The sequence below is a fragment of the Urinicoccus massiliensis genome (assembly GCF_900120405.1).
Taxonomy (GTDB): domain Bacteria; phylum Bacillota; class Clostridia; order Tissierellales; family Peptoniphilaceae; genus Urinicoccus; species Urinicoccus massiliensis.
The window spans coordinates 1,069,654-1,126,894 of record NZ_LT635493.1 but is presented as its reverse complement, the minus strand read 5'-3'; the positions used below and the strand labels follow the sequence as shown (position 1 = coordinate 1,126,894).

The window sequence follows — 57,241 nt, the reverse complement described above, 5'->3', positions numbered from 1 at the left end:
CTGACAGGCCCCCTGCCCCTCTACCTGGCCGGACAAATCTTCATCTCCTGCAAGGTCCGTAAACCAAAAATCTCCCGCGACCCCTGCTACGGTTTTATCGCCTACCAGGCCATCCAAGACCTAGTCCCACCCGCCAGCTTTATCCTGCCCCACTACCAAATCCCCCTGGCCTGTAGCCTAGCCACCGCCCAAAAAGCCTACAACAATGGAATCCTGGCCGAGAAAATCCTCGCCGACTACCAAAAAAATTTTTTCCAAAAAGACTAGGGGAAAATTCAATCCAAAAACATATGTAAAGTGTAAGCCGTTGAAAGAAAAAGAAAGGAGCCAACCATGGCAAAAAAAGAAAAAATCGCCCTACGCTTAGAACTGGACACAGGAGTCCAAAAAAATGGAAAACCCATCCTAAAGACCAAGTCCTTCTCCAACATCAATGAAGCCATTGATGACCAGGCCCTCTTAAGAGGCGGTCAAGCCCTGACCAAACTCTTTGACGAGACCTGCACAGGAATCTTGAAGATCGAAACCGTCCGCCTAAACCCAGAAGCCTAAGGAGGTAAACCATGAACAGATACCAACTCGAATGCACCTTTAAAACCCAAGCTGACAAAAACCTGACCCTGCGGATCAAAGACGTCAAAAAAGACCTAGACACCACAGCCGTAACCGGCGTCATGGACGCCATGATTACAGAAAAAATCTTTGGTAAAAACGACTTAGTCGTAGACAAGCTCTCCGCCAAGCTCATCGAAACCAAAGTATCCTCCTTGATTTAAGGAGGACCCACCTATGGAAGACATCCTATCCTCCATCGCCAATATGGGCTTCCCCATCGTTGTGGCTTCCTTTATGCTCCTGAGAATGGAGTCCAAAATGGAAGAACTCAACGAAACCCTAGCCCGGTTGATGGCCGCTATCGAACAATTGAAGTAAGAAAGAAAGAAAAGCCCTTGACCAATGGTCAAGGGTTTTTTCGTGGGATGGGTTTGTAGGAAAACCAATCGTAGGGGCGATTTCATATCGCCCGTATTGATAAACAGAATATGTAAATATAGGTCCAAGATAAATACCCAGAAAAACCAATCGTAGGGGCGATTTTATATCGCCCGCATGAATAAGCAGAATATATAAACACAAGGGAACAATATAAATAAACAGAAAAACCAGTCGTAGGGGCGATTTTGAAGCCCTAGCCCGAAATCTTTGATTTCGTGGCAGGTCTCATGCCAAGATTTCCTGCGAAAGCTTTGCTTGAGCAGCTAGAAATCGACGGCTATATCGCCCGACCCGCAAACCCGAACATATAAACACAAGGGAACAAGATAAATATTCAGAAATTCCAATTGTAGGGGCGATTTCCAAAGCCAAGTGTATCCCTAGGGGGCGGGGGCCTTCCTGCCGGGGCCCTCTCTCTTTTTCTTTAAAAATAAGTACAAAAAAAGAAGCCCGAGGGCTTCTTTTTTTATTTGTAAGACGATGTCTTATTTAGCAACTACAACTGTAACACCAGTTGCAGGTTTGCTTGCGTCACCTTTAGTGAATTTTAAATCAGCTGTTTTAGCACCAGAATCTACCTTAGTAGCTTCTACCTTAACGCCTTTTTCATTCTTTGGAAGATTTGCTTTTACAGTAGCTTCATCAATAGTAGATCCTTTTGGAAGTACTACTTTTGTAGTTGCTTTTAGCACTGTATTTACATCGTTTAAGTCTTTAGCGTCTTGAACTGCTTTGTCTACATCTGCTTTTGTTGCTGCAGCATCCACTTTACCTTCAGCAGCAGTTTTTTCAGCTGCTTCTAAGTCAGTTAATTTAGCAATTTCAGCTTTAGCATCTGCTTTAACGTCAGCACCCTTAAGGTCACCAATTAATGGTAAGTTGCTAGCTCCCTTAACTCCTAGGTCATTGAAAGTAATTTCTTGACCAGGTACAAGTTTAGTTAAGTCAACTCCTTCGTTACGTAACTCAAAAGTAGTAGCTGTTCTTGCTTTTGTACCATTTTCAATTAGGTAAACTTTTACAGTGTATCTTCCAGTTTTTCCTAATTCTGTAGCAGAAATGAATTCAGCTTTTACTTCACGAGCATCTTCAACGTTCTTAACTTTTTCTGGTAAGAAACCTTTAAGTGGAGTGTTTTCTGCAAGTACAGAAACAACATCTACTAGATTATTGTAACCTTTTTCAAAGTGAAGTTGGATTTTAGCATTTTCTTTTAATTGGTTGCCGAAGAATACTTTAGTATCTTCACGTAAGTCTACATATCCAATGCCATTGCCTTTATCAGCAATTTTAAGAGTAGTAACACGGCTTGTCTTTCCTGTTAAATAGTTGTCTTTAACAGCTGGTTGTGTCTTAACTTCTAAGATCTTGTAAACAGGATCTTCACTACGGTTGATTAGAATGTCACCAGATTTAGAACCTAAATCAACAACATCTTCACCATCAAATCCATAGTTAGCTGGGAATGCAGCTTTGTAGTTGCGTAAATCGAATTTTTCAACTTTAGTAGGTGTATAACCTGGTTTTTGTGCTTTAAGAACATAGTTGAACGTTCCTGGAGTTGAAATACGAACGATATCACTGCTAATATTGCTTGTGTCTACATCGTGAACTACAACAACTTTTGCTTCATTTACTTTAGCATTTGGTAATACGTTGTATCCTACATAAACACCGTTTTTAACATCAAGTTTAGCACGGTCAAAAAGAGCTAATAAAGCAGCTTTATCTTTAACTTCTGTTAATACTTCGTTTTTGTTGTCAGCTACAAAGTAGCGAGTAGAATCAGTTGTTTTAACAGTTACTTCTTTATCTGCTAGTTTATTTTTTAAATCATAAACATTAGCATTAGATAATTTGAACTCAGATACAGTTCCTAATGCAACTACATCTTTAGTTTCTGCTACATGACTAGCTACAGCTTCCCATCCATTACCTTCTTTAGCAAGTTCAGCTGGGTTACCTAATTGGATAATGTGAGTTACATTGCCTTTATCGTCAGCTAAAACGCGAACTAAAGAACCAATGTAATATTCTTTTTCATTACCATATACATTTGACCAAGAAATGTATTCAGGTTTTCCATCTACCTTTGTATACTTGGAAGGAACAAAGTTAGTGTTTGCATTTACTGTGAATTCTTTCTTAAGGTCACCTTGGTTTACAGTGAACTTGTTGAAAGTAGCATCAGAGATGATACCCATTGTTTCATGAGATGGATAAGCAACTAAGTCGCCTAATTTGTAAAGTGCATTGTAAAGCATTACAAAAGCGTCTTGACGAACGGCAGGTTTGGATCCATCAACAGGAGTGTTGATTCCGTCGAAGATTCCTAATTGAGCAGCCCAGTTCATCCAGTCTGTTGGCCATTTAGCAGCAGCAAGTCCGTCTTTAGTTAAGTCTTTTTTAACTAAAACGACTAACATTTTTGCTAATTCGTCGTAACGTACTTGTCTTTCAGGTTGGAACATGTTGTGTCCAATACCATGTAAGAAAGGAAGTGCGTTAGCAGGGCTAGCAACTGTAGAACCTGCAGCGATTAGACCATTTGCCCAGTGGTTAGCTGGAACGTCAGTATAGGGAGCGTAAACTCCGTTTAGACGTGCAGCTAAGTCTTGTTGGCCAATAGCATAGATTAGAAGTTTGGTAACTTCTGCTCTTTGGATGTCTTTATCCAATGCTAGGTCAGCGTTTTTGTCGTCTTTGTTGACTTTACGTCCTACAACGATTTCGTTGTCAACAAGCCATTGAACTTTCTCATTGGTTTCTTTCTTTTCTGGAACTTTAACTTCAGATTTTTTAGCATCTTTAGCTTCTGGAGCTTTAGTTTCAGCAAAGACAGAACCGAAAGTTCCTAGTACCATGACTAGTGCTAGTACTAGTGAAAGAAATTTCTTGTTCATATTGTCTTTCGACCTCCTTAAAATTTGTAGATCTACAAAAACCGTGAGGTTTTTGTCGTACTTTCAGAAAGTTCCGGACAACGAACAGTCATTTCCTGTCTCGCTTGCGCGAGGGGAATGTATTCAGTTGTCATAGAACATTTCTTATATATTCATTATACACAAGTTTGGCTTTTTGTAAAATTACAAAAGTGTTACAAAACAGGGTCAAGTGGTTTCGGGGCTGTATTTTATGCCCTTTGGGGTTTGGTAAAGGGTTCACAATTTTTTGTATTGGGGGTGGGGTGTATGGTGCCCTGTATGTATATTTTGGGGTTTGTGGGGTTTGTGGGGTTGGGGTGGTTGGGGTATTTGTATTGTTCCCTATATTTACATATTCGGGGTTGCGGTATCGGGCGATATAAAATCGCCCCTACGATTGGTTTTTCTGGGTATTTATGTTGTGCCCTGTATGTATATGTTCGGGTTTGTGAGTGGGATTTTTGGTGGGGTTATTTACCTTATTTCCTATGTTTACATTTTTAGGGTTGCGGGGCGGGAATGGATTGTCCGGGAAATATACCCCCATATTTATACATGCCCCGCGAAAAGGTCTTGTAGGGGCGATTTTATATCGCCCTTTTTGCAATTGTTAAAATGTGAAAATAAGGGGAATAGTTAAATATAATTTGTTCCCCATATTTACACATTCGAGATTGCGGGGTGTTGTTGGGGTTATTTATATTGTGCCCAATATTTATATTTTCGGGATTGGGGGGGGTTGGGAATGGATCGTCCGGGAAATATGTCCCCCATATTTACATATGCCCCACATAAAGGTCTTGTAGGGGCGATTTAATATCGCCCTTTTTGCAATTGTTAAAATGTGAAAATGAGGGGAATAGTTAAATATAATTTGTTCCCCATATTTACACATTCGAGATTGCGGGGTGTTGTTGGGGTTATTTATATTGTGCCCAATATTTATATTTTCAGGGTTGGGGGGGTTGGGAATGGATTGTTTGGGTATTTATATTGTTTCCTGTGTTTACCTGTCCTGGTTATCAATACGGGCGATATGAAATCGCCCCTACATTTTTGTTCCGGGCATGGAAATATTTTGCCAATATTTATATTTTCGGGGTTGTGGGTCGGGCGATATGGCCGGGAATATACCTCCATATTTATATATGCCCCTACTGTTTCTTTTTTCATTCTTCTTTTAACAGGGCTAATTTTAACGGGTTTTCTTGGATGTATTTTCGGACTTGGTATACTTCTTCTTCGCTACGGAGGACGCGTTCATAATATCCTTTTTGCCATATTTTTTCATGAAAGGGCGGGAGCTTTCCCTGTTTTACTTTTTTTATGTATTGGTTGGATAGGTAGCCTTTAAAGTTTTTGATGATGGTGGGTAGGGGTTGGCGGTGTTCGATTTTTTCGGGGCCGTCGATCATGAGGAGGAAATGCAGGTGGTCGGGCATGGTGGTTTGTTCAATGACTTGGCAATAGGGGTAGGTGGTTTCTATGTGTTGGTAGGTTTCTTGGATGATTTGGTCTAGGCAGGGGTTGGGGCCTTGGAAAAGTTTTTGGCGATGATGGCTTGCTATGGTGATGAAGTAGGCTCCATTCCAGCGGTAGTCATAGTTTTTTAGGCGAAGTTGTTTTCTGTGTGGATTCATGGTTTGCTCCTGTGGTTTTGGGTGGTTTTTCGTTTTCATCATTATATCTTTTTTTGTTTTTTCTGTCTATTTTTTGGTTTTTATTGGGGTGGTTGGGTGGTTGGTGGATGGAATTTGTGTGTATTTAAATTATTCCCTATATGTATATTTGCGGGGTTGCGGGCTTTTGATGGTTTGGGAAATATTTTACCAATATTTATATATTCGGGGTTGCGGGTCGGGCGATATGCCCGGGAATATATCCCCCATATTTATACATGCCCCGCGAAAAGGTCTTGTAGGGGCGATTTTATATCGCCCTTGTTGCAATTGGAAATATGTTTATATTGGGAATAAATGTATGTTGTCATTGTTCCCTTGTGTTTATATGTTTTGGGTTGCGGGTCGGGCTTTCACTGTCGATTTCTGCCAATCGGCCTTCGCTTGGCTCGGCCTCATCGGACTAGGTCATGAATAAAATCGCCCCTACATGGGTTTTCTGGATATTTATATGATTCCCTGTATTTACATATTCGGGTTTGCGGGGCGGGCGATATAAAATCGCCCCTACATGGGTTTTTCTGTTTATTTATATGTTCCCTTGTGTTTATATGTTTTTGGGTTGCGGGGCGGGCGATTACAACTTTTCATCAGCTCAAGTTCGCTTACGCTCCTTTCGCTGTGAAAGATTGCATCTTCCAGACCTAACTTGGCGACAAAGGAGCCATAGTAGGTCTTATGCAACCAATTGCCCAAATTTTTAATTTGGTTGCAATTGTCTGCGAACCTGCCTACGATTCGAGCTTCGCTCTCATCGGGCTAGGTCATGAATAAAATCGCCCCTACATTTTTAAATCGGAGATTTCGGGCTAGGGCTTCAAGGGTCGCCCCTACATTTTTAAATTTATTTTAAAAAAAGAGGTGAATTTTCATTCACCTCTTTTTTGGTCATTTCACTATCGATTTCTGCCAATCGGCCTTCGCTTAGCTCGGCCTCTTGGGAAATCTTAGTATCTGACCTTCCTCAATTCAGCCTTCGCTTCGCTTGGCTTCATTGGGATAGGTCATTAGTCTTCCATTAATTTTTGTCCGTTGATTTTGATTCCAGGTCCCATGGTTGTGGACACGGTTACGGATTTTAAATATTTTCCTTTTGCTGCGGCAGGTTTTGCTTTGATAACTTCGGATGCTAGGGCTTTGAAGTTATCGCGTAGTTTTTCGGGACCGAAGGATACTTTTCCAATGGGTACGTTGATAATGGCTGCTTTATCAACGCGGTATTCTACTTTCCCTGCTTTGATGTCTTCTACGGCTTTGGCTAGTTCGAAGGTTACGGTGCCGGATTTGGGGTTTGGCATTAGGCCCTTGGGTCCTAATACGCGTCCGATACGTCCGACAAGACCCATCATATCAGGAGTTGCAACGATTGTATCGAATTCGAACCAGTTTTCGTTTTGGATTTTGTCGATGTATTCTTGTCCACCGACGTAGTCTGCGCCTGCTGCTTCTGCTTCTTTAATTTTGTCGCCTTTTGCCAGGACTAATACGCGGTTGGTTTTTCCTGTTCCGTGGGGCAAAACGACGGTTCCGCGGACTTGTTGGTCGGCGTGTCTTGGGTCTACGCCCAGTCGCATTGCGAGTTCTACTGTTTCGTCAAAGTTTGCCTTGGCAATTTTACCGATGAGTTCTAGGGCGTCTTTTACGTCGTAGAATTTGCTACGGTCTACTTGCTTTAGGCTTTCTTGGTATTTTTTTCCTCTTTTTGCCATTTACTTTACCTCCTTGTGGTGCAAACGAGTTTTCTCTCCCACTTATTCAACTTCAATGCCCATGCTGCGTGCGGTTCCTGCGATCATGCTCATGGCTGATTCTAGGTTGGCTGCGTTTAGGTCGGGCATTTTAAGTTCTGCGATTTCCTTTACTTGGGCTTTGGTGAGTTTTCCAACCTTGGTCTTGTTGGGTTCACCGGATGCCTTGTTGAGTTTTAATGCTTTTTTGATTAAAACGGCTGCTGGTGGTGTCTTGGTGATGAATGTAAAGGAACGGTCTTGGTAGACGGTGAGTACAACGGGGATGATTAGACCGGCTTGGTCTTGGGTCTTGGCGTTGAACTCTTTGGTAAATTGCATGATGTTAACACCGTGTGGTCCTAGGGCGGTACCGACTGGTGGTGCAGGAGTTGCCTTTCCTGCTGGAATTTGTAATTTTACGATTGCTATGACTTTCTTTGCCATAGTGCACCTCCTCAAATGTGGTATAGCGGGGTTTCCCTCCCACTAGTTTGTGATATGCGTACGATTAGTTTTTCTTGACTTGTCTAAAGTCAAGTTCCATGTTGGTGTCTCGACCAAACATGGAGATGACGACGGTAAGTTTTCCTCTGTCTTCGTCGACTTGGCTGATGGTGGCCATAAAGTCTTTAAAGGGCCCATCAATAACTTCGACGATGTCTCCGACTTCATACAGTCCTGAATAGTCTCTCTTGTCGGCTACGCCTAGGGAGAGGACTTCTTCGTCTGTTAGGGGGACGGGTTTGGATCCCGGCCCTACGAAACCTGTTACTCCTCGGGTATTGCGTACTAGGTACCAGGATTCGTCATTCATAATCATCTTGACGAGAACGTAGGATGGAAAGACTTTGCGTTCTTTGACGACTTCTTTTCCATTACGCACGGAGATGTATTCTTCCATGGGGACTTGGATGTCAAAGATGAGGTTGTCCATGTTCCTGTTTTTTACCAGGGATTCCATGTTGGCCTTTACTTTGTTTTCGTGTCCGGAGTAGGTATGAATGACGTACCACTTGGCTTCTTGTTCTTTAGACTCGATTTGTTGGTCTGTCAATTGAATCACCTTATGCTTTGATGAAGAGGCTTAAGATGCCACGAATGACGTAGTCAAGTCCGTAGATTGCAAGTGCTACAATGATACTAACGACAATGACGACGAGTGAATAGGTGAAGATTTGCTTCTTGGTCGGCCAGATTACTTTTTTGAATTCTGAACGAACTCCGCGGAAGTATTTTCCCAGGCTTTTTTGGTCTTGTTCGGCCTTGGCCAGGTTGTTGGTTGTTTTCGCGGGTTTACTTGGGCTTGCCATCTATTCCCTCCTTTATTTTGTTTCTTTGTGGTTGGTATGGGTCTTGCAGAATTTGCAATATTTTTTTAGTTGCAGACGTTCTGTTGTGTTTTTTTTGTTTTTAAATGTGACATAGTTGCGGTTCTTGCACTCTTCACATTCCATGATTGCGCGATCAGCCATTTTGCACCTCCTGTTTTTATGCAACTTAAAGAGAACCCCGACTATGATCGGGGTCTTCAATCTGTAGTATTGTATCACGGTTTTGGGGGGCTGTCAAGGTTTATTCATGACCTATCCCAATGAAGCCAAGCGAAGCGTCGGCTGAATTGAGGAAGGTTCGCAGACAATTGCAGCCAAATTAAAAATTTGGGCAATTGGTTGCATAAGACCTACTAAGGCTCCTTCGTCGCCAAGTTAGGTCTGGAAGAGGTCGCGGCGTTTCAAATCTTTGATTTGTCAGCAAGCGACCATCCCTGCTATAGATAAGATAATGACCTAACCCGATGAGGGCGAGAGAAACGAAGCCCGAATCGTAGGTAGGTCAGATACTAAGATTTCCCAAGAGGCCGAGAGAAACGAAGGCCGATTGGTAGAAATCGACAGTGACATGACCTAACCCGAAATCTTTGATTTCTTAATGTAGGAGCGATTTTGTAGGGGCTGGCTTGTCCAGCCCATTTGCAAAACAGGATTTATATACACAAGGTCAACAAATTTCATGAACATGTTTCTCATATATCTATATATCCTGCCCACTAACACGGGCGACACCAGGTCGCCCCTACAAAGTTATTCGAAAATAGACCATAGGCCCTTGTGGTTACATGTTCGGGTATGTATAAAGGGCCGGCTACAACTTTTCATCAGCTCAAGTTCACTTACGCTCCTTTCGCTGTGAAAGACTGCATCTGACCTACCTACGATTCGAGCTTCGCTCTCATCGGGTTAGGTCATGAACAGGGCCGCCCCTACATTTTTACCTGAACTCTCCTAATACCTCTCTCAGGGTTCTTAAACTTTTGGTCTTGTATTTTTCTTTAAGTTTTTCCTGGATGGGTGGGGTGTAGATTTGGTCGAAGCCCATGCGGTGGGCTTCTTGGATCCTGGCTTCTAGGTTGGGGATGGCTTTAAGTTCGCCGGTGAGGCCCACGTCGGCCAGGAAGATGGTATTGGCGGGGATGGGGGTGTTTTTCAAGCTGGAGTAGACGCTCATGATCAGGGCCAGGTTGGCGGCGGTTTCTCTTAAGGGGATGTTGCCGGTGGTTTTAACCACGACGTTTTTATCGGTGAGGCGTTGTTTGCCTCTTTCTTCCAAGACGGAGATCAGGGTTTGGAGGTGTTCTTTGCGAACGCACTCGCCGATCCGCAAGGGATAGGGGGTAAAGCTCCGGCTCACCAGGGCTTCGACTTCTACGACGATGGGTCTTGTGCCTTCTCTTAGGACGGTTAAGGCGGACCCGGGGACTTCTTCTCCAGGGTCTCTTTTGGTCATAAAGTAGGCGGAGGGGTTGTCGATGGATTGGAGGCCATCTTCTTCCATGGAAAAGAAGCCCATTTCGCCGGTGGACCCGAAGCGGTTTTTGGTGGTGTAGAGGGTTCTTAGGGGGTCACCGGGGTCGCCTTCTATGACCAGGACGGTGTCTACCAGGTGTTCTAGGGACCGGACTCCGGCTAGTTCGTCTTCCTTGGTCATCTGGCCCACCATAAAGACCATCCGGGGTCTAGCTCCCTTGGCTAATTCTAGCATTTGGTTGGCGCAGGCCATGGTTTGGGTGGGGGTGCCGGGTCTGGAGGTGTAATCTTGGCTTTGGAAGGTTTGGATGGAGTCTAGGATAATGAGGTCGGGGTCAATTTCGGCCACGTCTGATAGGACTTGTTCCAGGGAGTTGGTGGAGGTAACCCAGATGTTTTCTGGAATTTTTTTTAGGATTCTTTGGGCTCTTTGGTAGATTTGGGAGCTGGATTCTTCTCCACTGGCATAGAGGACTTTGAGGCCGGCTTGGGCGAAGTCGCTGGAGACTTGCAGGAGCAAGGTGGACTTGCCGGCGCCGGGTTTGGCTGTCAGGATGCTGATGGAGTCGCGAACGACGCCTCCCCCCAGGACGCGGTTGAATTCTTGGATTTGGGTTTTATAGCGGCTGGTGGTGCTGACCTTGCTTTCTTGGAGTTTTTTGGCCCGGGAGGGTTTGGCCTTGGCCTTGCCGGGGCCTTGGATGGCTTGGTCTTCTTGAATTTCTTCTTCGAAGCTATTCCACTCTCCGCAGGATGGACACCGGCCCAGGTAGCCTATGCTGGTGTAGCCGCATTCTTTACACTTGTACTGGCTCTTGACTTTCTTCATCTTTTTCCTCTTGGTCTTCTTGGATTTGGATTTCTTGGCCTTGGACGCTGATGTGGAAGGTCCGGCCTTGGTCTTGCTTGCCTTCTAGGATTTTATCGGTTAGGGGTTCTTCAACGAGTTTACGCAGGGACCTTTCCAGGGGTCTGGCACCGTATTGGGGGTCGTAACCTTTTTGGGCGATGAAGGGGACCAGGTTTGGGTCGAAGTTTATCTGGGTTCCCACGTCTTCTAGGCGGTCTTGGAGGTCTTCTAGGAGTCTTTCCACGATGCTTTGGACTTCTTTTTGGCCCAGTTTGTTAAAGACGATGACTTCGTCGATCCGGTTGAGGAATTCGGGCCGGAAGAGTTTTTTCAATTCTTCCTGGATGGTTGATTTGATTTTTTCTCGGTCTTCTTGGTCTTCTTGACCCAGGCCGAAGCCCAGGGTGTTTTGTTTTTTCAAGTAGGCGGACCCGGCATTGGAGGTCATAATCACCAGGGTATTTTTAAAGTCTATGGTCCGACCTTGGCCGTCTGTCAGGCGACCGTCGTCCAGGACTTGGAGGAGGATGTTAAAGACGTCGGGATGGGCTTTTTCAATTTCGTCAAAAAGCAGGACGGAATAGGGCTTGGTCCGGACTTGTTCGGTTAACTGGCCTCCTTCGTCGTAGCCTACATAGCCTGGAGGGGACCCTACCAGGCGGCTGACGGTGTGTTTTTCCATGTACTCGCTCATGTCGAAGCGGAGCATGGCATCTTGGGAGCCGAAGAGTTCCTTGGCCAGTTGCTTGGCCAGGAAGGTCTTACCCACGCCGGTGGGGCCCACAAAGAGGAAGGACCCAATGGGTTTTTCGGGATCTTTCAGGCCCACCCGGGCTCTTTTGACGGACTTGGCTATGGCCTTGACGGCGTCTTCTTGGCCCTTGACGACCTTGTTGATGTTGGCTTCTAGGTCCAGGAGTTCTTTGGATTGTTCCCGGCTGATTTTGGTAATGGGAACGCCGGACCAGTCGGCGACGATTTCTGCAATTTCTTCTTGGTCTACCACCATCTTGCTTTGTTTGCTTTCCTTGTCCCAAAGGGCTTTTTCTTGGTCTAATTGGGCCTTGGTGGTTTTTTCTTGGTCTCTGAGTTTGGCAGCGGCTTCGAAGTCTTGGGCATCGACGGCTGCTTGTTTTTCGTTTTTATATTTTTCCAGCTTCTTTTCCAGGTCCTGGATGGAGGAAGGGCTAACCATGGAGTGGACCCTAAGCTTGGAGGCGGCTTCGTCTATGACGTCAATGGCCTTGTCGGGCAGGAAGCGGTCGTTGATGTAGCGGTGGGTTAATTCCACTGCGGCTTCAATGGCCTGGTCTGTGATTTTCACTCCGTGGTGGGCTTCGTACTTGTCTCTCAAGCCCTGGATGATGGTGATGGAGTCTTCTTCGGTGGGCTCGTCAACATAGATGGGCATGAGACGGCGTTCAAAGGCGGTATCTTGCTCAATGTAGCGGCGGTATTCGTCTATGGTGGTGGCCCCAATCATTTGCAGGTCTCCCCGGGTCAGGACGGGTTTTAAGATGTTGGAGGCGTCCATGGCTCCTTCGCTGGCGCCGGCTCCCATGACGACATGGAGTTCATCAATAAAGAGGATGGCGTTTTTTTCTTCTTGGACTTCTTCCAGGAGGCCCTTGAGGCGTTCTTCGAAGTCGCCTCGGTAGCGGGCTCCAGCCAGCATGGCTGACAGGTCCACCGAGTAAATTTTTTGCCCCTTGATGATTTCTGGGACATTGCCGGTGGCCATTTTTTGGGCCAGACCTTCCACTATGGCAGTTTTTCCTACTCCAGGTTCGCCAATGAGGACGGGGTTGTTTTTCCTCCGCCGGCTCAGGACCTGGATGATGCGTTGGATTTCTTCTTCCCGGCCAATGACGGGGTCAATTTTTCCCTTTTTGGCCACCTCTACCAGGTTGCTGGCGAATTTTTCCAGGTAGGATTCTTCTCCCTCTTGCTTGTCCCCTTGGGGGGCTTGGCCTTGGCCCATCATGGTTTGGATGGACTGGTAGATGGATTTTTCCAATTGGTTGGGGTCTATGCCCATGTTCCGCATGGCCAGGACTCCTACCCCCTTGCCCTCGCTTAAAATGGCCAGGAGGATGTGTTCTGTGGACACATAGCCTTGGCCCAAGGACCGGGCGATTTCAAAGGAGATTTCAAAAATTCGCTTGGTTCGCGGGGTGTAGTTGGCGGTTTGAACCGGAGTCATTTCCGGTGGCACCAGGTCCATGCTGACTTTTTTAAAGGACTCATAGTCCAGGCCGGCCTGGGCCAAAAAGGCTCCGGCTCCCTGGGACGGGTCCTTTAGCATGGATAAAATTAAGTGTTCTGAGCCTACATAGTTATGGCCCTGGCTCTTGGCTTCTTCTTGGGCCCGGATGATCATGGCTTGACTTTTTTCTGTAAATCGTCCATACATTCCCATTAAAATCCCTCCTTCATCATTCGCCGGCAGAGGTCGGCCCGGTAGATATCTCTCGATTCTTGGTCCAGCCGAGCCTGCTTTTGGATTTGCAGGCTGGCGTTTTGCAGGCGAAATATGGTTTCGTATATGTCTAATTGGTTTTCTTGCTTGATAATGGACAGGTCGATGCCCAGGCGGATCATGGACAGGCAATGGCACATTTCTTCATAGGAAAGAATGCGGGCATTGCGGAGGATCCCAAAGGACCGGCAGACCTTGTCTTCTAATTTAATTTTTTCTTGAAAATAAAGTTCTTTTCTCTTGGCTTCTTCCAGGGCCACAATTTCCAAAACGGCTTTTTCCAGGCGACGGATGTAGTCTTGTTCGGTAAAGCCCAGGGTTTGTTCGTTGCTAACCTGGTAGATGCCTCCTACGGACTTGGAGCCTTCGCCATGGAAGCCTCGTAAAACCAGGCCCATTTTGGTCAGACTTTGTTTGAGACTTTTCAGGCCACTGATTTCCAGGGCCGGCAGGTGGACCATGACGCTGGCCCTAAGACCGGTGCCTACATTGGTGGGGCAGGCGGTTAGGTAGCCGTATTGGCGGTCATAGGCAAAGTCCAGGTCTTTATCCAGGTCTCTTTCTACTTGCAAAAGACCCTGGTAGGCTTCTTCCAGGGCCAATCCCGGCAGGATGGCCTGGAGTCGCAAGTGGTCCTCTTCCAAGACCATAATGGAGACTTCCTTGTCCTCTCTTAAAAAGAAGGAGGCCCCGTCGGTTCGCTCCATCATGCCGGGGCTGATCCACTGTTGTTCCACAAAGTGGAGCCGGGACAAGAGGGAAACTTGCTTTAGGGGGTAAAAGGTATAGGTGTCGGGCCAACTGTCAATGGCATCGTGGACTTTTTTTGTGATTTCTTCCTCCTGGTCCGGCTTCAAGACCTCGGTAAAGGGGTAGTCCTTTAGATTTCGGGCCAGGCGGATCCGGCTGGTTAAAATAATATGGGTTTTGTCGTCTTTAATGGGATTCATGGGCCTGCTCCTTTAAGCCGTTGATTTGGTCTCTTAGGTCTGCTGCTTGTTCGTAGTTTTCTTCTTCCACAGCCCGGTCCAGTTGGGCCTTGAGGTCCATAATCTTCCGGTCCCGGTAGACTTCTTCCTGGAAGGCCCGGGGGATTTCCCCTTGGTGGTGGTCTTGGCCGTGGAATTGCTTGATGATCTTATTGAGGTCCGGGGCAAAGGCCTGGTAGCACTGGCTACAGCCCAAACGTCCGGTGTCCTTAAAGTCCTTCCATCTGGTGTGGCAGTGGGGACATTCCCTGCCCCGGGCTTCTTCTCCAGGGTCTTGGATCATCATTTGCAGCATGGCTGAAAGAACTCCTCCCAGGCCTTCATCCATGGTCTTGCTGATGCCCAGGTCTTCTTTCATGAGTTCTTCCAGGCAGTCTTGGCAGACCTGCATTTCTTTTTGCTGGCCCTCCCTGGTTACCAGGTAGGAAATAACTGCGGGTTTTTCGTGGCAATGTTGGCACAACATCTTAAACCTCCTTATTGAAAACCGATAGGAGGATATTTTTTAAAATATCTCCCCGGACCTTGTTCTTATCTTGGGCCCCTTGAAGGGAGGCATCGGACAGGGCCAGGTCTAAAATTTGCCTTTCCCTGAGAGAAATATGCCCCTGGTCATAGAGGGACCGCAAGATATTTTTCCCATGGAGGACTGTGATGCCGTCTTCCAGCTCCTTGGCATAGAGGGAAAATTCGTCTGTCATGTCTACTTCCACAATCCGGATGTAGCCTCCGCCACCCCGTCTGGATTCTACAAAGTAGCCCTTGTAGGGGGTAAAGCGGGTGGTTAAAACGTAGTTGATTTGCGAGGGGGCGCAGGAAAAATGCTCTGCCAAAAGGCTACGTTGGATTTCCACAATCCCGTCGCCACTTTCTAAAAGCTTGATAATGTATTCTTCTATTGAATTTGTCAGTTTTGCCATAAAATCATCCTTTGACCATCTTTGTCCTTTAAGATAAAAATCTTTTGTCCTTTTTTTATTTTACCATACTTGCCAATCTCTATCAAGCCTATCCACTATTGGCCCAAAAGTAAAAAGAGACCCTGGCGGGTCCCCTTTCAATCTTCCATATAGGCTTTTTGAATTTTTATTTCCTTTAAAGGACGGTTTTGGGCATCGACAGACGAAGCAGCAATATCATCCACTACCTCCATGCCTTCCAAAACTTGGCCAAAGACGGTGTGTTTGCCGTCTAGCCAGTAGGCGCCACCTAGGTTTTCATAGGCTTCCACCACTGGGTCGGGGTAGCCCCCGTCTGGACCCAGGGCCCTCATTTGCCGGATGATGTGGGGGTCGATGTCTGATCCTTGGACGATGAAAAATTGGCTGCCATTGGTTCTGGGACCGGCATTGGCCATGGACAGGGCTCCTCGAAAGTTTCGGTAGTCGGTGTGGAATTCATCTTCAAAGGGTTTGCCCCAAATGGATTCTCCCCCCATGCCGGTGCCTGTGGGGTCGCCCCCTTGGATCATAAAGCCGTCAATGACCCTATGAAAGAGGATGCCGTCGTAGTAGCCTTCTTGGATGTGGCCTATAAAGTTTTCCACAGCCTTGGGGGCTACTTCTGGGAAGAGGCGGAATTTAATCCGGCCTAGGTCTGTTTCAAATACGGCAATTTTTTCGCCGTGGGTTTTTTGTGCAAGTTGTTTTAAGGTCATAGTTCTCCCTCCTGAGCAATTCTACTGACATACTTGGCCATGTTTTTGGAAAAGTGGTCAGTGCGTTTTTGAAAGTAAAAGTAGGCGGCCACATGGAAGGTCCCCTTGAGGATGCTGGAGACGCTCATGGCGGCCCAAATTCCGTTGACTCCAAAGGCCGGCATCAGGGCCAGGGCCAGGGGAATCCGGAAGAGGTTAAAGACAGTGGCAATAATGGCCGGGTACTTGGTCAAGGCCAGGCCGTTTAAGGCCCCGGCTGTGCCAATTTCCAGGGTCATAAAAATTTGTGAAAAGGACAAAATAATCAGGTATTGGCCCCCATGGTAGGCGGTTTCCAAGTCCTTGGGTAAAAAGAGGCTAAAGAGGTGGTAGCGGCCGAAAAAAAGCATGAGGGTGGAGGCCAGGCCAAAGCAACCCACAATGACCATGCCCGTTAGGTAGCCTTGGTGGAGGCGGTGGAATTTTTTGGCCCCGTAGTTTTGTCCCATAAAGGTGGTCATGGCTTGGGAAAAACCCTCGGCACTCATCCAGGCCAGGCTCTCCAGTTGGGACCCGATGGTGTAGACGGCAATATAGGTTTGGCCGAAGCCTGAAACGTAACTCACCAGGACCATCCCCACAAAGGCGTGGATCAAGGAGTGGATACAGGCCGGAATCCCCAGGCTGAAAATGTCCTTGACATGGTGGAGGTCCAGGGGGGTGGTTTTCTTCATTTGGAAGATAACACCTTTTCTGATGTAGGAAGCGTAGAGGAGTAAGGATGTGGCCAGGACCTGGGCCAAGACAGAGGCAATGGCGGCTCCAGCTACTTCCAGTCGGGGAAAGGGTCCCCAGCCAAAGATCAAGACTGGGTCAAAGACGATGTTAAAAACCAGGGCCAGGATGGAAATCTTAAAGGGGGTCAGGCTATCGCCCCGGGCGTAAAAACTTGCCGTTAAAAAGGGGGTCATAAAGATAAAGACAGTCCCCAGGCTGATGATTTTTAAATAGGTCACGGCATCCTGGTGGGCCTTGGCTGAAAGTTGATAGATAGAAATAATGGGGTCGCTGGCCAAAAAGAGGCCCAGGGCAGCCAGGAGGCTTAGGCCCAGACAAACGGTCAGGCCAGCCTTCATAACCCGTCTTGCCTCTTCTTGGTTTTTGCTGCCAAAGGCCTGGGAAAGACCCACGCTAATCCCCACTGAAGCAATGAGGGCCAGGGCTTGGAGCATCCAAACGTAAAAGTGGGTGGTTCCCACTGAGGACACGGCCTGGGTGCTGAGGCGACCCAGCCACATGGCATCGGTAATGGTATAGGCAATGCCAATTAAGGAAGAAGCCATTAGGGGCAGGGAAAGTTTTAAGAGTCCCCGGCTAATGGATCCCTCCAAGAGATTGACAGACTTACTCATCCTCATCTCCCTGGTCTGTCAGGATGATGGGACCGTCCTTGGTAATGGCCAGGGTATGTTCGTATTGGGCACTTAAAGATCCGTCCAGGGTCCGGGCTGTCCAGCCGTTGTCGTCCATGGTTAGGTCGGCCTTGCCGATATTGATCATGGGTTCAATGGTAAAGACCATGCCTTCTTGGATTCTCAGGCCTCGGCCCTCCTTGCCATAGTGGAGGACTTGGGGGTCTTCGTGCATTTCTTGGCCGATGCCATGGCCTACAAATTCCCGCACCACACTGTAGCCCCGGGATTCGGCATAGCTTTGAACGGCGTGGCCAATGTCCCCTAGTCGGTTGCCGATTTGGGCCTTTTTAATACCCTCATAGAGGCAGGCCTTGGTGACCTTTAGAAGGTCGTCGGCTTCCTTGGAAACTTGACCCACCCGGTAGGACCAGGCGGAATCTGCCAGCCAGTCCCCAATCCGGACCACCATGTCTACGGTGATGATGTCGCCATTTTCCAAGACCCGGTTGCTGGGAAAGCCGTGGCAAATTTCGTCGTTGACGCTGGCGCAGATGCTATAGGGGAAGCCCTCGTAGCCTTTTTGTTCTGGGTAGGCCCCTCTTTGGACCAGGTAGTCCTCCACAAATTGGTCCAATTCGATGGTTTTGACTCCGGGTTTGATTCTCTTTCTTAATTCCTTATGGACGCTGGCTAAGAGGATGCCAGCTTGGTGCATTTTTTCGATTTGTTGGGGTGTCTTTATAATAATCATCTATAGCTCCTTTACAAGTTCTTTTAAGTCTATATCCGTCCCTGCCCAATTCCGGGCATGGGGGTTTATTTTTATGGCTTTTTTTAATTCTTCTAGGGCTCGGGCCGGGTCCTTTAGGTGGACATAGGCACAGGCCAGGTTATAGTGGAGGTTGACGCTGTCCTGGTGGTGGGTCAAACCCCGCTTGAGGATCTTTTCGGCCTCCCGGTCCTCCTGCAAGGCGAAGTAGATGGCCGACATGTTTAGATAGGTATAGGGATGGGAGTATTCCTCCAGGCTTTTTTCATAATAGGCCAGGGCCTGTCGAGGCCGACCCAGGCGGTTTTCCACCACCCCCATATTGTAGAGGGCCCGGGCATAGCTGGGACAGAGGTCCAGGGACTTTAAAAAATAGGTCCGGGCCTTTTGGTAGTCTTTTTGCTCTTCATAGAGACTGCCCAGGTCGTTGTAGCAGACAAAGTCCTCCGGCTCCAGGTCCAGGCAACGGAGGAAGAGGTCCCGGGCCTGGTCATAGTCCTTCAGGTCAAAATAGACATGGGCCAGGTAAAAATAGGCCTTGGTGTAAGAAGGGTCCAGGCGGATGGCCTCTTGATAGTTTTGAATGATTTGGTCCTTGTCCTGGCCCAAACTCTCTCCGCTAATGGCCAGGCCGTAGTAGGCCCCAGGGTGGTTTTCCAGGCTCAAAATCTGGCGAAAAAGGTCCTGGGCCCCAGCCGGGTCCTCTAGTTGCAGGGAAAGGTCCGCCAGTTCAAACAGACTGTCCACCTGCTCCTTCTTGGTCTGGGCAAAATGTAAGGATTTTTCAAAGGCTCTTTGGGCCTTTTTTAATTGGTTTTTTTCTAAAAAGTCATTGGCTAAAATGAGATAGTTGGCATATTTGGGATTCACAAGGTCACCTCTTCCTCTATTCTAACACAGGGCTTTTCCCCCGACAATGTTGGAAGGGCTTCCTTTTTATTTTTCTTAGGCTGGACATAAAAAGCCGGGGCTGTAGGCCAGTCCCGGCATGGTTTTTCTCTATTGTCGGCTTATTCCGCCTTATGGTCTGCAATAATTTTTTCTGCAATGTCCTTGGGTACTTCTTCGTAACGGGCATATTCCATGGTGAAGGATCCCCGACCTTGGGTCATGGCCCTGAGGTCTATGGCGTATTCATACATTTCTGCTTGGGGGGCTTCGGCGATGAGAACTTGGGTTCCGTCAGCTTTTTGGTCCATACCTAGGATCCGGCCGCGGCGCTTGTTCATGTCTCCCATAACATCTCCCAGGTATTCATCTGGAATGGAGACTTCGGCCTTCATGATGGGTTCTAGAAGGATGGGTTTGGCTTCTTCAATCCCCTTGCGGTAGGCCAGGGCTGCAGCCAATTTAAAGGACATTTCGTTGGAGTCTACATCGTGGTAGGATCCATCGTAGAGGGTGGCCTTGACTCCGGTCATGGGGAAGCCTGCCAGGACTCCATGTTCCATGGCTTCTTCCAGGCCTTTTTCTACGGCTGGGAAGTAGTTTTTAGGAACGGCTCCACCAAAGACTTCTTCAGCAAAGATAAAGTGTTCATCACAGGGTTCAAAGCGGATCCAAACGTCTCCGTATTGGCCGGCGCCACCGGATTGTTTCTTGTGCTTTCCTTGGACTTCGGTCTTGCCCTTGATGGTTTCCCGATAGGGAATGATAAAGGGAACCTTCTTGGTGGCAACGCCAAAGGTGTTCTTTAATTTTTCCAAGATGACATCCAATTGGACGCTTCCTTGACCTCCAATGGTTAATTGTTTGGTTTCAGGGTTGCGTTCAATAACAAAGGAGGGGTCTTCTTCTTGGAGGCGGTGGAGGGAGGTGGAAATTTTTTCTTCGTCTCCCTTGGATTCAGGTTCGATGGCATAGTAGATAACTGGAGATGGTTGTTTCATCATCTTGTAAAGGACAGGGTGGGCCTTGTCACAAAGGGTGTGGCCTGTTAGGGTGTGGGCTAGTTTGGTGGTGGCTCCAATGTCCCCGGCGTAAATTTCATCTACGGCCATTTGTTCCTTGCCCCGCATAATATAGAGGCCGCCCATTTTTTCTGGGCTTTCTTCATTGGCATTGTAGAGGGCTGTGTCCTTGGTGATCTTACCGGACAGGACCTTGAAGATGGAAATTTTTCCAACAAAGGGGTCGGTAATGGTTTTAAAGACGACAGCAGAATAGGGTTGGTCTGGAGAAACTTGGCGTTCTTCCCCAGATTCATAACGGAAGCCGATATGGGCTTGGTCGTGGTTGGGGGCTGGCATGTAGTTGATGATGGTATTTAGAAGGATGTCAATCCCGATGCCTTTTTCAGCAGAACCCACCAATAGAGGAACGGCATCTCCGGCTACCAGGGCTTCTGTAACTCCCCGTAAGAGGTCTTCCCGGGTGAATTTTTCTCCGGAAAAGTATTTTTCCATTAAAACTTCATCGGCTCCAGCTACCACTTCGGCGATTTCTTCATACATCCGTTCTGTGGCCTTGACTTGGTCGTGGTTTAAGGGAGCATCTTCAGGAGCACCCTTGGTGTACTTGTAGCCTTTTTGGAAGATAACGTCTGTTACACCTACAAAGTCTTCGCCTTCTCCTATGGGAACGGAAAAGGGAATGACCTTTTTACCGAATTTATCTTCTAGCTCTTCCATAAGGGCTCTGAAGTTGACATTTTCTCCGTCAATTTTATTGACAAAAATAATCCGGGGCAGGCCTATTTTTTCTGTGTACTTCCACATTCTTTCGCTACCTACTTGGACTCCGGCTGTGGCATCAATAATCATCAGGACGGCTTCACTGGCCCTTAGAGCTCCTTGGGCTTCTCCAATAAAGTCGATGGTCCCTGGAGTATCAATAATGTTGAGTTTCTTATTCCGCCATTCAACGGGAATAATACTGGTGCCAATGGACGATCCTCTTTCTCTTTCTTCTTTTGAAAAGTCGGACATTGTATTTTTTTCATCCACATGGCCAATCTTTTGAATGGCTCCGGATTGGAAAAGCATGGCTTCGGTTAAGTTGGTCTTCCCACTGCCGCTATGGCCTACTAGGGCTAAGTTGCGTACATTTTCTGTTGTATAAACCTTCAAAATTGATTCCTCCTTACATATGATAACGTTTTTATGTCCTCATTATACCATAGCCGGCGGACCTTGTAAATTCATTAGGAGGAATTCTCAAAAAGCCTTAAGGGAGGTTGTTCTACTTCCTGGCCAGGCCTTTGGGGACAAAAAAAGAAGCATAGGATCCTATGCTTCTAATAAGTTACATCATTCACTGGGCCGGCCCTGTAAATTACTTGGTAGGCCCCGTCCTTTTCTTCTACAAGGGAAAGTTCTGTTCCCAGAACCAGGGGCTTTTTCCAAAAATCTTCTACAGGAATCCCCTCCATGACATTTAAAAGGGCGTTGATAGTGACTCCATGGCTAACCACCAGGACATTTTTATGGTCCTGGGCCTTGAGGCGGTTTAAAAAACCCCTGGCCCTGTCCATAAGGTCATAGTAGTTTTCCTCTCCGGGAGGATGGTAATTTTGAGGCTCCTTTAAATAGCGGTGGAGGTCTTGAGGGTGGGTTTTTTTCACTTGGTCGAAAACTCGCCCCTCCCAAATCTTAACGGATAATTCTCTCAGGTCCGGATCTTGGACCAGGGCCAGGTCCCGGTCTCCCCTTAAAATTTGGGCCGTAGTCAGGGCCCGACCTTGGGGAGAGGTGTAGATGGCATCCAGGTCCAGGTCTTTTATTTTTTCCTTAAGGGCATGGGCTGCCCGGATTCCCTCCTGGGTCAGGGGGGAATCCAGGGCTCCCTGCATCCTACTTTCGGTATTCCACTGGGTCTGTCCGTGGCGGACGATATAGATCTTCAAATTTTATGCCTTTGTGATTTGGATATAGGCGTCCTTGCCATTTAGGGAGATGGCTTCTCCATCTACCTTTCCTTGGGTTAGACTGTCGGCCAGGACTTCTTTTTGGACAAAGTCCTTGTAGTGGTCAATGGCCTTTAGGATGTCGGGGTCTCCGTCATAGGTCAGGTGGATATGGTCAGCCACATCCAGGTCTTTTGCCTTACGCAGTTGTTGGACCTTGGAGACAAATTCCCGCATGTCCCCTTCCAAGATCAGGTCTGGACTTAATTCTGTGTCCAAGATGACAAAGAGGTTGTTTTCCATGCTGACATCAAAGCCTTCCTTGGAGTGGATCCGGACCAGGATGTCATCTTTTTCAATGGAGTAGTCTTGGCCCTCCAGGGTCACACTTACAGGCCCTTGGTCTAATTGGTCCACCAGGTCCTTGGCCTTGGCTTCTGCCAGGTAGTTTTGGAAGGCCCGGATATTTTTCCCAAGCTTGGGTCCGGCTACCGGGAAGTTGGGTTTTAATTCATAGTTCATGAATTGGCTCAAGTCGTCTTCATAGCGTACTTCCTTGACATTTAATTCTTCTTGGATCAGGTCGGTTAAGTCGCCAATGATGGCCTTGTATTTTCCGTCTACTAAGACTTCGGACAGGGGTTGACGGACCTTGATACCGGCATTTTCCCGGCTGGCCCGGCCCAGGGTTACCAGGTTGCGAACCAGGTCCATTTGTTCTTCTAAGTCATTTCTATAATAGCTGGGGTCTGCCTTGGGATAGTGGTCCAGGTGGACAGATTCCTTGCCAGTGAGTTCTTGGTAGAGTTCTTCTGTCAGGAAGGGGATAAAGGGAGCACAGAGTTTTACCACGCCTAAAAGCACAGCATAGGTGGTGGCAAAAACGGCCTTTAGGTCCCCATCTGCATCGGACTTCCAGAAACGACGACGGTTTCTCCGGATATACCAGTTGGAGAAGTCTTCCACAACAAAGTCTTGGATCATCCGGACCACCTTGGTGAGTTCAAATTTTTCCATGTTTTCTACAACTTCAGCTACCAGGTGGTTGTATTTAGATAAAAGCCAAAGGTCGATTTCTGTCAGGTCCTTTCCTTCCAGGCCTAAGTCTTCCATTTGGATGCCAGAAGTATTGGCATAGAGGCTGAAGAAGTGGTAGATATTTTTCAGGCCCCGGAAGAACTTGGATTCTGTATCTCTCAGGCCGTCTTCATCAAACTTGGTGGGAGACCATGGGGGAGATACATACATCAAATACCAACGGACCACATCGGCCCCGTATTGGTCAAAGAGCTTGAAGGGGTCCACGGTGTTGCCCCGGCTCTTACTCATCTTCTTGCCGTCCTTGTCCAGGATCAGGTCGTTGACCAGGACATTTTTATAGGGGCTTTCTCCAGTGATATAGGTGGAGATGGCCAAAAGAGAGTAGAACCAGCCCCGGGTTTGGTCAATTCCTTCATTGATAAAGTCTGCTGGGAACTTCTTTTCGAAGAAGTCTTCCTTGTGCTCAAAGGGGTAGTGCCATTGGGCAAAGGGCATGGCTCCTGAATCGAACCAAACATCCACAACGTCACTTTCCCGGGTCATGCGGCCGCCACACTTACATTTTAGATGGACGTCATCTACATAGGGGCGGTGGAGTTCGATGGAGGGGTCAATATCTTCAATGGCTCGGTCTGCCAATTCTTGACGGGATCCTACAGAAGTGGTTTCTCCACATTCTTCACACCGCCAGATGGGCAATGGGGTTCCCCAATACCGGGACCGGGAAATGGCCCAGTCATTTAGGTTTTCCAACCAGTTGCCAAAGCGTTTTTCTCCTACAAAGTCTGGATACCAGTTGACTTTTTTATTGTTTTCTACTAGCTTGTCCTTGAATTTGGTTACTTCCACATACCAGGAGGGGTGGGCGTAGTAGATCAAGGGAGTATGGCAGCGCCAGCAGTGGGGGTAGTTGTGCTTCATCTTTTGGGACTTGAACATGAGGCCGTGGTCTTTTAAATAGTGGAGCACATCCGGGTCAGCATCAATGACAAAGGTCCCCTTCCAGGGGGTGTCGGTGAACTTGCCTTCCTCGTCTACAGGCTTGATCATGGGCAGGTTGTAGCGACGACCAGTTTGGTAGTCATCTTCCCCAAAGGCTGGAGCAGAGTGGACAATCCCAGTCCCATCTTCAATGGTTACATAGTCGGCTACTGTAATGAAAAAGGCCTTTTTGTCGGGTTTGATAAAGGGAAGCAATTGGTCGTATTCCCAATATTCCATGTCTTGGCCCTTGAATTCTTCTAAAATTTCTACTTGAGCATCTCCAAAGACATTGGAGATGAGGTTTTTGGCCAGGTAGTAGACTGTATCATCCACCTTGACCTTGGCATAGATCACTTCCGGATTGACTGTTAGTGCCACGTTGGAGGGCAGGGTCCAGGGAGTTGTGGTCCAGGCCAAAAAGTAGGCATCTTCATCGGATTTTTTGAATTTTACCGTTACGGTTTTGGTGGAAATTTCTTCATAGCCTTGGGCCACTTCGTGGGAGGCCAGGCCGGTTCCACAGCGGGGGCAGTAGGGCAGGATCTTGTGGCCTTCGTAGACTAAGCCGTCTTCATACATCTTGTTTAGAATCCACCAAACTGTTTCAATATAGTCGTTGTCCAGGGTGATATAGGGGTCGTCCAGGTCAATGAGGTAGCCCATTTCCTTGGTCATTTGCCGCCAAAGGGACTCGTATTCAAAGACGGACTCCCGGCATTTTTTGTTAAAGGCTTCTACGCCGTATTTTTCAATATCTTTTTTGTCGTGGAGACCCAGCTTCTTTTCCACTTCAATTTCCACTGGCAGACCGTGGGTGTCCCAGCCGGCCTTTCTCCGGACTTGGAAGCCCTGCATGGTCTTGTAGCGGCAGGTCAGATCCTTGAGGGTCCGGGCCATGACGTGGTGGATCCCCGGGCGACCATTGGCCGTTGGGGGACCTTCATAAAAGACAAAGGGCTCACAGCCCTCCCGACTATCTACAGACCGATCTAAAAGGTCAATTTTATCCCAATAATCGGCAACTTCCTTCTCTCTTTCAACAACCGGTTTTTTACTTAAGGGTGCAAATTTTTCCATGTCTCCTCCTTTTTACTATAAAAAAAATCCCCAAGCTTACGCTCAGGGACGAAATATCCGCGGTACCACCCTACTACAGTTTCCTGCACTCTAGGTCCTATAACAGGGGACAACTGTTGGCTCATTTCCTAGCCAAAACTCAGAGCTGATCCCATAGACATCTTAATATCGGGCTTCCACCTAGTCCCAACTCTCTAGATTAAGATTCGTCTACAGCCGTCTCTTCAGGGTTTTTTGTTCTTAAAAAATCTGAAATTTTTTGCTGTTTAAATGATTCTACCACATCTCCCTGGATTTCTTCAAGCTTGATGTGGAAGGGGCAATTGCAAATTTGATGGCCCTTTTCCCGTCTGGAACAAAAAGAATTTTCTGCCATGAGGCAACGGTTGATTTCAATGGGCCCGTCTACTGCCAGGATAATATCATATAGGGTTACATCGTCCCTATCCTTGGCCAGGTAGTAGCCTCCATTGGCCCCCCTCTTGGAGCCTGTAATTCCTGCCAGGTTTAACTTGCGAAGAATTCGCAGGGTAAAGCGGTCGGGAATGCATTCTTGGTCTGCAATTATAGGGGCCCCTACAACTTGCCCTTGTCTTTCAGCAAGATGGGCTACAATCCGAAAGGCATAATCAATTTCTAGTGTGATTCTCATAGTCACCCTCTCATTCTAATGTATTTTTTTCCCTTTGTCAAAGGCAATTACATTTCTTGGTAGATCCGGTAAAGCAAGGTATCCTCCAGGTCTACTTGGTCAAAGGTCAGGGGCTGGTCTTTATAGACCTTGTCCTTGAGATAGGCCTTGTCTGTTAAAAGACCTATGGGGACCAAGTTTTCCCTCTTGGCCCGGCTGGCTGAAGTTAAAAGTCCATAAACCTGGTTGGACCCAATGCCTCCCAGGCTTTGGCCGGGGTCTAAGTCCCTTTTGGCCATGGCCACAGTTTGGGCCACAAGGTCTGTAGACAGGACACTTTCCTCCTGTCTTAAAACGGCCTTGGCAATGGAGATGGGGGTTTCAATACTGGTTAGGTGGTAGGGCCTGAAAATAGTATAGTAGGGCCCCTTGCCCATCTTTAAAAATTGGAGTTCCTTGTCCATCATGGCGTCTTGGCCCTTGACTAGGGCAAAAACCCCTGGAGCCATGCCATGGACAAAGTCCACAACGCCCGTTTTTTTGATTTTTTTGTCCGGTCCAAAGAAGTCCACCAGACTTTCCGGGTCAGCCTTGAGGCCGTGACAGCCGTCTATATCGGGTAAAAAGCCCGTGGCATTGCAAACGCAGTTGAGTTCAATCATGGTGTTGGTCCCATCTACAAAGGACGTCAACATCCGGGGGGACAGGCCCTTTTTCAAGGCCTCTTCCCGGACTTCCTCCTGGGTCACATGGCGGTTAAGGGGGTTATTTTTCCCCTTACCCAGGGCAATAACTTCCAGGCCCACAAAGTTGCAAAACTCGTAAAGCTCTTGGATGGACCCCGGCTCATCGCCATAGGTCCCGGTGTAGACCAGCTTATTTTCCCGGGCCAACTCTCTTAAATAGGGGCCAATTAAGACATCCATTTCCACATTTAAAGACACCAGGTGGATGCCCTTTTTCAGGGCAGCCAGGCTGATTTCAGCCCCAGCTACGGTATTACCCGTTGCATCTACCAGGCAATCCAGGTCCAGGTCAGTTAGGAGTTGGTTGTCTGTGGTGGCAATGAGGTAGCCATGGGCTATGTATTTTTTTGCTTCTTCTAAATCATGACATACTTTGACTTCCGCTTGGTCGATTCCCGCTTCCTGGCAAGCCCTTTGGATGGATTCAATCCTGCGACTTGCAATGGCTACAGGGATGAAGTGGTCAAGCTTGTTTAGTTGGGCCAAAAGATGGCTTCCCATTAGGCCGCATCCCACGATGCCCACCCTGATCTTGCCATAGGCTTTTAGCTCTTTATATAGTTCTTTCATCCAAGCCTCCTTATTTCCCTATTATAACATAGAAAAGGTATAGTATAAATTATTTTTTAGATTTCATCTTTCTTTTTCATAGAATGTTTGGCCTTTTTAGGGGACTTTTTAAAAAATTCTTTCTATAAAATTTAGACAAAAGTTAGCTGCATTTTTCTTTTTAATCCAGTATGATAAGAATAAAGAAAAAGCAAAATGTGGAGGAAGTCATGAAACAAATTTTATCTTATAAAAAACCAATTTTACTTTGGGCTCATATTATCACCCAATTTTCCCTATATTGGTTTTACTTAATCTTTATCAAAAAGGGAGCCAATAATCCCCATATCTTAATTCTATCCAGCCTTTTTTCCCTCACAATTTTTATTTCTTTTTTCATTCTTTTAGAAGAGCGGAAGAAAACCTATATTTACAGGGTTTGCACAACCCTCCTATGGATTCCTCTTTATTTTATCTTAGAAGACACCCTCGTCTCTTATGTCCTAAACAACCTTCTGCTTCTTCGGTATTTTTTTATCTTTCAACTTATTTTTTCCTATATGGATATTATTTTAGAAGGCCAATATCATTTTAACTTCTTTCGCCTTGGAACTGTTCTCTTCTTCCTAATAATTTTTCTTTTATCAAACTTCTCCTCTCTTGATGTCAATTTTTTGTTTCTATGGATTTACTTTCTCCTTTGCTTATTTCCCCTCCTCTTTTTTCTCATCAAAAGAAAAGATATTGACGATCGGGGGCTTTATAGTTATCAACTTATGATTTTAACTTCTAGCTTCTTAGCCCTCTATTTATTAGGAAGTTTTTATTTCTCCTCTTTTTGGAATTATTTAAATAATTTTGAGGAATTCTATATGATGAGCGTTTTGGCAGGAATTTTAATTTATTTGTTGGTAAAATCTTACCACTTATCCTTCAAAGACTTCTCTTCTCCCTTAAAAAAATGGATTCAAGTCTGCTTTCTTCTTTTTTTAATTCTTTTTATGGTTAATGGCTTTCCAAGTAATTTTTTCCAACTCTTCTTCCTGGCTTTTTACTTAAGTGCATTTTTTGTCATGATTTCTTCTTATTTCAATTACCAAGACCTCAGCCATCAAGATATTGATAGTCTATTAGACAAGAGCAAAGAAAACCTCTTACTAGATAAGTATGCCCAACTCTATGCCGAAAAAAATACTCGTTTTCTCCATGATATGATTCTGCAAGATAACATCCTCTTGCAAAAATTAGTCCAAAGAGCTCAGCCTTTTGAAGAAAAAGAACAAATTCTAGCAATTCTCTCTAGCAATATCAAAAAAATTCGCCAAGAGTTAAATGCTTATGACCCTATCTTAAATCCCAGGGAAAGTTTAAATAACACTTATTACCAGCTCATTAAGGACTTGGAAGACAAGTATCAAAACCAGGGCATTTTAATCGACTTCACTTGCCCTGATGATTTCCTCCTTCCTGGTCCCTATGACCGATTTATCTACAAGGTTCTTTATGAGCTCGTCAGCAATCTCTTTAAACATGGCAAGGGTTCCTACACAGAAATCAACCTAGCGAATAAAGAAGAGCAAATTTTTTTATCAATGGTGAACTATGGGGATTATTTGGACAAAAATTCCGGCCCAAACACTAGCACAGGTTTAAAGTTATTGACCTTTGAGACCAAACGATTGGGAGGTCACTTTAAAATGAAGGAAGGTAAAAACCAAGAAGAAGGCTACCTGGCTTTTTATCTAGACCTCCCCATAAAAAAGGAGCGAATCCATGAAGATTATGTTAATCGAAGATCATAAAATGTTGGCCCAATATTTAAAGACAGATCTAGAATCCAGCGGAGAAATCCAAGTGGATATCCTAGAAAATAGACAAGATCTCGAAGCAAAATTAAAAGAAGAAGCCTATGATTTATTTCTCGTTGATATTAACTTAGATGGCTTAGCTAAGGGAGAAAATGGCCTAAAGTTAAGTGAAACTTTAATCCGAGAATATGAAAGCAAGGTTTTAATTTTAACCGGTTATAATTTAGACTACTACCAAGAAAAGGCGAAAGAAATTGGTTGTTCCGGCTTTATTTCTAAGGAAGAATCTGCCCAAAGTCTTTTGAATAAAATTCGAAGTGTTTGCTTGGAAAATAAAACCTACTTCCCTCCTAAAAATCATCTTCCAGAAAAATTAACAGAGACAGAACTAAAAATTCTCCGCCTCTATGCTTCAGGAAAACCTCGGAAAGAAGTTGCTAAAGAGTCTTTTATGTCCACCTCCTCCTTGGCTGTTCTTTTAAACCGTATCTACAGCAAGTTAGAGGTTAAAAATTACCAGGAGATGGTTCAAAAAGCCAGAGAAATTGGCTATATTGACCCCTTTTAAGAAGAAGTGTCTAAGACCTTCTTCTTTTTTTCGGAAGATTTCGGACAAAAGTTAACTGTTTTTGATGAGTTTCTCCCCTATAATCAGAGAAAAAGGAGATGTATTCTAATGAAAAGTAAAAAAATAATCCTAGGCCTTCTCGTGGTCCTAATTATTCTAGCTTCTGCCCTCTATCTGAAAAAAGAATCCACCTATTCCCTGGTTCAAGACCAAGCAAAAACCGAAAATCCTCAAGGACAAAAATCGGAAAATCCTGACGGCCGAAGTCTTGAAGACATTGCTGCAGATAAAAAAATTGCCAAACAAAGGGCAAAGAATAGAAAGGATTGGTTAGAAGAAGGTTGGGCCGGATCTGTTAAAAGAGGTGGAGACATTGTTTTAGGGCCTATAGACTCTCAAAGGACTGAAGGCTTGTTTGCAGATTTAGATCAAGCGACTGAAAATTATATTGAATCAAAACCAGATGTTTATCCTCCAAGAGAGGACGGTCACGAGAACGACCACAATGCAGATTTGGTCTTTATGCAAACTGTAGACTATCGAGTAGTTGACTTAATTGGCTCCATTCCTTTAGACAAACGAAAGGGCCCAATCCAAGGTCTTAAAAACGAAGACCTCTTTGCCTATGAAGCCAGACGGTTGGATGGCAAGTATGATGAGCTCATCCTGGCCAAACCCCAGGGACAAAAAGAATGGAGAGTAGTCTTTGCCGGGTCTTACTATGACTTAAAAAAGGCCCTTCAATAAAAGCTTGGAAAAAAGGGAAACAATGACGACTACATTAAGACAAGTATACTCAGGAGCTGAAAATCAATGTTTGTTGTAACAAAACTCGAATGTAAAAAAATATTTACTAAGAATAATCTTCTCATTGCCTGCCTATTTCTTTTAATTTGCTTGGCCAAGATGCTTCCCTATGGTCAATCTCTAGACATGGTCTTAGACGAAGAAAATTTTGGATCTGGCCTTTCCTATTGGGCTTTACTGAAAAAAGAAGGAGTCAAATACGATGGCTTTTTAACTAAAAGTCAAATGAAAAAAGTTCGGTCTCTCTATAGGCAAAGTAAAGAAAAAGACTTTGTTGAAGGCGCACGATCTGAAGAAAAAGACCTTGGCTTAAAGTTGATTTACCCCTTTCAATGGCTCGCGGAAAGTTTGAATTTTCCCTCTAGTAATGGAATTCAAGACTTCTCCATCCAGATGAGCGACCAAGAGATTGAAGGTTTTTACCAAGACCGTTTAAAGGCCGTAAAAGCTTGGATCCATAGATCGGACCATCCCTATAGCCAAGCCCAAGTTCAAAGTATCTTGCACCAGGCGCGTCAGGTGAAACGTCCTTTCTACTATGCTTATAATGAAGGCTGGCGGTATATGCGAGACTTTCTCCACATGACTTTTTATCTGTTTTTAATCTATTTAGTCCTGGCCCTCTCTGCTCTAACTTCATCTGATGATGAGCAGGGATTTACTGAAATGGACTTACACACAAAAAAAGGTCGTTTTGGTCTTTACTTGGCCAAGCTAAGAGCAGGAGAAATTTTTGCCAGTTTAGCCTATCTCGCTTACCTAGGCTTTTTACTGGTTTATCACTGGATGATTTACTCCCTCCACGGAGCTAATGCCTCGATAGAATTTTATTCCAGCCCAGCTATTTTTAACCTCACCACCTGCCAGGGCTTTTTCCTAGAGGCCCTATCCGGGTATTTTGCTAGCCTGGTCATGGTCAATATTATTCTTTTTGTCTCCATGTTTTTCCACAAGACAAGGGTATCTCTTGTTCTTTTGACCCTCATTTTAATTTGGCTGAATAAGTGGGCGGCCTCTCCCCAGCCCTGGGCCAATACCCTCGCCTTCTTTACGCCGCAAAATTTTGTCCGCTACAACTTTTCTCTTTCCAAACTTTTGGTCCTTAAAGGCCACGTCTTTCCCTATACTTTGACAGCTTTTTTCTTATCTTTGGCCTACATTTCTATCAGTCGAATCTTCGCCATGCCTTTCATGAATCACTACTACTTAAAAGGAGGGAAGGGAAAATGAAGTATTTATTAACAGTCAACCGAAGAAGGATTCTTCCCTTCTCCTATCTTTTGACCCTCTGTCTATTTTTATTGGTTTCTTCCATTTATTTCATTAAGGATGAACAAAATCAATACTTACAAGGGAGCTTCCATGTGGAAATTTCAGATGGGACAGAATACCGCTATCTCATGAATCAAAAATGGTACGACAATGAAGAAGTAAATCGATTAATAAGTAAATACAAACTCCCCCAAGAACATTTGGCAAAAGAGAAGGTTGATATTAAAGACTTTTTATTTGTTGAAAATCTAAATGATGCCCTCCTCCAAGGAGAAAAGCCTTCAACACAAGGTTTCTTTGACTACCGAATGGACTTAATCAAAAAGACCTACCAGGATAATACCATAAAAGATTTGGACAAAATCCTCATTGGCTATTGTGAAGGCTGGAAGGTTCTTCTTCGAAATTTTGATAAGATTTTCTACGCAGTCCTTCTGGCCTTGGTCTTTCTTCTCCTTCCCATTATGAAGGAGGATGACCGGCTTAAAACTAAGGACCTGGTGGAAGCCACTCTTTATGGGAAGAAAAAGCTCTTTGAAGCTCGCATCGTGAATAGTCTAGAAATTGGTCTTTTCACCTATCTCGGTGGAGTTTTCCTCTTTTCCCTCCTGGTCTTTTTTATTTATGGAAGGGATGGCCAGGACCTCTTCATTCAAAATTCTAAAGAGTTTTTTCTCTTTCCCATTCAGGTCACCTATCTCCAATATTTTATCTATAAACTTTGTAACGGTCTTTTACTAACTCTTTGCTTTGTTCTCCTCTTCCTTCTTTTGGGAGAATTAGTAGAAGACACCAAGCTTTCCTTCTCCCTTGTCCTAGCCTATGTCTCTATCCATTTTTTACTCCAATCCCTATGGACTTCCCCGTCTTCCAGGAAGTTTCTTCTTTTATCTCCCCTCTCTCTAATCAACATCGAAAACTTTAATTCTAGTTTATCCTATCACAGTTTACAATCCTATTACCTAGATTCTCTAATCTTTCCTCTCCTCTTCTCTATTATCTTATGGATTGGTCTATCTCTTAGAAAAAAGAAAACTTTCAGCTAGCAATAAGGAGATTTTATCATGTTAAAAATTGAAAACTTAAGCAAACATTTTGGAAAAAAACTTGCCCTTTCAGACATCAATTTAGAATTAAATTCTGGTATTTATGGTCTTTTAGGAGATAACGGTGCTGGGAAATCTACCTTAATGCGGATTTTAGTCGGTGTAGACAAGCCAAGTAGTGGTCAAATTTATTACCAAGAAGAGGATATTTCTCAGTTAAAGGAAAAATATCGAAGTCTCTTAGGTTACATGCCCCAAGAATTTTCTGTTTTTCCTGGTTTTACAGCCTATGAGTTTTTAACCTATATGGGTGCCCTAAAAGGTTTAAGTAAAGCCACACTAAAAGAAAAAATCCCCCAAGTTCTATCTTTTGTAAACTTAGAGGATGTAAAGGACAAAAAAGTATCCAATTTTTCCGGAGGAATGAAACGAAGAGTAGGTATCGCCCAGGCTATCCTCAATGATCCAAAAATTCTTATTTTAGATGAGCCAACGGCAGGTCTAGACCCTGGGGAGAGAATTCGATTTTCAAATATCCTATCTAATATGTCCAAGGACAAAATTATTCTCTTCTCTACACATATCATTTCCGACATTGAAGCCATTACAAAAAATATTATTATTTTAAATGATGGGAAAATTAGAGCAAAAACTACATCCGATATACTCATTGATAAAATGGGTGGAAAAATTTTTGAAAAGTACATTCCCTTCCAAGCTCTCAAAATCTATGATAAAAAAGTTCATATTATTCGAATGCGTTATGAGGAAAAGGGATTAAAAATTCGATATACAGGAGAGTTATTAGAAAATTCTGTTTCCGTAGAAGCTACCCTTGAAGACTACTACATTCTTCATAAAAACCAAAACATCTAGGATTTGAAAATACTTCTCCTCAAAACTTTTAAATCCTATTTTTCTTCCTGTAAAATCCCCTGGGCACAGGCCATGGCTGAGGACCAGGCCCATTGGAGATTGTAGCCCCCGCAATCTCCATCCACATCCAAAAGCTCCCCTATCATGTAGAGGCCGGGATGGATCTTGGACTGGCAGGTCCCATCTACTTCCAGGCCCGACACTCCACCACAGGTTACCTGGGCTTGGTCATAGCCCATGGTCCCCGTCATATCCATTTGGTAGTGGGCCAGGAGCCGCCAAAATCTTTCCAGGTCTTGGTAGGCCAGGTCCTGCAAGGGGGTTTCCTTGGACAGGTCCAAGCTCTTGGCCAGGACATGGATGAATTTTTTATGGACCAGGCCCTCTAAAAATTCTTCCAGGCTCAGGTGGTAGTATTGGTAGGTTCTTTCCTGGACATAGGTGTAGACTTGGTCTAGGTCCTGGCTTCCATTTAAGAGGCTGAAATGAAAGGTTACTTTTTTCCCCTCCCTAAAGGCCAGGTTGGCCCTCCGGGACAGGTCCAGGACCGGAGGTCCTGACAGGCCGTAGTTGGTGATTAAAATTTCTCCAGCCTCCTGAGCCAGCTTTTCCCCATCCTGGTAGGCTTCCAAGAGACCTTCTACTTTAACACCTTGGAGGTGGTTTAAAAAGGGGTCCTGGGTCTTGACCTGGACAATGGCAGGAAAGGTTGGGGTCACTGTATGGCCCAGGCTTTGGGCTAACTTGTAGCCTTGTCCCCGGGACCCGGACTTGGGCATGGCCAGGCCCCCAGTAGCCAGGACTAGCTTGTGAAAAAATTCTTCTTGGCCCTCCTGGTCTTTTAAAACAAAGCCTTCTTTTTCAGGTCGGATGGCTAGGATTTCTCTTTGGCAAAAGACTTGGTTGTTTTCTTGGACCCGGCGTCTTAAGATGTTGACCAGGCTGGAGGCCTGGAGGGTCCTGGGGTAGATCCTTTGCCGGTGGTCGGCCAGGGTATCCAGGCCCAGAAGGCTAAAATGGTCCAGGACTTGGTCCTGGCTGGCCCTTTGAAAGACGGCCTGGATTAGGTCCTTATTTCCATGGAAGTGGCCTAGGTCCATGTCTTGGTTGGACAGGTTACAACGGCCGTTACCTGTTACCAATAATTTTTTTCCCACCCGGTCTTTTCCTTCAAATACAGTGGCTCCCGGCAGGAGGCTGGCTAAAAATAGGCCTCCGGCTCCGCCACCAACAATTGCAATTTTCACACCATCACCTCTTTCAAACTCCTTTTATCTTACCACAAAGTTCCGGGAAATTTTTCCCCTATCTTGTAATTTTCCAAAGTTCATTTTACAATAGAGTCATTCAAGGAACAAGAAAGGAGTCCCTATGCTAAAAGAACGATTTTTAAAGTATGTACAAGTCTATACAACTTCCTCGGAAGAATCCACCACTTCTCCCTCTACCCACCGGCAATTTGACCTGGCCCACATCCTCCGGGATGAATTGCTGGACCTGGGCCTGGAAGATGTCAAGGTCAGCGACCACTGTATTGTCACAGGTAGCCTTCCCGGGTCTTCCAAGGAAAGCCTGGGCCTCATTGCCCATATGGACACCTCCCCGGACTTTTCCGGTCAAGGGGTCAAGCCCCAAGTCATTGAAAACTATGACGGAGGCCCTATCCACTTAAAGGGAGCCGACCTAACCATGGACCCCAAGGACTTCCCAGACCTAAAAGACCTGGTGGGAAAAACCGTCATTACATCCGATGGGACTACCCTTTTAGGGGCGGATGACAAGGCCGGAGTGGCAGCCATTATGGAAGTCTTGGCCTATTATGTGGCCCATCCTGATATCCCCCGCCCCAGTCTTAAAGTGGCCTTTACTCCCGATGAAGAAGTAGGTCGAGGGACGGAAAATTTTGACGTCCAAGACTTTGCCTGCGACTATGCCCTAACGGTAGATGGAGGGGGCCTGGGAGAATTCAGCATTGAAAACTTCAATGCCGCTTCTGCCACTGTCACCATCCAAGGCTTGAACATCCATCCCGGGTCTGCCAAGGACAAGATGGTCAACGCCCTGGACATTGCCACGGACTTCCACCAAGCCCTGCCTGTAGCCCAAAGGCCCCAACACACAGAGGGCCGGGAAGGCTTTATCCACCTCCACACTTTTTCCGGCACCATTGAAGAGGCCCAACTCAACTACATTATCCGGGACTTTGACCCGGACCTCTTCCAGGAAAAAAAGGACCTAATCCAAAAGCTGGGGGACTTTATGGCAGAAAAGCACCATACTCAAATCCAAGTAGACATTAAGGACTCCTACTATAATATGAAAGAAAAGCTGGACCAGGTGGACTTTTTAATCCAAGAAGTCCTCAAGGCCATGGAAGAAAATTCCGTGCCTGTCCGCTTGGAACCCATCCGTGGAGGCACTGACGGGGCCATGTTGTCCTACAAGGGCCTCCCCTGCCCTAACCTCTTTACCGGTGGCCATCACTTCCACGGCCGCTATGAATGCATCGCCCTGGAAGACCTGCAAAAGGCTGTAGATGTTTTAATCTCTCTGGTGGCCTCCCTGGGTCAAAGAAACTAGGCACAAAAAAAGTCCTCTCCAATGGAGAGGGCTTCTTTTATTTTTCAAATCTTATAGGGAATAGGATCCAAGATAGAGGTAGTTTCCTTCTTGGGCAAATTGGTCTTCCATAACCCATTCTTTTTGGCTGCCGAGAGTCTTCATCATTTCTTGGAAGTAGAACATCATAACGCCACAGTCTACCAGGGACCGGTTGTCTTCTTGGCCGGTAACCATATAGAGTTTTACTTGGCTTCCTTCCAGGACAAAGCGCCAGGGTTGGGTGTTCTTGTGGCTTGGAGCATAACGAACGGAAGAAAATACATCAAAAAGACCCAGTTGGTCCAAGGTTTCCGGGTTGGCTGGTGTATTAAGGTCATTTTCAAAAACAAATTCCCTCACATCCATCCGAGCACTGTGCTTTTCGGGTTCAAAGAGTTTTTTCTTCTTGGGATAACCCAGGGCGATGATGTAGTCAATGTCTTTTCCCTCGCTGCCAAAGGCTTCTTGTTTGGCTTGGGCGTCTACATGGTCCATGGTGATCCAGCAGGTTCCAAGGCCCAGGTTAACCAGGTCTGTGTTGATTTCTTCCAGGGTGTAGCCGGTTTTTAATTGGTCTCTTGCTTCCCGACCGGCAACGGTCATGGATAGGTAGTGGGGAGCCTTGATCATGACTCCGGCATATCCTGCCTTCCCTTGGAGGCGGTCACAAACCACTTGGCCATTTTGGAAAAAATTAAAAGAAATTCCAGCTGCCTTGCAGTTGGTGTTTCCACGGTCTACAATGTTTTGGACCCTTTCCAGGTCCTTTGCAGACAGGCCTTGGTCCTTATAGTCCCGGACGGACTTTCTCTCTTGCAAAAAATTTGTCATTACCATTTGTCTTTCCTCTCAATCCATTCTTCTCAAAATTAAATTACTTACTTTTATTATACCCTTTTTGCAAACCTTTCACAAGGACCATGATATAATAGACTTTGATAGGAGGTAAGCATGAACTTTACAGACGCCCAATTAGATGCTATCCACCATACCCGGGGACCCGCCCTGGTTTTAGCCGTGCCCGGAGCTGGTAAAACCACAGTTTTAATGGCCCGGCTGGCCCGACTAATCCAGCTAGGTTATCCTGCAGAAAAACTTTTAACCATTACTTTTTCCAAAAATGCCTCCCTGGATATGAAGAAACGCTTTCGGGACCTCTTTCCCCAACTGGAAAGCCCCCACTTTATGACCATCCATGCCTTGTGCTTTCAAATCATCCGCCAATTCCACCCCCAGGCCAAGAGCATCCAGGTCCTGGCCGACAAGGACTATAAAATCCGCCGGGACCTCTTGACCCGGGCCTACTTAAAGCACAACCAAATCACCCCGTCGGAAGAAAAAAGAGACCAGTTTTTTCAAGAACTTTCCCGGGCCAAAAACCTCATGATCCCCTTTGACTCCTATGTCTTAGACAAGGAATGCAAGACAGCCCACTTCCATTTAATTGCCCGGGACTATGAGGCGGCCAAGGCCAAGGCCAATCTCATTGACTTTGACGACATGCTGGCCCTGGCCCTGGACCTCCTGAGTCGGGACTCCATTGCCAAAAAGGTCCAGGGGGCCTTTGACCTGGTCCAGGTGGACGAGGCCCAGGACACCTCCAGCCTGCAAATGCGGATTATCGAAAAAATCGCCTCCAAGGGGGAGGTCTTTTTGGTGGCCGACGACGACCAATCCATCTACGGCTTTCGGGGGGCCAAGCCCCAGGACCTTTTGACCTTTGAAAGGGACTTTGGGGCCAAAAAATACTATCTGGAAGACAACTTCCGGTCCACCGACCAAATCATCCACCTGGCCAAGACCTTTATCCAGGCCAACAAGTCCCGCTATGAAAAAAATATGCTGGGCCACAAGGGCCAGGGCCTGGATGTCCAGCTGGTGGACCTGGCCCAACCCCAGGACCAATACGACTTTATCAAAAAACAGCTGAAGAAAAATGCCCGGGCCGCCGTCCTCTACCGCAACACTGTCTCCTCCATGGGCCTGGTCAACGCCTTTTCCCGGGAAGATTTTTCCATCCGGCAAAAAGAGGCCCGGTTTTTCCGCCACCCCATCCTCTATGACCTGCTGGCCTTTATGGACCTGGCCCAAAACCCCAAGGATCATGAAGCCCTCTCCCTAATCTACTACAAGATGCGAGGCTATCTTTCCAAGAAGATGGTGGCCCAGGCAGGAAAATCCCGGGGCAATGTCTTTGTGGCCATGGCCTCCACTCCAGGCCTCCAGGACTTCCAAAAGAGAACCATCTACGAAATCAAAGAGGACTTTATCCACCTAAGTGCCCTGAGTCCCTGGCAACAGGTCCGCTTTATCCTAAAGGACCTGGAATACGACCAATATCTCATGGACCTCCACAAAAAATCCAAGACCAGCCTGGACCAACTCTACTCCGTCTACAAGCACTTTATGGAAATTGCCAAGGCCTGTAAAAATCTGGCAGACTTTAAGGGTCGGCTGGCCTTTTTAAAAGACAGTATCCTCCAGGCACCGGAAGATGGCCCCCTGACCTTTTCCACCATCCACGGGGTCAAGGGCCTGGAATTTGACCAGGTCTTTATCCTGGACCTGGTTAACGGAGAATTTCCCAGCCTCCAATCCCTGGAAGACCCCCTGGTCCTGGAAGAAGAACGGCGGCTCTTTTACGTGGCCATGACCCGGGCCAAAAAGGAACTCTACCTTTTAAGGCCCAAGAGGATTTTTTCCATGCCTACAGAAAAAAGTCTCTTCTTAAAAGAAGTGGGAAAAATCTTAACCTGACCCCAATCTTTTCCCTCCCTTTTTCGGGAGGGATTTTTTTATAAAAAATTTTTCATCTCCAAAGCCTTTAAAGTCCTTGCTTTAAGCCAGGAGGCATTACTATATAATGTTATTTTTTCCTAAATCTATTGCATATCACCACTATATATAGTATTATATAAAAGTATTAATAGGGGTGTTAAATACGTTATGTAAGTTGTCGTTAGCGTGTGTTTTAAGGGAGTTAAAAATGTTACAAGTAATCAAAAGAAATGGAGACCTGGCAGACTTTGACAAGGAAAAGATTAAAATTGCCATTGAAAAAGCCATGCACTCCAGCAATGGTGTTTTTGTAGACCAACAGGCAGACCTCATTGCCGATGAAATTGAAGCCTATGCTCATCAATTGGACAGCCAATTGACCATTTACGACATTGAAGACCAAGTCTACTACAAGCTCTTGGAAAATAAAAACCCCGCCACAGCCCGGGCCTATGAGTCCTACCGGTCTGTCCAAGCCTATAAGCGGGAGCAAAACACCACAGACAAGGAAATTTTAGGCCTGTTAAATTCCACCAATGACGATGTCATGAATGAAAATTCCAACAAAAACGCCGTCATTGCCTCTACCCAAAGAGACCTCATTGCCGGAGAAGTCTCCAAGGATATTGCCAAGAGAAAAATTTTGCCGGCAGACCTGGTGGAAGCCCATGACAGCGGCGCCATCCACATCCACGACTTGGACTATATGATCCAACCCATCTTCAACTGCTGCCTGGTCAACATGAAGGACATGTTGGACAAGGGAACTGTCGTCAACGGCAAGATGATTGAAAGCCCCAAGTCCTTCCAAGTGGCCTGTAATGTCATGACTCAAATCATTGCCCAAATTGCCTCCAACCAATACGGGGGCCAATCCATCAACATTGCCTGCCTGGGCAAGTACCTCCGCAGGTCCTATGAAAAAAATCTCAGCCTGGCCCTAGAAACTTTAGGCGACGTCACCCTGGCTGAAAAAATGGCCGACTCCATGACCAAAAAGGACCTGGAAAGCGGCATCCAAACCATCCAGTACCAAATCAACACCCTGATGACCTCCAATGGTCAAGCTCCCTTTGTTACTCTTTTTATGTACCTGGATGAGGAAGACCCCTATATTGACGAAGTGGCCCAAATTATTGAAGAAATCCTAAGACAAAGAATCAAGGGCATTAAAAACGACGCCGGCGTCTATGTCACCCCGGCCTTCCCCAAGCTCATCTACGTCTTGGACGAAAACAATGTCCACAAGGACTCCAAGTATGCCTATTTAACCTCCTTGGCCATCCACTGTACTGCCAAGAGAATGTACCCCGACTATATCTCCGCCAAGAAGATGCGGGCCAACTACGAGGGCAATGTCTTTTCCCCCATGGGTTGCAGGGCCTTTTTGCCCCCCTGGAAGGACAAAAATGGCCACTACCAATTTGAAGGCCGCTTTAACATTGGAGCCTGCTCCATCAACCTACCCCAAATTGCCATTTTGTCCTCCGGAGACGAAGACAAATTCTTTAAACTCTTAGACAAGCGTCTGGACCTGGTCCGCCGGGTGGGCCTCATCCGCTACGACCACTTGAAAAATGTCCGGTCCGACAGCTCCCCCATCCACTGGCAACACGGGGCCATTGCCCGGCTGGGTAAGCACCAACCCATTACTGACCTGCTCCATAACGGCTATGCCACCGTTTCTTTGGGCTATATCGGCATCTACGAAGCCACCATGCTCATTAAGGGAGTCTCCCATACAGACCCCAAGGGCTACGACTTTGCCATGAAGATCATGGACCACCTAAACGATGCGGTGAAGAAGTGGACCCAAGAAAGCGACATCAAGTTTACCCTCTATGCCACCCCAGCAGAGTCTCTCACCAACCGCTTCTGTAAGATTGACAAGGACCGGTTTGGAGAAATTGAAAATGTCACTGACAAGGGCTACTATACCAACTCCTTCCATGTGGATGTCCGGGAAAAAATCACAGCCTTTGAAAAATTTACCTTTGAAGCCAAGTTCCAAGATCGGTCCACCGGAGGCTGCATCTCCTATGTAGAAATTCCCAACATGAGCCACAACCTAGAAGCCTTGGAAACCATTGTCCGTTTCATCTACGACAACATCCAATACGCCGAATTTAACACCAAGTCCGACTACTGCTCCCAATGTGGTTTTGACGGAGAAATCAAGTTCAACGACCATGACCAATGGGAATGCCCCCAATGTGGCAACACCGACAAGGCCACCCTGTCCGTGGTCCGTCGAACCTGCGGCTACCTGGGAGAAAACTTCTGGAATGACGGCCGGACCAAGGAAATCAACAGTCGGGTCCTCCACATCTGATGCGCTACGGACAAATTCGCCAGTACGATGTGGCCAATGGCCCCGGCATCCGGACTTCCATCTTTGTCACCGGTTGCCGCCACCACTGCCCCGACTGCTTTAATCTAGACTACCAGGACTTCCAGGCCGGAGACCCCTGGACAGACCAGGAGACCCGGACCCTGCTTTCCTACCTCCAAGACGACCTAGTCCAGGGTCTGACCATTTTGGGTGGGGAACCCTTTGAGCACTGCCAGGCCCTAATCCGGCTCTTGGAAGAAATCAAAGAAGAAGTGGACAAGAAAATTTGGATCTACTCGGGCTTTCTCTACGAGGACCTGGTCCAAGACCCCCAGGCCCGGACCCTCCTTTCCCTTTGCCATGTCTTGGTAGACGGGCCCTTTATCCGGGAGAAAAAAGACCTAAGCCTTCGCTTTCGTGGGTCCTCCAACCAAAGGATTATTGACCTGAAAAAAAGCCTTGGGTCTGACCAGGTCTATTTATGGGATGAAGGTGCGGACCATTAAATCATTTTATAAGACAAAAAAGACCAGCTAGTTTGCTGGTCTTTTTTCTATAGATGACTAAAGGCAAAGCCGGAACTACAGGTTCCGGCTTTTTCTTATCTTCCTAAATAGTCATGAATTTCTTTTAAAATATCTTCCTTAGTCATCTTGAAGTAGTTAAAGACTTCCTTGCCAGGGCCTGAAGCACCGAATTCGTCAATACCGATGTTCATACCTTGGAAGCCGGTGAACTTGGCCCAGCCCATGGTGGACCCGGCTTCAATGGACACCCGTTTTTCAGCACTTTCCGGCAGGACTTCCTTGCGGTAGTCGGAGGATTGGGCTTCAAAAACTTCCCAGGATGGCATGGAAACCACCCGGACTCCCAGGCCTTCTTGTTTCAATTCTTGGGCCACTTCTAAACTCAAGGCCACTTCAGATCCTGAGGCTAAAAGGATGAGGTCTAAGTTTCCTTCTTCTTTTAAGAGGACATAGCCACCCTTCATGGCCTCCCGGCTGGTTTCTTTTAATTCAGGACAGGTTTGCCGGCTCAAGGCCAGGGCCACAGGAGTCTTGGTCAACTTCAAGGCACAGGCCCAGGCTGCTGCCACTTCTGTAGTATCGGCAGGCCGGAAGGTAATAAAGTTTGGAATGGCTCTTAACATGGCCAGTTGGTCAATGGGTTGGTGGGTGGGTCCATCTTCTCCTACCCCAATGGAGTCATGGGTAAAGATAAAGGTGGAGGGTAGACCCATAAGGGCTGCCAGGCGAAGTTGGGGTTTCAGGTAGTCAGAGAAAACCAGGAAGGTGGCCCCATAGGCCCTAAGACCTCCGTAGACGGACAGGCCGTTGACAATGGCCCCCATGGCATGTTCCCGGATACCGAAGCCAATGTTGCGGTTTTGAGGACTTGTAGGGCTCATGTAGCCTTCCCCATCAATAAAGGTCTTGTTGGAAGGAGCTAGGTCTGCAGACCCTCCTAGAAAGTGGGGCACTTCCTTGGCAATCCGGTTTAAGATCATACCAGAAGATGCCCGGGTCGCCTTGTCGCCTTGGGCCTTCCAAAAGTCGTCCTTTTCCAAAAAGTCCAGGTCCAAGTCTCCGGACCAAACTTTTTCTAAAGCGGCATAGTCCTCTGGATATTTTTCTTGGTAGGTCTTGCAGAGGTCAAGCCATTGGTCGTAGTCTGCATTTTTCTTGGCAATAATTTCTTCTTGGGCCTGGTAGACTTCCGGGGCAACGCTAAAGGCCTCTTGGCCTTCCATGTGGTAGAAGGCCCGAGTTTTTTCAAGGCCTTCCGCTCCCAGGGGCTCCCCGTGGGCCTTGGCAGAATCTTCCTTGGGACTACCGTAGCCAATCTTGGTCTTAATTTCAATAAAGCTGGGGCCCTTTTCTTCCTTGGCCTTGGCAATGGCTGCCTTGATGGCTTCTGTATCGTTGCCGTCTTCTACCTTGGAAACGGACCAGCCCAGGGCCCGGTAGCGGCCAGCTGTATCTTCTGTAAAGGCAATATCTGTAGAGCCCTCGATGGTGATGGCATTGGAGTCGTAGAGGACAATGAGCTTGTCTAATTTTTGGGTTCCGGCAAAGGAAGCGGCCTCGTTGCTGATGCCCTCCATTAAGTCTCCATCCCCACACAGGACATAGGTATAGTGGTCAATAAGCTTGATGTCGTCCTTGTTGTAGACAGCTCCTAGGTATCTTTCTCCCAGGGCCAGGCCCACAGCCATGGAAATTCCTGAACCCAAGGGACCTGTTGTCACTTCCACTCCCTGGGTGTGGCCATATTCTGGATGGCCCGGTGTCTTGGACCCCAGTTGGCGGAAGTTTTTTAAGTCCTCCAGGCTTAGGTCAAAGCCAAAGAGGTGGAGCAGGCTGTAGAGCAAGGCAGACCCATGACCGGCAGACAGGACAAAGCGGTCCCGGTTGGGCCAGTTGGGATTTTTGGGGCTGATATGTAAAAAGTCAGACCAGCAGGTATAGGCCATGGGGGCTGCTCCCAGAGGAAGCCCTGGGTGGCCAGAATTGGCCTTTTCAATGGCATCCACACTCAACATTCGAACCGTATCAATTACCTTTTGATTCATTTTCATCGAAATCCTCCCGAACAATTTTTACTGCATTCTTCTTTGTTATTACCTGGATTAAAAACTTGGGTATGGCCAGTTGCCTTTTCCAACGACTGGGGTTTTTTATCAGCCGGTAGAACCACTCTAGGTGGAGGCGGATAAAAATTTCCGGGGCCCGTTTTTGTTCCTTAGCCAGGATATCCAAGACCCCTCCATTGCCAATCCAAACTCCCCGGCCCAGCCTTTGACTGGCCTTGTGGATAAAGACCTCCTGGACGGGAAAGCCCAGGCCCACAAAGACGATGTCTGCTTGGAGCCTTTGAATTTCTTCAATAATTTCTTCCTCATCCTGGGTCAAGTCTTGGTCCAGGGAGCTTTTTCCGTAGTAGCCATGGTGGCTTCCCACCACCACTAGGCCGGGATAGTCCTCTTCCACTTCTTGGGCAGCCCTTTGGGCAATGCCCTTCTTGGCTCCCAGGAAGTAGACCTTGTAGCCCTCTCTTTGAGCTAGTTTCAAAAGATGGATACTGACATCAAAGCCCGTAACCCTTTCTTCCAGGGGGATTTTTTTCATCTTGGCCCCTATGACCAGGCCGATGCCGTCGGCCAACCTGAGGTCACCGGAATTTACAAGGTCCCGGATCCAGGCCTTGTCCTTGGCCTCCATGACAATTTCTGTATTTGGTGTGTAGATCCTCGTTTTCTTCCCCTGGACCAAGGCCTCTTCCAGGTAGGCGTCTACCTGGTCCATACTGAGGGCCTGGACCCGGCTTCCAAAAAAGGAAACTTCCATCTTATTCCTCCAATAATTCTTCCAGTATCTGGCGGTTTTCGTCTGTCTTTTCCTGCAAGAGTTTTTTCTTCTCCTGCAAAAAGTCCACAACTTCTTGGTTGTCTATAACCCCTTCTACTTCTCTTACCACATCTTCCACCTTAAAATCGTCAATATGGAAGCAGGCCTTCATGTCCAGGTCCTTGGCCAGGCCGTCCACCTTGGGGTCGTAGCTAATGGGGACAGTGGGAATGGTCCTGGAAATTCCATAAATCAGGCCATGGAGCCGCATGGGAATAAAGGCCTTGAGGCAGTCTACACAGGCCAGCATTTGGGCCACAGAAATCTTTTCGTCGATTAATTTTACCCGGCTCAGCTGGTCCGGGTCCAGCCCCTCCATCAATTCCTTAAAATAATCCGCGTCATTAGGATAAAAAAGTGGCAGGAGCAGGAGATGGTGGCCCCGGTCCAAGAGGCTGGTCATAAGGTCTTGAAAGCGGTCCTTCAAGTCATGGGGCTGGGGCCAATCCCTAAGGGCCAAGCCAATATAACCCAGGTCCGGATCCAGATCCAGATGATGGAAGAGGTCCTGCCTTTGGGCTCCCTGGATGGGGTTGAGCTTGTAGACTGGGTCGGCCGTCACCTTGATCTTGGGCTTGTGGACGCCAATTTCCTGGATGAAGTCATAGGACATTTGGTCTCTTAGGGTAATCATATCCACCCGGTTTAGGACCCGGGCTGTAAGCCAGCGGTTAAGGGAGGACTGAATGGGACCAATGCCGTTGGCCAAGAGGTAGACCTTCTTTTTAAAAAACTTGGCCAGGACAATCAGGCCCAGGTAGTAGTAGAGACTCCGGGTAGAGGTAACGTCCTGTAAGAGGGACCCCCCGCCAGAAATTAAGATGTCGCAATTTTTAATGGACCCAATGACGTCTTTTAAGTAAAAACGGTCCACAGCCTTGACCTTGTAGTGGCGGCTGGTTTTTTTGGGGTTGTTGGACATGACGGTAATATCGAATTTTTCGTCGGCTCGGACATCCTTTAAGATGGCCTCTAAGATGGCGTCATCTCCACTGTTGTCAAAGCCGTAGTATCCGCTAAAAAGGAGTTTAGTCATAGGCTTCCTCCTTTCTTTCTACTTTGATTAGGCTATAAATAATAGCAATCAAGAGCCAAACCGTCAGGGTGATTTTTGTCAGATAGAAGATATTTTCGAAAATACCGTGGACAAAAATTCCAAACAATCCGGCCAAGGCAGCTGCTCCTAAGATCCTTATTTGACTGTCTTTTGATTTAATTAAATACTTGTAAGCCTGGAAGAAAACCACTGCCATAAAGACCAGAAAGACCCCTAGGCCGAAAAGGCTCATTTCCGCCGTCAATTCCAGGTAGGTGTTGTGGGCATGGAAGGTGGGGTAGATTTGGTTGTAGTTTTCATACATGGCCTTAAAGGGCAGGTGGCCCAGGCCCAGGCCCCAGGGGTGGTCCTTAATAATATCCAGGCTGGTCTTCCAAATGGTCAGTCGGTAGACTGTGGAGGTGTCCTGGAGGTTTTGAATACTTTGGATCCGGTTGATAAAACCCTGGGGAGCCAGGTAGACCAAGGCTGCCAGGCCCGGAATGCCCAAAAGAAAGAGTCTTTTCTTTACCAGGAAGAAAAAGAGGGCCAGGCCAGCGATGAAGCCTAAAAGGCCTCCCCGACTCAGGGTAAAGAAGAGAGAAATACAGGCTAAAAGGAAGATTCCCCCGTAAAAAATCTTGCCCTTGTCCTTCTTGGCCGACCAGGTAAGGCCCAGGGCCAGGGGAAGGACCATAACCAGGTATTCGGCAAAGACATTGGGGTTTCCGAAAAGAGAATAGACCCGGACCCGGACATTGGGGTTATTTTCCACATCCACCCAGTCCTTGGACAATTCCGCTCCAGTAAAAATCTGGCTGGCTCCGTAAAGAGAGAGAATCCCCATCCCAGCCACCAGGGCAAATAAGAGGATGTAGATATCCCTTTTCCTTTCCACCAGGGATACCATGCTTAGAAAGAGTAAGAAGCCTCCAGTATGGATGGCCAGGTCTCTTAGGCTTCCTTGGACCAGGCTGCTGGTAAGAGTAGCCACCAGTAAGAGGACCATCCAAAGATAGACCATGGCATGACTGGAATCATAAGTCAGATGGATTTCCCTCCGAAAGAAAGAAAAAGCCACCAGTAAAAGGCCGTAGCCCAAAATCAAGACCAGGCTGGCCAGGTCGGGCAAAAAACCGTAGGAAAAAATCACCAGGGCCAGGGCTGCCAGGGGGTGGAAAAAACTCCCCAGGACAAAAACCAGGCCCAAGATGGCAACAAAGGCTAGGGACTGCCGGGTGAGAAGGGCCAAAAGAACAAAGACCAGGGCCACTAGGCCGTTGACCAGGACTTTATTTTTCATGGTCATCCTCCTCATAGATCAAGTCCTTGGTCCAAAGAAGCCCCCGGGCCAGGACAGATTCCCTGGCCAATCGAACCCAGGTCTGGGTCAAGGCCAGGCCAAGACCCAAAAGGGCCAGGACCAGCAAAAGCTTCCTGGGTCTCAATACTCCTAAGACCAGGGACCAGAAAAACAAGGTCCAGCCCAGGCCGCAAAGGCCTTCCAGGGGGTCCTTAAATTGGCTGGCATAGGCTCCCAAAAGAGAGGGACCCCTAGCAGATTCCTTCCAATTCGTCAGCCTTTGTCCTCCCCGGTCCAGGCCCCTGTAAAGGCCGGAAAGGGCCCGGTTGACATAGGCTCCATCCAGGGACTTTTTCCCCAAGCGAGCCAGGAAAGACCCCCCTAAAACTAGGGAAAGACCCTGGCCCAGCTTGGAAAAAATCTTTTGAGAGATTGATTTTTCATAATAGGCATTTAAAAATCCAACAAGGGCCCGGATTCGGTAGACAAGCACACTGTTTTTCAGCATGTCTGACCCTCCTTCCTAGTTTCCCTTGTGGAGGACTGACATGTCAATGCAGGTTCCATAAAAGGTGTTTCTCTTGGTCTTTAACCGGTATTCACTTCCTACCCGCATGGCTTCTCCCCCGACAGTATAGGCATCTTGGGACTCAATATAGTCCACCTTGACCTTGAGGTAGGCTTGGTATTTACCGGGAACAGGAGCTTCAATCCATTGGCCTTGGTAGTCCAGTCGGTCGGTATAGGGTTCAGACTTTACCTCTTCAATACTTCCAACCAAGCCCCCCTTGTCATAGTGGTAGATTTGGTCTCCCAGGACCATTTGGTCAATGGATAATTGCCGGACATTGGTTACCATAAAGGTTACAGTTCCTTCCTTGGTCCCTTCAGCTACCGGTACTTTTTGTTGGTATTTTTTAACCCCGCCCACTAGGGCAAAGAGAATAATTAAGATAAATAAAAGGTCAATAATATTGATTAGGCCGAACAAGCGGCCCTTTTGATCGATCATCTTCAAACTTTACTTTCCTCTCCTAAGTATTTCAGCATAAATTTCCTCATGGACCTTGGCCATGGAGGTAACGCTAAATTTTTCTTCCACCCTTTGGTGGAAACTTTGGCCCATTTCTTTCACCTGGTCCCGGTTTTCATAGCAGTGGACCAAAATGTCCTTTAAGGCCTCATCATCTCCCGGATCAAATAAGTAACCATCTTGGCCTGGCCGGATCATTTCGGGAATCCCCCCAATCCGACTGGCAATGGCCGCCTTCTTTTCCTTGGCCCCCTCTAAAAGGGCATAGGGAAAGCTTTCGCTTAAGGAACAGAGGACATTGACATCGATGGCTTGGTAGAGGGAGTAGGGGTCTTGAATCCCCCCTAAAAAGAAGATATCCTCTTCCAGGCCATAGTCCTTGACCCTTTCCTTGAGCCGGTGACCTTCCGGTCCATCACCAGCAATCAAGACCCGGGCCTTGCCCTTGAGGCCACTCTTGTGAAAGGCCTCAATCATAGTCTTTTGGTCTTTGTTGGCATCTAGACGGGCCACAATACCAAAGGTAAACTTGCCATTATCTTCCAGGCCATACCTTTGGTAAAAGCTCTTGGGGTCCACCTTTTCTTCCTGGCTATACATGTCGATCCCATTGTAGATGACAAAAATCCTGTCCTTGGGAAAGCCCCGGTCTATGAGCATCTTTTTAAAATTTTCAGTAACGGCAATATAGTAGTCAAACTTTCTCAAGGCATAGGAATTTAAGGGTGTAAAAATCTTATCCTTAAAAAAATTGTCCTTAAAATCTAAAAGATAGTCGCTGTGGATCGTGGTGACCCGAACTTGGTCCCCCTTGTAAAAAAGGGCATTAAAATTGGCACGAGCCCCATGACAATGGAGAATGTCCGCGTGCATTTCTCGCGCCTTTTTTGAGACCTCTTTCATGACACGAATGTCAAAGCGGCTCCTTTGTTCTACAACTTCGATGTCTAGGCCCAATTCCTTTCCCTGGCGGTAAAAGGTGTCCTTGATAAAACAAATGACCTTTGTGTGAACCCGGCCCTGGAGTCCCTGCATCAAAGCATAGAGATGGGTTTTCGCCCCTCCTGCATCGCCTCCGCTAATTAAGTGGAGAACTGACTTCATAAATGGCTCCTTTATTTTACACTATAGGATCCCCGGACAAGAACAAGAGCGCTGGTCTTGGCCAATAGGCCCCGGCCGTCACTTCTTGGGATAACCAGTAAATGGTCTCTTTCTACTTGACGGGCATGCTTGATATCTTTTCCCTTGGTTAAGTCACTTAAGCCACCCAGGTCTGTGGCAATGGCTGTGGCTTCTCCTGACCGGAGGATTAATTCGCTTCCTGCAGCGGCAATAATCCGGTCTCCTGCCTTTAATTCCACCAGCTTCATTTCGCTTCCTGTGGATGCCATACCGGCTCCGCCTGTATTTTTTAACTGAGCTAACTTTTCATTGAGATAGGAAACAGTCACCACCGGATCTTTTTCCGTTCCATAGATGGCATTTCCACCAATTAAGGCTAGGCTCAAAATCCCTAGGACTGCAACAGTCTTTTTCATAGTCATCCTCCTTTTTTTCTATTATACCAAAAAACCGGCTCCTTAGTAGAAAAACATTGTAATTTTCTTCCTTGGCCGAAAATCTTCACGAAAAAACACCCCACAAGGGGGTGTCTTTTCTATGTAGGCGTTATTTTAAACCCAAACTAACCCGCGCAGCCTTCTCAATATTGTGCATCGTTTCTTCTTTAAAACAACCAATTTTATCGCGAAGTCTTTTCTTATCAATGGTCCGTATCTGCTCCAAAAGTACAACGGAGTTTTTTGGCAAGCCAAACTCTTCAGCACTTACACCAACATGGGTTGGTAACTTTGCCTTGTTTAATTGAGAAGTAATTGCAGCAACGATTGTTGTCGGTGAATATTTATTTCCAACATCATTTTGCATAATGACGACTGGCCTGACGCCTCCTTGTTCTGACCCCACTACAGGGCTTAAATCTGCGTAAAACAGATCTCCTCGCTTAACTATCATAATTTCACCTTTTAGGACTCCGCATATCCATTATAAAAAGAAAAAAAACGATTGTCAAATGGTCTTATGGCTGGTAAAAGCACAGGGATTTTAGTCCTTGAGCCATTTTCCAGCCATATTCTCCAAAATAAAAACTATAAAATCTTTTTTAGGACCTGGGGAATTTCTTCAATGACATCCAGGGGCATTAAGGATTGGCCATACTTTTCATTGGCCAGGTCCCCGGCAGCCCCATGGACAAAGACCCCCATGGAGGCCGCCAAAAAGGGGTCCTCCAAAGCCGTCAAATAATAGCCAATGATTCCGGAAAGGCAGTCCCCCATTCCTGCCACAGCCATGGAGGGATTGCCAGTGGAATTGACATAGTCCCGGTGGCCATCCGTCACATAAGTTTCGGGACCCTTTAAGACAAACACGCAATTTTTGTCCCGGGCAAAGTCCTTGGCCAGGGTCATAAGGTCTTGCCGGGGGGCCTGGCAGTGGAAGAGCCTTTGGGCTTCAGCCTCATGGGGGGTCAAGACAGCCCCCCTTAGGTCCGGAAGCTGGTCCAGGCCACTTAAATAGGTAAGACCACCTGCATCCACCACCTTTTTTATAGGAGCAGAAAGCCCCTCTGCCAGGGCCGGGTCTTCCGGTCCTAGGCCCGGACCTAAAACCAGGGCATCCACCTGGTCCAAAAGAGGTGCGAGACCAGACTTTCGGTCCCGCAAGACCACCTCTGGAGCCGCCAGGGTAAAGACCGGCTGGTCCTCTGGGTCCACCAGGCCGAAAACCATACCGGCTCCCGACCGATAAAGGGCCTTGGCAGCATAGACAAAGGCCCCTACCATCCCCCTCCTTCCAGCCAAAAGAGCCAGCTTGCCTACAGACCCCTTGTGGGCATTCAACTCTCTTTTTTTCAACTGGCCCTGTAAAAATTCAGGCAGGGAAAAACTAGGCCCCGACTCTCGAATCCGGGCCACAGCCAGGGCATAGTCCCCCTCATGGCTAATGGACAGGTCAAAACGGTAGCCCTTCCAGGCCCCCCAAGGTCCTGGCCCATGACCCACCTCTAAATCCCTTAAGGCCACAGGGCCAATCCCCCGACCCAGGGCCTTGGCCATGGCCTCCTTGGCAGCAAAAAGCCCCGCCATGGTCCTGGGGGCCATCTTCCGCTTCCTTAAATAAGCCTGCTCCTTGGGACTAAAGACCCAGTTGATAAACCGGTCCCCATGTTTTTTATAAATCCTCTCCAGCCTTTGAATTTGGCATAAATCAATCCCGATCATTGGACTCACCTCATGTTTATTATACACAAAAAGTCCCCTCCGGTCATAAAAATAAAAAGTGTTTGACCTTCCCCACAAGCTATGCTAAGATGGGAGTAAGTTCATAAAACGAAGACATCAACCCAGTACCGGCAAGGGGCAGGTCCTTCCCGAGAAATTACACTGATGGAGTTTATAGTCAAATGAGGCATTCGCGAAGAAAGGTGGTACCACGATCCATTCGTCCTTTCACAAGCGGAGGCTTTTTTTATTTTAGGAGGAAAGTATGCAAAACGTATATGATATCTTGGTGGAAAGAGGCTACGTTGACCAGTCCACCGACGAAAAAGAATTAAGGGAAATTTTAGGCAAAGAGCCCATTACCTTTTACATTGGCTTCGACTGTACTGCCGACAGCCTGACCCTGGGCCACTACCTACAAATTATGGTTATGCAACACATGCAAAGAGCCGGCCACATCCCCATCGCCCTCATTGGTGGCGGAACCACCATGATTGGGGACCCCTCCGGCAAAAACGACATGCGGAAAATCATGACCGAAGAAACCATCGACTACAATGCCGAACAATTTAAACGTCAACTCCGCCACTTCCTGGATTTTGACAATGGCAAGGGCCACTTTACCAACAACAAGGACTGGCTTTTAAACCTGAACTTTGTCGACTTCATGCGGGAAATTGGCGTCCACTTTACCGTCAACCGGATGTTGACCTTTGACTGCTACAAAAACCGTATGGACCAAGGCCTGACCTTCTTTGAATTCTCCTACATGCTCATGCAGTCCTACGACTTCTTGAAGCTCTATCGAGACTTTAACTGCCGCCTAGAATTAGGCGGGTCCGACCAATGGTCCAACATGATTGGAGGCTACGAGCTGGTTCGCAAGCTAGAACAAGACAAGGTCTATGCCATGACCTTCAAGCTTTTAACCACTGCAGAAGGGAAAAAAATGGGTAAAACCGAATCCGGCACCATCTGGTTGGATCCGGAAAAAACATCCCCCTACGAACTCTTCCAATACATGCGAAATGTGGATGACCGGGACGTCATTAAATTTATGAAACTCCTAACCCACCTTTCCCTGGAAGAAATCGACCAATACGCAAGCCTGGAAGGCGCCGACCTCAACAAGGCCAAGGAAGTTTTGGCCTATGAAATTGTCAAAGACATCCACTCCAAGGAAGAAGCCGACAAGGCCAAGGAAGCTGCCAAGGCCCTTTTCGGCCAAGGCGGATCCCTAGACAATGTACCCACTACAGAAATTGACGAAAAAACCCTGGCCGAAAACAAGACCGTCATTGACCTGATTAAACTTGTGGGCTTCGTCAAGACCAACAGCGAAGGCCGCCGACTGGTAGACCAAGGTGGTATCACCATTGGAGAAGAAAAAGCCAAGGCCTTTGACCAAGAAATCACCAAAGACCTCTTTAAAGACGGCCAACTCCTTTTAAGAAAGGGGAAAAAAGTCTACCATAAATTGGTCTTGAAATAAGCATCCTAAGAACTAGGAAAACCACCCGTAACTGGGTGGTTTTTTATTCCGAAAACTAGGTCTGATCATCTAAGAGGACATACTTAAGCTGGATTTTTTGGATTTCCCCTAGTCTCCATAGCCTTCATCTCCCATTTTTAAACCATTGAGCACTTTTCCTAAAATCTAGTCAAACTTTTCATTTGCTGACTTTTCTCTTATAATAACTTGTATAGTACATAGCCCATTTATGTCCCAAGTCAAGGAGGTCCCATGTTATTTAACGGATTAAGCCCAGAAGAATTTCAAGATTTTATCCTCTGGTCCAAGGCCATGACCCAAGTGTATGGTCCTGGCCAAGCCATCTTTCAAGAAGGCCAAGAAGCACTAGATATCTATGTCCTTTTAAGGGGCCGTGTGGAAGTAGACCAACTTTCCCCCAGTGGCCGCCAGACAGTTGTTGCCCATTTTTCTCAAGAACATTCCATCTTTGGAGAAGTCTATGCCCTTTTGGCCATCCCCTTTGACTATTCTGCCTGGGCCAAGGAAGAATCTGTCATTTTAAAAATTCCAGCCCAAGCCGTCTTAAGGACCTTGGGCAACAAGAGTCAGGAAAAAATTGCCAAAAACCTGGTCCGGCTCCTGGCCTCCAAGGCCTACACCCTCAACCAAAAGCTCATGGTCCAAACAGCCCCCTCCTTGAGGGAAAAAATCCTCATGGACCTGGCCCAAAGACAAAAAAATGGCCAGGTGGTCTTGGACTTTAGCCGGGAAAAATGGGCTGAAATCCTAGCCGTTCCCCGGCCCAGCCTGTCTCGCGAACTGTCCAAGATGCAAGAAGATGGTTTGATTTCCATAGACAGACGAACAATTTCTCTTTTAAATGAAATATTGTAGCATATGTTACAGAATTCCTCCTTACCAGAGCTTTATACTTGTCTTAGTTAGGAAAGTATGAATCAAAGGAGGAATTTTATGTTTTGTTACCAATGTCAAGAAACAGCCAAGGGTCAAGGCTGTCAAATTAAGGGCGTCTGTGGAAAAGAAGCTTCCACAGCCTGCCTCCAAGACCTTTTAATTTGGGTCACCAAGGGCCTAAGTCAAGTGACCCTGGCCCTTAGAAAAGAAGGAAAACAAGTCCCTAAGGAAATCAACCACCTGGTTACAGGAAACCTCTTTAAAACCATCACCAATGCCAATTTTTCCGACCAGGACCTTTTGGCCAGCATTGAAAAAACCATCCAAGTCAAAGAAGACCTAAGAAGGCAAGTTTCCAAACAAGAAGGCCTCTTTGGTCCGGCCCTCTACCAAGAAAAAGACAAGCAAGCCCTTCTAGAAAAGGGAGCCCAAGTTGGTGTCTTGTCCACCAAGGATGAGGACCTACGTTCTCTACGGGAGTTGACTATTTATGGTCTAAAGGGTCTCAGCGCCTACACCAAACACGCCAATGTCCTCTTGGAAGAAAACGAAGAAATTGACCTCTTTATCCAAGATGCCCTAGTGGCTACCTTGGAAGAAAAATCCATTGATGACATGGTGGACCTGGTATTAAAAACCGGCCACTATGGGGTTCAAGGCATGGCCCTTTTGGACCAAGCCAACACCCGGGCCTATGGCCATCCTGAAATGACAGAAGTTTCCCTGGAACCCAGAAAAAACCCCGGAATCCTTATTTCAGGCCATGATTTAAGGGACATGGAGATGCTCTTGGAACAAAGTAAGGATAGCGGTGTAGACATCTATACCCATTCAGAAATGCTTCCGGCCAACTACTATCCCGCCTTTAAAAAGTACCCCCATTTTGTCGGTAACTATGGAAATGCCTGGTGGAAGCAAAAAGAAGAATTTGAGTCCTTCAATGGCCCCATCCTTATGACCACCAACTGCATCGTTCCTCCCAAGGAGTCCTACAAGGACCGGCTCTTCACTACAGGAGCTGCAGGATTCCCCGGTTGTAAGCACATCCCTGGAGAAATTGGTGAAGAAAAAGACTTTTCTGAAATCATTGCCCTGGCCAAGACTTGCCCGGCTCCAGAAAAAATTGAAGAAGGAAGCCTAGTTGGTGGCTTTGCCCATAATCAAGTTTTTGCCTTGGCTGACCAAGTGGTAGATGCCGTAAAATCCGGTGCCATTAAAAAATTCGTTGTCATGGCTGGTTGTGACGGCCGGCAAAAGGGTCGGTCCTATTATACAGACTTTGCCCAAGCCCTGCCCAAAGATACGGTCATTTTAACAGCAGGTTGTGCAAAATACCGCTACAACAAGTTAAACTTAGGCGACATTCAAGGCATTCCTAGAGTTCTGGATGCCGGCCAATGCAACGATTCCTATTCCCTAGTTTTAATTGCCCTAAAGCTGGCAGAAATCTTTGGTCTGGATTCCGTAAACGACCTGCCCCTAGTTTATAATATTGCCTGGTATGAACAAAAGGCAGTCATTGTGCTTTTGGCCCTTTTATCCCTAGGAGTTCAAAATATCCACCTAGGGCCCAGCCTTCCCGCCTTTATCAGCCCCAATGTCTTAAAGGTTCTTGTGGAAAAGTTCCACATTTCCCCTATTACTAGCGTCCAAGAAGACCTAGACAAGCTTATTTATTAATTCAAAAAGCTCAACACCCCTCCAATTGGAGGGGTGTTTTTCTATAGTCTAACTCTGATCATCTTTAGTTATAAAAAACTTTACAAGACAAGTAAGCATTGCGATGATATAAAAAATATAAAATATTTGTAAAATAACTACTGGCATTCTAAGGCTCGCCTCTGGATGTTTAAAAACATAGTTTAAAAAAACAATCATTATTACAAGCATCAACCCAAAGAAGATTAAATATCTTTTTCTACCTAGTCCATCTAGCATACTTATATCTCCTTTCTAATTGGAAGTCCAGCTAAAATTCCCTTCCATACAATGAGAGTCTATACTTACTTTCTTTAATTAGGTCTATTTCCTATGGCTGAAAAATCAGAAATTCCGATAAATATTGTAGACAAAAGACTTACTAGGCGGTTTTTCCCCCTAGTCTCCATAGCCTTCATCTCCCATTTTTAAACCATTGAGGACTTTTTCTAAAATATAGAGGGCTCCTTCAAACCATAACACTTGTATAAAATATCTATCATTTTTTGTTTGCTAATTCCTCTTATGCCTAAAGCTTGTAAATCTATCTCTTCAAAAGCTATCTCCGATAAAAATTTTTTCATATCTTCTGCTATTTCCGGACTAAGCTCCATCCTTGTCTTTTCTGTAATTAACTGAATTAATCGGAAAACATCATTTTTATGCTTCTTTAAATTTTTACTGTCAATGTGTTCCCCTTGCAATCTTCGCTCCTTTAAATCAAGCCATGCTTTTGCTTTAAATGCTATTAAGCAAGTTGTACTCAATACCGGGATTCCATCAATCATTATTTGGCCTTTTTTCAAAAGTTCATAATATGCTTCATTTAGAAGGATTGCTGACAAGCTGGATATTTCGTCATCTATCGGGAGTGGTGTAAGGACTGCGCCCTCCTCTAATTTAATGAAATCCGGATTTCTGGAAAATATCTCAATCATATATGGATAGTCTTCACTTCTAGGTGCTGTGAACCGATAAAATTGCGCATTCCCAGTACTTTTATTCAAATGTTTATAGTCCACTTCTTTAATATAGTCCCAAAACTGCCTAAAAACTCTGCTGTTATAGATTCAACAATTAGCACAATATCTATATCTTTTGTTGCACGAAATGCTAATTCTTCATTTTCCATAATTAAAGTACAAGCTGTTCCACCGATGATAACATATTGATTTTCAAATCCATGAAATCTTTCCTTAAATTTTATAAATCCATTTATCATTGCCCTTGCAACCTTCTTTCTTGCAATTCATCTATTGCCTGGTGAATTCTTTCATCATGTGTATCCTTAAAAGATAAAATAAGGGAAAGATCATCAGCGTTCTTATCCTTTGAAAATTGTTTAGGCTTGTATGCCCATAATTCAAGTTTAACATCCTCATCAGGATCTATTAATTCTTTTGCTAAAAGTGCTTTATCATAATCTTTTTCACTAATTGCATAGGTTTTAACTCGGTTTGGATTTAACATCGTTTTTTCGGCCAGGGCTGTTTCGCCTGCAAATACCATGTCCTCTGTAACTTGCGTCTTGTCTATATATCCTACTTCCCGGACAGGACTCGATAAATATATTTTTGCTCTTTCAAACAATTCATACCTACTATATTTTGACTCAATAAACTGGTTGACTCCATCTTTTGCAACAAAAAACAAACCCGTTGCTTTTATTTGTTTTACTGCCCTGGACAAGGTCATTGCCGTATAGGGTAGCTCCTTTCCGGCATCTGAAGTATATAGGCGTTTTTTCTTGCTGTACATATAAAACAAAAACAATTGCTGCGTAGAGTAAACAAACTTATTCGGGGGTTTTTGGTCTTCTATTTCTTCCATAAGCAGTGTTCCAATAAATGGAAGAAAAAC

General features: G+C 46.3%; 55 protein-coding genes (2 of these 55 running past the window's edge). 17 read left to right on the top strand and 38 right to left on the bottom strand.

The window, feature by feature from the left end:
• The 4 genes from BQ7400_RS09865 to BQ7400_RS09850 form a co-directional block, all read left to right on the top strand.
• Positions 1-267 carry the 3' portion of a hypothetical protein gene (locus BQ7400_RS09865; RefSeq protein ID WP_072470412.1) on the top strand. Its footprint begins 249 nt before the window's first position, so the window shows 267 of its 516 coding nt (coding positions 250-516); its start codon lies off the left edge, out of view; its stop codon occupies positions 265-267.
• A 66-nt stretch (positions 268-333) separates the two neighbouring features.
• Complete coding sequence (locus tag BQ7400_RS09860) at positions 334-552, top strand: DUF1659 domain-containing protein (protein ID WP_072470410.1); 219 nt, start codon at positions 334-336, stop codon at positions 550-552.
• Positions 553-563: 11 nt separating this feature from the next.
• Positions 564-776: a DUF2922 domain-containing protein gene (locus tag BQ7400_RS09855; protein WP_034440771.1), complete on the top strand. Its 213-nt coding sequence runs from the start codon at positions 564-566 to the stop codon at positions 774-776.
• Positions 777-789: 13 nt separating this feature from the next.
• Complete coding sequence (locus BQ7400_RS09850; protein WP_072470409.1) at positions 790-933, top strand: YvrJ family protein; 144 nt, start codon at positions 790-792, stop codon at positions 931-933.
• Between the two features lie 548 nt (positions 934-1,481).
• Here BQ7400_RS09850 and BQ7400_RS09845 read toward each other — a convergent pair.
• The 22 genes from BQ7400_RS09845 to BQ7400_RS09745 form a co-directional block, all read right to left on the bottom strand.
• Entirely contained in the window at positions 1,482-3,899 is a 2,418-nt protein-coding gene (locus BQ7400_RS09845; RefSeq protein WP_072470407.1) for a GA module-containing protein, read from the bottom strand.
• 963 nt (positions 3,900-4,862) lie between these two features.
• Positions 4,863-5,093: a hypothetical protein gene (locus tag BQ7400_RS10505; RefSeq protein ID WP_144019935.1), complete on the bottom strand. Its 231-nt coding sequence runs from the start codon at positions 5,091-5,093 to the stop codon at positions 4,863-4,865.
• Complete coding sequence (locus BQ7400_RS09840; RefSeq protein ID WP_072470405.1) at positions 5,090-5,560, bottom strand: transposase; 471 nt, start codon at positions 5,558-5,560, stop codon at positions 5,090-5,092. Before BQ7400_RS09840 ends, BQ7400_RS10505 begins: the two co-directional genes overlap by 4 nt.
• A gap of 1,046 nt (positions 5,561-6,606) precedes the next feature.
• Positions 6,607-7,308, bottom strand: a complete 702-nt coding sequence (rplA, locus tag BQ7400_RS09835; protein ID WP_034440225.1) for a 50S ribosomal protein L1 — start codon at positions 7,306-7,308, stop codon at positions 6,607-6,609.
• A gap of 42 nt (positions 7,309-7,350) precedes the next feature.
• Positions 7,351-7,773 carry a 50S ribosomal protein L11 gene (gene rplK / locus BQ7400_RS09830; protein WP_034440223.1) on the bottom strand — a complete coding sequence of 141 codons (423 nt, stop codon included), beginning with the start codon at positions 7,771-7,773 and terminating at the stop codon, positions 7,351-7,353.
• 64 nt (positions 7,774-7,837) lie between these two features.
• The gene (gene nusG, locus BQ7400_RS09825) at positions 7,838-8,383 is read right to left on the bottom strand and encodes a transcription termination/antitermination protein NusG (RefSeq protein ID WP_034440221.1); all 546 of its coding nucleotides are present in this window, start codon (positions 8,381-8,383) and stop codon (positions 7,838-7,840) included.
• Positions 8,384-8,393: 10 nt separating this feature from the next.
• Positions 8,394-8,639 (bottom strand): preprotein translocase subunit SecE, encoded by a 246-nt coding sequence (gene secE / locus BQ7400_RS09820; protein ID WP_072470404.1) that lies wholly within the window; start codon positions 8,637-8,639, stop codon positions 8,394-8,396.
• Between the two features lie 12 nt (positions 8,640-8,651).
• The gene (rpmG, locus tag BQ7400_RS09815) at positions 8,652-8,801 is read right to left on the bottom strand and encodes a 50S ribosomal protein L33 (RefSeq protein WP_034440217.1); all 150 of its coding nucleotides are present in this window, start codon (positions 8,799-8,801) and stop codon (positions 8,652-8,654) included.
• A 796-nt stretch (positions 8,802-9,597) separates the two neighbouring features.
• Entirely contained in the window at positions 9,598-10,962 is a 1,365-nt protein-coding gene (radA, locus tag BQ7400_RS09810; RefSeq protein WP_072470402.1) for a DNA repair protein RadA, read from the bottom strand.
• Positions 10,931-13,402 carry an ATP-dependent Clp protease ATP-binding subunit gene (locus BQ7400_RS09805; protein ID WP_072470400.1) on the bottom strand — a complete coding sequence of 824 codons (2,472 nt, stop codon included), beginning with the start codon at positions 13,400-13,402 and terminating at the stop codon, positions 10,931-10,933. Before BQ7400_RS09805 ends, radA begins: the two co-directional genes overlap by 32 nt.
• Positions 13,402-14,412 (bottom strand): hypothetical protein, encoded by a 1,011-nt coding sequence (locus tag BQ7400_RS09800; protein WP_072470398.1) that lies wholly within the window; start codon positions 14,410-14,412, stop codon positions 13,402-13,404. The genes BQ7400_RS09805 and BQ7400_RS09800 overlap by 1 nt, the downstream gene beginning before the upstream one ends.
• Positions 14,399-14,917 (bottom strand): UvrB/UvrC motif-containing protein, encoded by a 519-nt coding sequence (locus BQ7400_RS09795; RefSeq protein WP_072470397.1) that lies wholly within the window; start codon positions 14,915-14,917, stop codon positions 14,399-14,401. Before BQ7400_RS09795 ends, BQ7400_RS09800 begins: the two co-directional genes overlap by 14 nt.
• 1 nt (position 14,918) lies before the next feature.
• Positions 14,919-15,371: a CtsR family transcriptional regulator gene (locus tag BQ7400_RS09790; protein ID WP_034440206.1), complete on the bottom strand. Its 453-nt coding sequence runs from the start codon at positions 15,369-15,371 to the stop codon at positions 14,919-14,921.
• A 137-nt stretch (positions 15,372-15,508) separates the two neighbouring features.
• Positions 15,509-16,108: a peptidylprolyl isomerase gene (locus BQ7400_RS09785; RefSeq protein ID WP_072470396.1), complete on the bottom strand. Its 600-nt coding sequence runs from the start codon at positions 16,106-16,108 to the stop codon at positions 15,509-15,511.
• On the bottom strand, positions 16,105-17,499 hold the full coding sequence (locus BQ7400_RS09780) for an MATE family efflux transporter (RefSeq protein WP_072470394.1): 1,395 nt from the start codon (positions 17,497-17,499) through the stop codon (positions 16,105-16,107). The genes BQ7400_RS09785 and BQ7400_RS09780 overlap by 4 nt, the downstream gene beginning before the upstream one ends.
• A complete protein-coding gene (gene map, locus BQ7400_RS09775; protein WP_034440197.1) occupies positions 17,492-18,253 on the bottom strand; it encodes a type I methionyl aminopeptidase in 762 nt (253 codons plus the stop codon). Before map ends, BQ7400_RS09780 begins: the two co-directional genes overlap by 8 nt.
• Entirely contained in the window at positions 18,254-19,141 is an 888-nt protein-coding gene (locus tag BQ7400_RS09770) for a tetratricopeptide repeat protein (RefSeq protein ID WP_072470392.1), read from the bottom strand.
• Positions 19,142-19,281: 140 nt separating this feature from the next.
• Positions 19,282-21,339, bottom strand: a complete 2,058-nt coding sequence (gene fusA, locus BQ7400_RS09765; RefSeq protein WP_072470390.1) for an elongation factor G — start codon at positions 21,337-21,339, stop codon at positions 19,282-19,284.
• 167 nt (positions 21,340-21,506) lie between these two features.
• Positions 21,507-22,115 (bottom strand): histidine phosphatase family protein, encoded by a 609-nt coding sequence (locus BQ7400_RS09760; RefSeq protein ID WP_072470389.1) that lies wholly within the window; start codon positions 22,113-22,115, stop codon positions 21,507-21,509.
• A 3-nt stretch (positions 22,116-22,118) separates the two neighbouring features.
• Positions 22,119-25,217, bottom strand: coding sequence for an isoleucine--tRNA ligase (ileS, locus tag BQ7400_RS09755; RefSeq protein ID WP_072470388.1), 3,099 nt, complete (start codon positions 25,215-25,217; stop codon positions 22,119-22,121).
• A 199-nt stretch (positions 25,218-25,416) separates the two neighbouring features.
• A complete protein-coding gene (locus tag BQ7400_RS09750) occupies positions 25,417-25,869 on the bottom strand; it encodes an RrF2 family transcriptional regulator (protein WP_072470386.1) in 453 nt (150 codons plus the stop codon).
• A 47-nt stretch (positions 25,870-25,916) separates the two neighbouring features.
• Positions 25,917-27,164, bottom strand: coding sequence for an NAD(P)H-dependent oxidoreductase (locus BQ7400_RS09745; protein ID WP_034440187.1), 1,248 nt, complete (start codon positions 27,162-27,164; stop codon positions 25,917-25,919).
• A gap of 980 nt (positions 27,165-28,144) precedes the next feature.
• On the opposite strand from BQ7400_RS09745, the gene BQ7400_RS10500 reads away from it, so the two are divergent.
• The 6 genes from BQ7400_RS10500 (at position 28,145) to BQ7400_RS09715 (ending at position 33,520) form a co-directional block, all read left to right on the top strand.
• Entirely contained in the window at positions 28,145-28,945 is an 801-nt protein-coding gene (locus BQ7400_RS10500; RefSeq protein WP_144019934.1) for a sensor histidine kinase, read from the top strand.
• The gene (locus tag BQ7400_RS09735; protein ID WP_072470382.1) at positions 28,917-29,519 is read left to right on the top strand and encodes a response regulator transcription factor; all 603 of its coding nucleotides are present in this window, start codon (positions 28,917-28,919) and stop codon (positions 29,517-29,519) included. The genes BQ7400_RS10500 and BQ7400_RS09735 overlap by 29 nt, the downstream gene beginning before the upstream one ends.
• A gap of 108 nt (positions 29,520-29,627) precedes the next feature.
• On the top strand, positions 29,628-30,266 hold the full coding sequence (locus BQ7400_RS09730) for a hypothetical protein (RefSeq protein ID WP_072470381.1): 639 nt from the start codon (positions 29,628-29,630) through the stop codon (positions 30,264-30,266).
• 66 nt (positions 30,267-30,332) lie between these two features.
• Positions 30,333-31,556: a hypothetical protein gene (locus BQ7400_RS09725; RefSeq protein WP_072470379.1), complete on the top strand. Its 1,224-nt coding sequence runs from the start codon at positions 30,333-30,335 to the stop codon at positions 31,554-31,556.
• Complete coding sequence (locus BQ7400_RS09720; protein ID WP_072470377.1) at positions 31,553-32,644, top strand: hypothetical protein; 1,092 nt, start codon at positions 31,553-31,555, stop codon at positions 32,642-32,644. The genes BQ7400_RS09725 and BQ7400_RS09720 overlap by 4 nt, the downstream gene beginning before the upstream one ends.
• An 18-nt stretch (positions 32,645-32,662) precedes the next feature.
• Complete coding sequence (locus BQ7400_RS09715) at positions 32,663-33,520, top strand: ABC transporter ATP-binding protein (protein ID WP_034440175.1); 858 nt, start codon at positions 32,663-32,665, stop codon at positions 33,518-33,520.
• Between the two features lie 35 nt (positions 33,521-33,555).
• Here the strand turns inward: BQ7400_RS09715 and BQ7400_RS09710 are convergent, their stop codons facing one another.
• Positions 33,556-34,767, bottom strand: a complete 1,212-nt coding sequence (locus BQ7400_RS09710) for a BaiN/RdsA family NAD(P)/FAD-dependent oxidoreductase (protein WP_072470375.1) — start codon at positions 34,765-34,767, stop codon at positions 33,556-33,558.
• A gap of 124 nt (positions 34,768-34,891) precedes the next feature.
• Here BQ7400_RS09710 and pepT point away from each other — a divergent pair, with 124 nt between their 5' ends.
• Complete coding sequence (gene pepT, locus BQ7400_RS09705) at positions 34,892-36,100, top strand: peptidase T (protein ID WP_072470373.1); 1,209 nt, start codon at positions 34,892-34,894, stop codon at positions 36,098-36,100.
• 51 nt (positions 36,101-36,151) lie between these two features.
• Here pepT and BQ7400_RS09700 read toward each other — a convergent pair whose 3' ends face one another.
• A complete protein-coding gene (locus BQ7400_RS09700; protein WP_072470371.1) occupies positions 36,152-36,958 on the bottom strand; it encodes a nitroreductase family protein in 807 nt (268 codons plus the stop codon).
• Positions 36,959-37,072: 114 nt separating this feature from the next.
• Here BQ7400_RS09700 and BQ7400_RS09695 point away from each other — a divergent pair, with 114 nt between their 5' ends.
• The 3 genes from BQ7400_RS09695 (at position 37,073) to nrdG (ending at position 41,737) form a co-directional block, all read left to right on the top strand.
• On the top strand, positions 37,073-38,878 hold the full coding sequence (locus BQ7400_RS09695) for an ATP-dependent helicase (RefSeq protein ID WP_072470369.1): 1,806 nt from the start codon (positions 37,073-37,075) through the stop codon (positions 38,876-38,878).
• A 229-nt stretch (positions 38,879-39,107) separates the two neighbouring features.
• A complete protein-coding gene (nrdD, locus tag BQ7400_RS09690) occupies positions 39,108-41,231 on the top strand; it encodes an anaerobic ribonucleoside-triphosphate reductase (protein ID WP_034440167.1) in 2,124 nt (707 codons plus the stop codon).
• Entirely contained in the window at positions 41,231-41,737 is a 507-nt protein-coding gene (gene nrdG, locus BQ7400_RS09685) for an anaerobic ribonucleoside-triphosphate reductase activating protein (RefSeq protein ID WP_072470367.1), read from the top strand. Before nrdD ends, nrdG begins: the two co-directional genes overlap by 1 nt.
• A 95-nt stretch (positions 41,738-41,832) precedes the next feature.
• Here nrdG and tkt read toward each other — a convergent pair whose 3' ends face one another.
• The 10 genes from tkt to BQ7400_RS09635 all read right to left on the bottom strand — a co-directional run bounded on the left by tkt (position 41,833) and on the right by BQ7400_RS09635 (position 51,294).
• Entirely contained in the window at positions 41,833-43,809 is a 1,977-nt protein-coding gene (gene tkt, locus BQ7400_RS09680) for a transketolase (protein WP_034440163.1), read from the bottom strand.
• A complete protein-coding gene (locus tag BQ7400_RS09675) occupies positions 43,784-44,578 on the bottom strand; it encodes a WecB/TagA/CpsF family glycosyltransferase (RefSeq protein WP_072470365.1) in 795 nt (264 codons plus the stop codon). Before BQ7400_RS09675 ends, tkt begins: the two co-directional genes overlap by 26 nt.
• Before the next feature lies 1 nt (position 44,579).
• Positions 44,580-45,674, bottom strand: a complete 1,095-nt coding sequence (csaB, locus tag BQ7400_RS09670; RefSeq protein ID WP_072470363.1) for a polysaccharide pyruvyl transferase CsaB — start codon at positions 45,672-45,674, stop codon at positions 44,580-44,582.
• Positions 45,667-46,977, bottom strand: coding sequence for an O-antigen ligase family protein (locus BQ7400_RS09665; RefSeq protein ID WP_072470362.1), 1,311 nt, complete (start codon positions 46,975-46,977; stop codon positions 45,667-45,669). The genes csaB and BQ7400_RS09665 overlap by 8 nt, the downstream gene beginning before the upstream one ends.
• Positions 46,967-47,485, bottom strand: coding sequence for a hypothetical protein (locus tag BQ7400_RS09660; RefSeq protein WP_072470361.1), 519 nt, complete (start codon positions 47,483-47,485; stop codon positions 46,967-46,969). Before BQ7400_RS09660 ends, BQ7400_RS09665 begins: the two co-directional genes overlap by 11 nt.
• A 15-nt stretch (positions 47,486-47,500) precedes the next feature.
• The gene (locus BQ7400_RS09655; RefSeq protein WP_180371975.1) at positions 47,501-47,989 is read right to left on the bottom strand and encodes a DUF4330 domain-containing protein; all 489 of its coding nucleotides are present in this window, start codon (positions 47,987-47,989) and stop codon (positions 47,501-47,503) included.
• A 9-nt stretch (positions 47,990-47,998) separates the two neighbouring features.
• Entirely contained in the window at positions 47,999-49,114 is a 1,116-nt protein-coding gene (locus BQ7400_RS09650) for a glycosyltransferase (protein ID WP_072470357.1), read from the bottom strand.
• Between the two features lie 11 nt (positions 49,115-49,125).
• Positions 49,126-49,551, bottom strand: coding sequence for a hypothetical protein (locus BQ7400_RS09645; protein WP_072470355.1), 426 nt, complete (start codon positions 49,549-49,551; stop codon positions 49,126-49,128).
• A 130-nt stretch (positions 49,552-49,681) separates the two neighbouring features.
• A complete protein-coding gene (locus BQ7400_RS09640; protein WP_009430989.1) occupies positions 49,682-50,026 on the bottom strand; it encodes a type II toxin-antitoxin system PemK/MazF family toxin in 345 nt (114 codons plus the stop codon).
• A 134-nt stretch (positions 50,027-50,160) separates the two neighbouring features.
• Entirely contained in the window at positions 50,161-51,294 is a 1,134-nt protein-coding gene (locus tag BQ7400_RS09635; RefSeq protein WP_072470353.1) for an NAD(P)H-hydrate dehydratase, read from the bottom strand.
• A 265-nt stretch (positions 51,295-51,559) separates the two neighbouring features.
• On the opposite strand from BQ7400_RS09635, the gene tyrS reads away from it, so the two are divergent.
• From tyrS to hcp, 3 genes are all read left to right on the top strand, one after another.
• On the top strand, positions 51,560-52,786 hold the full coding sequence (gene tyrS, locus BQ7400_RS09630) for a tyrosine--tRNA ligase (protein ID WP_072470351.1): 1,227 nt from the start codon (positions 51,560-51,562) through the stop codon (positions 52,784-52,786).
• A 252-nt stretch (positions 52,787-53,038) separates the two neighbouring features.
• Entirely contained in the window at positions 53,039-53,662 is a 624-nt protein-coding gene (locus tag BQ7400_RS09625) for a Crp/Fnr family transcriptional regulator (protein ID WP_072470349.1), read from the top strand.
• A 78-nt stretch (positions 53,663-53,740) separates the two neighbouring features.
• Positions 53,741-55,363, top strand: coding sequence for a hydroxylamine reductase (gene hcp, locus BQ7400_RS09620; protein WP_083553329.1), 1,623 nt, complete (start codon positions 53,741-53,743; stop codon positions 55,361-55,363).
• Positions 55,364-55,411: 48 nt separating this feature from the next.
• Here hcp and BQ7400_RS09615 read toward each other — a convergent pair whose 3' ends face one another.
• From BQ7400_RS09615 to BQ7400_RS09605, 4 genes are all read right to left on the bottom strand, one after another.
• Positions 55,412-55,621, bottom strand: a complete 210-nt coding sequence (locus BQ7400_RS09615) for a hypothetical protein (protein ID WP_072470345.1) — start codon at positions 55,619-55,621, stop codon at positions 55,412-55,414.
• A 209-nt stretch (positions 55,622-55,830) separates the two neighbouring features.
• Positions 55,831-56,319, bottom strand: coding sequence for a hypothetical protein (locus BQ7400_RS10890; protein WP_245759434.1), 489 nt, complete (start codon positions 56,317-56,319; stop codon positions 55,831-55,833).
• Between the two features lie 65 nt (positions 56,320-56,384).
• Positions 56,385-56,603, bottom strand: coding sequence for a hypothetical protein (locus BQ7400_RS10885; RefSeq protein WP_245759433.1), 219 nt, complete (start codon positions 56,601-56,603; stop codon positions 56,385-56,387).
• Positions 56,600-57,241 carry the 3' portion of a MarR family transcriptional regulator gene (locus BQ7400_RS09605; protein WP_072470343.1) on the bottom strand. 294 nt of this gene lie beyond the right edge of the window, so 642 of the gene's 936 nt are visible here — the last part of the coding sequence; its start codon lies beyond the right edge, outside the window — the gene reads right to left on this strand; its stop codon occupies positions 56,600-56,602. Before BQ7400_RS09605 ends, BQ7400_RS10885 begins: the two co-directional genes overlap by 4 nt.

What these genes read in the sequence shown, in the direction of transcription:
- BQ7400_RS09860 (WP_072470410.1), top strand. Translation starts at nt 334, where the DNA reads ATGGCAAAAAAAGAAAAAATCGCCCTACGCTTAGAACTGGACACAGGA.
- BQ7400_RS09855 (WP_034440771.1), top strand. Translation starts at nt 564, where the DNA reads ATGAACAGATACCAACTCGAATGCACCTTTAAAACCCAAGCTGACAAA.
- BQ7400_RS09850 (WP_072470409.1), top strand. Translation starts at nt 790, where the DNA reads ATGGAAGACATCCTATCCTCCATCGCCAATATGGGCTTCCCCATCGTT.
- BQ7400_RS09845 (WP_072470407.1), bottom strand. Translation starts at nt 3,899, where the DNA reads ATGAACAAGAAATTTCTTTCACTAGTACTAGCACTAGTCATGGTACTA.
- BQ7400_RS10505 (WP_144019935.1), bottom strand. Translation starts at nt 5,093, where the DNA reads ATGAAAAAAGAAACAGTAGGGGCATATATAAATATGGAGGTATATTCC.
- BQ7400_RS09840 (WP_072470405.1), bottom strand. Translation starts at nt 5,560, where the DNA reads ATGAATCCACACAGAAAACAACTTCGCCTAAAAAACTATGACTACCGC.
- rplA (WP_034440225.1), bottom strand. Translation starts at nt 7,308, where the DNA reads ATGGCAAAAAGAGGAAAAAAATACCAAGAAAGCCTAAAGCAAGTAGAC.
- rplK (WP_034440223.1), bottom strand. Translation starts at nt 7,773, where the DNA reads ATGGCAAAGAAAGTCATAGCAATCGTAAAATTACAAATTCCAGCAGGA.
- secE (WP_072470404.1), bottom strand. Translation starts at nt 8,639, where the DNA reads ATGGCAAGCCCAAGTAAACCCGCGAAAACAACCAACAACCTGGCCAAG.
- rpmG (WP_034440217.1), bottom strand. Translation starts at nt 8,801, where the DNA reads ATGGCTGATCGCGCAATCATGGAATGTGAAGAGTGCAAGAACCGCAAC.
- radA (WP_072470402.1), bottom strand. Translation starts at nt 10,962, where the DNA reads ATGAAGAAAGTCAAGAGCCAGTACAAGTGTAAAGAATGCGGCTACACC.
- BQ7400_RS09805 (WP_072470400.1), bottom strand. Translation starts at nt 13,402, where the DNA reads ATGGGAATGTATGGACGATTTACAGAAAAAAGTCAAGCCATGATCATC.
- BQ7400_RS09800 (WP_072470398.1), bottom strand. Translation starts at nt 14,412, where the DNA reads ATGAATCCCATTAAAGACGACAAAACCCATATTATTTTAACCAGCCGG.
- BQ7400_RS09795 (WP_072470397.1), bottom strand. Translation starts at nt 14,917, where the DNA reads ATGTTGTGCCAACATTGCCACGAAAAACCCGCAGTTATTTCCTACCTG.
- BQ7400_RS09790 (WP_034440206.1), bottom strand. Translation starts at nt 15,371, where the DNA reads ATGGCAAAACTGACAAATTCAATAGAAGAATACATTATCAAGCTTTTA.
- BQ7400_RS09785 (WP_072470396.1), bottom strand. Translation starts at nt 16,108, where the DNA reads ATGACCTTAAAACAACTTGCACAAAAAACCCACGGCGAAAAAATTGCC.
- BQ7400_RS09780 (WP_072470394.1), bottom strand. Translation starts at nt 17,499, where the DNA reads ATGAGTAAGTCTGTCAATCTCTTGGAGGGATCCATTAGCCGGGGACTC.
- map (WP_034440197.1), bottom strand. Translation starts at nt 18,253, where the DNA reads ATGATTATTATAAAGACACCCCAACAAATCGAAAAAATGCACCAAGCT.
- ileS (WP_072470388.1), bottom strand. Translation starts at nt 25,217, where the DNA reads ATGGAAAAATTTGCACCCTTAAGTAAAAAACCGGTTGTTGAAAGAGAG.
- BQ7400_RS09750 (WP_072470386.1), bottom strand. Translation starts at nt 25,869, where the DNA reads ATGAGAATCACACTAGAAATTGATTATGCCTTTCGGATTGTAGCCCAT.
- BQ7400_RS09745 (WP_034440187.1), bottom strand. Translation starts at nt 27,164, where the DNA reads ATGAAAGAACTATATAAAGAGCTAAAAGCCTATGGCAAGATCAGGGTG.
- BQ7400_RS10500 (WP_144019934.1), top strand. Translation starts at nt 28,145, where the DNA reads ATGGTTAATGGCTTTCCAAGTAATTTTTTCCAACTCTTCTTCCTGGCT.
- BQ7400_RS09735 (WP_072470382.1), top strand. Translation starts at nt 28,917, where the DNA reads ATGAAGATTATGTTAATCGAAGATCATAAAATGTTGGCCCAATATTTA.
- BQ7400_RS09730 (WP_072470381.1), top strand. Translation starts at nt 29,628, where the DNA reads ATGAAAAGTAAAAAAATAATCCTAGGCCTTCTCGTGGTCCTAATTATT.
- BQ7400_RS09725 (WP_072470379.1), top strand. Translation starts at nt 30,333, where the DNA reads ATGTTTGTTGTAACAAAACTCGAATGTAAAAAAATATTTACTAAGAAT.
- BQ7400_RS09720 (WP_072470377.1), top strand. Translation starts at nt 31,553, where the DNA reads ATGAAGTATTTATTAACAGTCAACCGAAGAAGGATTCTTCCCTTCTCC.
- BQ7400_RS09715 (WP_034440175.1), top strand. Translation starts at nt 32,663, where the DNA reads ATGTTAAAAATTGAAAACTTAAGCAAACATTTTGGAAAAAAACTTGCC.
- pepT (WP_072470373.1), top strand. Translation starts at nt 34,892, where the DNA reads ATGCTAAAAGAACGATTTTTAAAGTATGTACAAGTCTATACAACTTCC.
- BQ7400_RS09700 (WP_072470371.1), bottom strand. Translation starts at nt 36,958, where the DNA reads ATGGTAATGACAAATTTTTTGCAAGAGAGAAAGTCCGTCCGGGACTAT.
- BQ7400_RS09695 (WP_072470369.1), top strand. Translation starts at nt 37,073, where the DNA reads ATGAACTTTACAGACGCCCAATTAGATGCTATCCACCATACCCGGGGA.
- nrdD (WP_034440167.1), top strand. Translation starts at nt 39,108, where the DNA reads ATGTTACAAGTAATCAAAAGAAATGGAGACCTGGCAGACTTTGACAAG.
- nrdG (WP_072470367.1), top strand. Translation starts at nt 41,231, where the DNA reads ATGCGCTACGGACAAATTCGCCAGTACGATGTGGCCAATGGCCCCGGC.
- tkt (WP_034440163.1), bottom strand. Translation starts at nt 43,809, where the DNA reads ATGAAAATGAATCAAAAGGTAATTGATACGGTTCGAATGTTGAGTGTG.
- BQ7400_RS09675 (WP_072470365.1), bottom strand. Translation starts at nt 44,578, where the DNA reads ATGGAAGTTTCCTTTTTTGGAAGCCGGGTCCAGGCCCTCAGTATGGAC.
- csaB (WP_072470363.1), bottom strand. Translation starts at nt 45,674, where the DNA reads ATGACTAAACTCCTTTTTAGCGGATACTACGGCTTTGACAACAGTGGA.
- BQ7400_RS09665 (WP_072470362.1), bottom strand. Translation starts at nt 46,977, where the DNA reads ATGAAAAATAAAGTCCTGGTCAACGGCCTAGTGGCCCTGGTCTTTGTT.
- BQ7400_RS09660 (WP_072470361.1), bottom strand. Translation starts at nt 47,485, where the DNA reads ATGCTGAAAAACAGTGTGCTTGTCTACCGAATCCGGGCCCTTGTTGGA.
- BQ7400_RS09655 (WP_180371975.1), bottom strand. Translation starts at nt 47,989, where the DNA reads ATGATCGATCAAAAGGGCCGCTTGTTCGGCCTAATCAATATTATTGAC.
- BQ7400_RS09650 (WP_072470357.1), bottom strand. Translation starts at nt 49,114, where the DNA reads ATGAAGTCAGTTCTCCACTTAATTAGCGGAGGCGATGCAGGAGGGGCG.
- BQ7400_RS09645 (WP_072470355.1), bottom strand. Translation starts at nt 49,551, where the DNA reads ATGAAAAAGACTGTTGCAGTCCTAGGGATTTTGAGCCTAGCCTTAATT.
- BQ7400_RS09640 (WP_009430989.1), bottom strand. Translation starts at nt 50,026, where the DNA reads ATGATAGTTAAGCGAGGAGATCTGTTTTACGCAGATTTAAGCCCTGTA.
- BQ7400_RS09635 (WP_072470353.1), bottom strand. Translation starts at nt 51,294, where the DNA reads ATGATCGGGATTGATTTATGCCAAATTCAAAGGCTGGAGAGGATTTAT.
- tyrS (WP_072470351.1), top strand. Translation starts at nt 51,560, where the DNA reads ATGCAAAACGTATATGATATCTTGGTGGAAAGAGGCTACGTTGACCAG.
- BQ7400_RS09625 (WP_072470349.1), top strand. Translation starts at nt 53,039, where the DNA reads ATGTTATTTAACGGATTAAGCCCAGAAGAATTTCAAGATTTTATCCTC.
- hcp (WP_083553329.1), top strand. Translation starts at nt 53,741, where the DNA reads ATGTTTTGTTACCAATGTCAAGAAACAGCCAAGGGTCAAGGCTGTCAA.
- BQ7400_RS09615 (WP_072470345.1), bottom strand. Translation starts at nt 55,621, where the DNA reads ATGCTAGATGGACTAGGTAGAAAAAGATATTTAATCTTCTTTGGGTTG.
- BQ7400_RS10890 (WP_245759434.1), bottom strand. Translation starts at nt 56,319, where the DNA reads ATGATTGAGATATTTTCCAGAAATCCGGATTTCATTAAATTAGAGGAG.
- BQ7400_RS10885 (WP_245759433.1), bottom strand. Translation starts at nt 56,603, where the DNA reads ATGATAAATGGATTTATAAAATTTAAGGAAAGATTTCATGGATTTGAA.